Source organism: Streptomyces sp. NPDC050564 (assembly GCF_044457265.1).
Lineage (GTDB): Bacteria > Actinomycetota > Actinomycetes > Streptomycetales > Streptomycetaceae > Streptomyces.
The window spans coordinates 35264-91141 of record NZ_JBITGS010000015.1 but is presented as its reverse complement, the minus strand read 5'-3'; the positions used below and the strand labels follow the sequence as shown (position 1 = coordinate 91141).

The following is a 55878-nucleotide window of genomic DNA, read 5'->3' as shown; positions in this document are numbered from 1 at the left end:
CGGGAGACCCCAAGGCCCGTGCGGACATCGCCCGCACGGTCGACGAAGCCCTCCAGACGGCCGGCTTCCTCCTCGTGACCGGCCATGGCGTGGACGCGGCCCTGCGCACCCGCATCCGCGAAGCGGCCCGCGCCTTCTTCACCCTCCCCACCGAGACGAAACAGCCGTACGCCGCCCGGGTCGGCGGCCGCGGCTGGCTGGGCCCGGGCGCCGAGGCAAACGCCTACTCGGAAGGCACCGAGACCCCGCCGGACCTCAAGGAGTCATTGACCTTCGCGACGCACGAGCCCTTCGAGGACCCGGAGATCAACGCGGAGTGGTACGCCCCGAACATCTGGCCCGCCGAGGCCCCGGAACTCCAGAAGCTCTGCGAGGAATACCTGAGGAGGATGGGCGAACTGGAGAACCACCTCCTGGCCCTCCTCGGCGAGGCCCTCGGCCTGGAACCGGACTTCTTCACCCGGCACATGGACCACCCGACCTACGGCTTCAACATCAACTGGTACCCGGGCACGGAGGTCATCGGCGATCCCCGGCCGGGCCAGTTCCGCATCGGCCCGCACACCGACTTCGGCACGGTCACGATCCTCGACCGCCAGGCCGGCAAGGGCGGCCTGCAGGTCTACACGGACGAGGGCGGCTGGGAGGACGCGCCCTTCGACTCGGAGGCCTTCACCATCAACATCGGCGACCTGATGGCCCGCTGGACCGGCGACCGCTGGCGCTCCGGCCGCCATCGCGTCCTGCCACCCCCGGCCGACTCCCCCGCCGAGGAGCTGATGTCCCTCGTCTACTTCGGCGAGTGCACCCCGGGCACCCGCGTCGAGTCCGTCCCCGCCCCGATCGGCCGAGTGGCGTACGAACCGGTCGACTCCCACGTCTACCTGCGCGAGAAGCTGGACTCGATCGCCGTCGGCTGATCATGACCCGCATCAACACATCAGGCGGGCGTGAAGGGAGCCCGCGATCTTGTCCATCAGGTCGGGTGTCACCTGTTGTGGCGCAGGCCGCCGGAGCAGTTCGAACACGCGCGGCCCGCGCAGATCCTCGGAGAGCTCCGCCATGCGCGGCATCACGTGAAAGTGGACGTGCCCGAAGCCCTCGAGCTCGGCGAACTGGGCCACGTAGGTCTTGACGCAGCCCGTCACCTCGTGGAGCGCTCGGGACAGTCGCACCTGCCACATCCCCAACGTCGCCGCCTCGGCGTCGGTGAGCTCGTGGACGGCTGTCACATGGCGACGCGGCAGCAGGACGAGCCAGCCGGGCAGCGCGGTCCCGAAAGCGTGAGCCACCCGCCAATGCCGATCGAGCGCGATGCGTTCGCTGAGTGGCAACCCGTCCAGCCGGGCTTCCTGACCGCAGGCGTAGCAGTTCGGTGTCGTCATGGCTGCCTCGCAGTGGTTGAGCCAGAACCGATTCACATGTTTACCCGCGGCAGAAGCCGGACCCGATCATCGCCGGACGAGTGGCGGATGGTTTTCGTAACCCAACGGACACCAGGCGCCCTATCCCGAACCAAGTCCCCCTTTTTACACTGGTGTTGATACACCTCACAGCAGCACATCGGACCGGACCGCGCCAGGGGGAGATGCGGTGCACACAGGGCTGCACGGCCGGGGAGCGCTGTTCGACACCGATCCGCCCGGGCTCGCGTCTCGGCTTGTCGGTCTGCGTCCGTATCAGCTGCGCGCGACACCGTACGAGCACGCGAGTGAGGTGCCGTTCGTCGTGTTCGCGGGCGGACGGGGGCTCGGGAAGAGTGCCGTGCTGCGCGAGCTGCGCGACGCCTATCGCGGGCACACCCCCGTCGCGCTGATCGACGGGGAGGAGCGGCAGTTCGCCGCTCCGCCGGCCGAGCGGCCACAGGAGGCGTGGTCGCCAGTGGGGCAGGCGCTCACCACCGTCGCGGAGCAGCTCGCCGAGCCGGTGACGGGCGCCGGGCGGATCGGTTTTCCACGGCTGGCGGCCGGGCTGCTCGCGGTCGCGGCGGGCGGCTGGAGCGACCGTGACGTGCCGCGCATCCGGCAGGAGGCGGAGCGGATCCTGCTGCTGAACGAGACCGGCTCATGGATCTCGGGGTTCGCGGGCCGCTGGGTGAGCAAGATCGTCTCCAAGCTCGTCGCCTCACTGAGCGGTACGGGCCCCGTGATCGCGCCGATCATCGAAGCCTCTCTGGAGGCGTTCGCCGAGGGCATCGGCCCCGCTCCCCGCCGGCTGCGCAGGGCCGCCAGCCGGTACCGGGACTATCCGAACGCGGGCGGCAGCCCCAAGCTCGCGCTGATCCTGCTGTCCCGGCACTTCAGGGCCGGCGGCGACTCGCGCAGACACGCCGAGCGCTATCTCGTACGGGCCCTGCTGGCCGACCTCGACGACGCGTACGCGGGGGTCGTGCAGCGCTCGCACCGGCGAGGCCGCCCCGTCGTGCTGATCGACAACGTGCAGGAACCGGCCGGCCTCGGGCTCCTTGAGCCGGTGCTGCGCGACCGTGCCGAAGGCATCGCCGACCAGGTCGTGTTCTTCGCGGCCCTGCGCGGATACGGCCACGCGGCCCTGCGCAACGCGGGGCGCCGCGCCCTCCCCGAGGTCGCCCGGGAGGCCGGCTGGGAGGCGGGCACCTCACCGTCCTCGCGCGCGCTGCTCGTCTCGCTGCCGCCGCTGACGCCCGACGACACGCTGCACGTCGTGGACACCGCCTCCGACGGCCTGGCCCCGAACGCCGGCGGTCCCGCCGTACCGTCGCAACTTCCGCATGCCACCCATCGGTTGACGGGTGGCAGCCCGCTCGGCATCACCCTGCTCGCCGAGTCCGCCAAGCAGAACCTGCCCCAAGGGGTCTTGTCCCTGGGCGAGTTACTCACCTCGGACGTCGCCGTCCACGAGGACCACGACGGCCGTCCCGCCTACCAGGAACTCCTCGACCGGCTCGTGCCCGGCGGCCGTCTGGACGAGCTGACGGTGCTCGCCGCGGCCCACGACCGCGACTCGGCGTGCGCGCTGGCCGAGGCCCAACTCCCGGACGACTTCGGCGCGTCGGGCGTCCTCGACCTGGAGGAGCGATTGACGAAGGAGGGCTGGGCGACCGCCGACGGGCAGTTCGTCGGCGACCCGTTCCTGCGCTCCCTGCTCCTGCTGCGGCTGCACCACGGCGACCCGGACCACGAGCGGTGGCGAGCCGTGCACCGCACCCTCATCGACCACTACCGGGACGAAGACCGGGTTGCCCCGCCGGACAGCGCCCGCTACCGGCTGCACCACGAACTCGCCCTGGGCAAGGCCGACTTCGCGGTCGCGCACCTGCGTGACACCTTCCCGCGTACCGACACCCGCGGCTGGCTGTCGTCGCTGGTCTTCATCGCGTCCGCGCCGTACTACCACGCGCACGACCCGGACGGCCGGGACTTCGACGGCCACGACCACCGGGCCTCCGTCGCGCTCGGACACACGGACGCGGCCCAGCAGCCGCCGGACAGCGTGGACGCCGTACTGCACCTGCGGGTACGCCGACTGCTGCACGCCGTGTGGCAGCTGACCGACCCGCTGGTGCTGCCCGACTCGCAGGTGACCGAGCGGCTGCGCTTCGAGCTGGAGCAGCTGTCGAATCTGCGGCCCGCGGGCAACGCCCTGCTGTGGCGGGCCTCGCGGGACTGGCCGTCGGACGCCCTGGCCGGCCGCCCCTTCCGCATCCCGGGCGACGACGACGAGAACGCGAGCGGGAACGGGGGCCGGTGATGGCGCGGCGGTGCGGAAACGGGAGCCGGTGACGGCGCGGCGGCGCGAGGACGGGGGCCACTGATGGCGCGTGTGTGGACATGGCTGCGCGAGGACGTCTGGGAGATACGTTTCCGCCGGTATGTCGCGCTGAGCCTCGCGGCCGTGCTCGGGGCCCTCGGCGTATGGGGCGGCATGACGGCCACGAAGGAGGACCGCTCCTGCGCCCCGGGGGTCGTCCAGCCGGAGGGCAGCGACGAGTGCGTGGGCGTCTCATGGACGACGTACTCCTTCGGGCGTCCGCAGTTCGCCGAGACGGTCCGGGCGATCAACCGTGAGAACCACCGTCTGACGCCCGGCAGTTACGTCACCGTCGCGCTGCTCGAACCCTTCACCGCCACCGACGCCGACAATCTGGCCGATGCGCTGCACGAGCTCCAGGGCGCCTATCTGGCCCAGTACCAGGCCAACCACGACACCAACGGCCTGAAGCCGAAGATCCGCCTCGTACTCGCCACCCCCGGTGCCACCGGCGCGCACTGGCGGCAGACCGTCGACGAGCTGGAGCGGATGACGAAGGGACCCGACCGGCTGCGTGCGGTGACCGGGGTCGGCCTGAGCACCGACAACAACAAGAAAGCCGTCGAGGAGCTGACCCGGCGCGGCATCCCGGTGATAGGGAGCTCGATCACCGCCGACGACCTCGCCAACGGCCAGAACGGCAAGGACCCCTTCCCCGGGCTCGCCCGCGTCTCCCCCACCAACACCGACGAGGCCCGCGCCCTCGCCTCGTTCGCCAAGGTGTCGGCCGCCAACGCGTTCCTGGTCTACGACCGCACGGGCGACCCGTACACGCGCACCCTGCAGAAGTCCTTCGAGAAGATGCTCAAGGGCTCGCGGTACGAGGCCCAGCCGTTCACGCCGCCCGCCGACCGCAGCAAGGAGGGCAGCACCGCCAACGTCTTCGCGCAGATCACCACCATTTTGTGCACCACGCCGAAAAGCACGGACACCATCCTCTTCGCCGGGCGGCACACCCAACTGCGGCAGTTCATCAACGCGTTGGGCGCACGCGGCTGCGTCGACCGCCGCTTCACGGTGCTCACCGGCGACGAGGGCTCGTACCTGGCCGGCGACAAGGACCTCGATCCGCGCGCCCTCAAGGACCCCCTGCTGTCCGTGCGTTACACGGCCCTCGCCCACCCGGACGCCTGGGTGAGCGACACCGCGAAGACCGGCGGCAGCGCGGCCGACGCGCGGGTGCTCCAGGCGCTGCTGGACAGCGCCGGACGGGAGCCGGTCGGCCCCGTCGGCAAGGTGGCCCTGGACGACGGTCAGCTGATCATCGCGTACGACGCGACGCGGCTCGCCGTGCACGGCATCCGCGGGGCGTCGCCGACCGGGAAGATCCCAGCCCTCGCGGACGTGGGGCTCCAGTGGCCACAGGTGAAGGGCAAGCAGCTGCGGGTCAACGGGGCGAGCGGGTGGATCTGCCTGGACGCCCACGGCAATCCGTACGACAAGGCCGTACCGATCGTGGAACTGACCCCCGACAGCCGCTCGCGCTTCGTGAAGATCGCCTGGCCGGAGGGAAGGCCTCCGGCGCAGGAGTGCCTGCCGCCCTCCTAGACGTCAGGAGTGCCTGCGCCTTTCTCAGGCGTCAGGAAGAGTGCTTGTCGCCACTCCCAGGCGTCGGGAGAAGTGCCGGTCACCATTCCCAGGCGTCAGGAAGAGTGCCGGTCGCCATTCCCAGGCGTCAGGAAGAGTGCCGGTCACCATTCCCAAGCGTCAGGAGGAGTGCCGGTCACCATTCCTAGGCGTCGAGGGCCGTGAGCAAGCGCTCGAAACGGGCGCGCCACACCGGCTGCTCACGCTCCCGCTCGAACTCGTGGGTGAAGCGGACCGTGGTGCCGGTGCCGTCCGGCGCCCCCGGCTCCAGATGGAACCGGACCCGCCCCCGCCCCTCCACCGTGTACTCGGCGACCCGCTCGACGTCCCAGGCGGTGATCCGGCCGGGGCCCAGCCCGCGCAGGGTGACAGCACCGCCGAGCCTCGGTTCGAACACCTCTGCGATGGCCAGCCACCCCTGCAGGCCTTCAGGGGTGGCCAGTGCCGCCCAGACCTTCTCCACAGGCTGGGGAAACCGCAGCAGGTAGTGCGCGACCTGCGCGTCGCCCCGGATCTCCGTGGCGCCCTCTTCGATGGACCGGGTGGGTTGGGTCATGACACCAGCGTGGCCCGTGAGCGCGAGTTCTGCACCCCTTATGGCCTCTGACCTGCCCGTTAGCCGTTCACCACACCCTCCACCTGTCCGCACGACAAAGGCCGGTTCCAGCGACTCACGTCTCAGGGAACCGGCCTCGGCCCGAAGCGGGATACGCGGGACGCGGCGGCCGGCCGGCCGCGCAGGAGTGCGCCCCGTGCGCGTAGGAGTGCTACACGCCCGCGTAGGAGTGCTTGCCGCCCACGAAGATGTTGACGCCGTAGTAGTTGAACAGCCAGCAGCCGAAAGCGATCAGGGCGATGTAGGCCGCCTTGCGTCCCTTCCAGCCGGCCGTCGCGCGGGCGTGCAGATAGCAGGCGTAGGCGACCCAGGTGATGAAGGCCCAGGTCTCCTTGGGGTCCCAGCCCCAGTAGCGGCCCCAGGCGTCACCGGCCCAGATCGCGCCCGCGATGATCGTGAAGGTCCACAGCGGGAAGACGGCCGCGTTCACGCGGTAGGAGAACTTGTCGAGCGAGGCCGAGGCGGGCAGCCGCTCCATGACGGAGGTCGCGAAACGGCCCGGCTGACCGCCGCTCGCGAGCTTGTTCTCGTACGAGTCCTTGAAGAGGTAGAGCAGCGTGCCGACGGCGCCCACGTAGAAGACGGCGCCGCAGATGATCGCGGTCGAGACGTGGATGTACAGCCAGTACGAGTGCAGCGCGGGAACCAATTGGTCACTCGCGGTGTACAAGACAGTGACGGCGAGACCGAGATCGAGGAGGACCGTGGTGACCAGGGGGAGGCCGAGCCAGCGGACGTTCTTCTTCAGCACGAGAAGCACCAGGAACACACCGACGGCCACGGTGGAGAAGGTGATGTTGAACTCGTACATGTTGCCCCACGGCGCCCGTCGCACCGACAGAGCCCGGGCGATCACACCCGCCGCCTCGACACCCCAGGCGAGCACGGTGAGGGACACGGCGATACGACCGTAGAGGTCACCCTGCTCGTCCCCGCCGTGCGCACCGGGCCCATCGGGCACGTCGCGGGCGCCGATCGCGGACCGGGTGACGACCTGCGGGCGCTCCAGGACCGTGGTGCCGCCCGCCTTCTTCACGGTGACCGCAGGGGCCGCGGCCTTCTCGGTCTTCTCGGTCTTCTCGGTGAGCGCGGCGGCCGTGCGGGCCACCTTGCTCCGGCTGCCGAAGAGCCATTCGGCGATGTAGGCGAAGAAGGCCAGGGTGTAGACGGCCATCGCGGAGTAGATCAGCGTGTTGCTGATATTGGCGAGGTGTTCGTTGGTTGCGGTGGCCAGAGTCACTGCTTCTCAGCCCCTTCGGCGGAAGGTACGGCGTGACGGTCGGGGGTGTCCGAATCGGGCTCGGGTGTGTCCGGATCGGGGTCGGGTGCGCTGGGCGCCTGTTCGTGCACGAGCGCGGCCAGGTCGCCGAGCTCCTCGGGGAGCTTCGCGGACTCGCTGCGGCCCAGGCCCGCCATCTCGACGACGGTCACACCGTCGGCGCCGGTGGTGGCCCGCACCCAGACACGGCGGCGCTGGATGAAGAGCGAGCCGGCGAGACCGAAGATCGCGGTGAAGGCTCCGGCCAGCGCCCAGTCGCTGCCGGGCTGCTGGGTGACCTGGAAGCCGGCCCACTCCTTGATGTCCTTCTCGAAGGTGATCGAGCCGGCGCCGTTCGGCAGCTTCATGGTCTCGCCGGGCAGCAGCCTCTTCTTGAGGATGTTCCCCTTGGCGTCCTTGAACTGCTTCATCTGGGAGGTGTCGAGTTGGTACACGTTCTGCGGGATGCCCGAGTTGACCCCCAGGCTGCCGTGGAAGCCGGACAGCGCGAGCACGGGGAAGTCGAGCGCGGGGAACTGGGAGAACATGGTGCCCTTGCCCGCTCCCGCGAAGGTCGGCACGAAGAAGGCGGAGAAGCCGAGCTGGTCGCTCCGGCCCTGCCCGTTCTTGTAGCCGTCCATGACCTTGATCGCGCCCTGCGAGGTGACGTTCGCGTCGAGCGGCAGCATCGGCACGGCCTCATGGAAGACGACGTTGCCCTTGCCGTCGCGGACGGTGACCACGGGCGCGTAGCCGTGGCTGACGAGATAGACCTTCGAGTCGCCGATCTTCAGCGGCTCGTTGACCTTGACGGTGGTCTTCTTCTCCTTGCCGTAGGCGCCCTCGCTGTAGCTGATGTCCGCCTGGAAGGTGCGCGGGGTGCCCTTGTTGGGCCCGGTCCGCTCGTACGTGGCGGTGAACTGCTTGAGGTTGAAGCTGAACGGCGTGAGGTCGTCGTTGCTGAAGAGGTTGCCCGACTTGAAGTCGTCGTACTGCGACAGCGTGTTGGAGAAGCCGCCGCCCTCGACGATCAGCTTGTTGCCCTCGGACTTGAAGAGCTGGCCCCAGGCGAAGGCGACGAGCATCACGATCAGTGCGATGTGGAAGAGCAGGTTGCCGGTCTCGCGGAGGTAGCCCTTCTCGGCGGCGACCGCGTCCCCGTCGACGTGGGCCCGGAACCGCCGCTGCCTGAGCACCTTGAGCGCGGCCTCGCGGACCTGCTCCGGCTCGGCCTCGGTGCGCCAGGTCGCGTAGGCAGGCAGCCGGGTCAGCCGCTTCGGCGCGCCCGGCGGACGGCCGCGCAGCTGCCCGACGAACTGCCAGGTCCGCGGCACGATGCAGCCGATGAGCGAGACGAAGAGAAGGATGTAGATAGCCGAGAACCACACGGAGCTGTACACGTGGAACAGCCCGAGCCGGTCGTAGACCGGCCCCAGCACGCTGTGCGCATCCTTGAAGTCCGCCACCTTCTGCGCATCGGTGCCGGACTGCGGGATCAGCGACCCCGGAATGGCCCCGAGGGACAGCAGGAAGAGCAGGATCAGCGCGACCCGCATGGACGTCAGCTGCCGCCAGAACCAGCGGGCCCAGCCGATGACCTCACGCCCGGTCCAGGCGATCCACCCCATGGCGCCGGGTGCCCGCGCCCCGCCGAAGGAGCCGGGCATCGCCGTGTCCACCGGGGCGGTGGACAGCTGGGATCCCGCTTCGCCGAGTTCGCCGTCGGCGGCCACACCGACGTGCCGCCTGGCGGCCACGGGGTCCGGCGTCTTCCCGGTGTCAGGCGTCTTGCCGGTGTCAGTGGTGCTCATGGGTCAGATCCCTACCGTGAAGCCGTCGGACCAGGTTTGCATCTGCTGCACGATGCTGTCCCACGCACCGGTGAGCAGCAGCAGGCCGGTCGCGATCATCATGCCGCCGCCGATCCGCATCACCCAGGTGTAGTGGCGCTTGACCCAGGCGAAGGCGCCGAGCGCCTTGCGGAAGGCGACCGCGGCGAGGACGAAGGGCACGCCGAGACCGAGGCAGTACGCGACGGTCAGTATGGCCCCGCGCCCCGCGCTCGCCTGGTTCGCCGCGAGAATCTGCACGGAGGAGAGGGTCGGGCCCAGGCAAGGGGTCCAGCCGATCGCGAAGAGCGCGCCGAGCAGGGGCGCGCCCGCGAGACCCGCCACCGGCCGCTTGTGGAAACGGAATTCGCGCTGGGTGAGCCAGGGCATCAGCCCCATGAAGAAGACGCCCATGAGGATCATGAGCCCGCCGAGCACCTTGGACAGGGTCCCCTGGTACTCGTGCAGGGTCGAGCCGAAGTACCCGAAGAGCGCTCCGCCGGAGACGAACACCGCGGTGAAGCCGAGCACGAACAGGGCTGCCCCCGTGGCCATCCGCCCCCGTCTGGCGTCCGCCAGATCCGTGCCGCTGACCCCCGTGACGTACGAGAGATAGCCGGGCACCAGCGGCAGTACGCACGGCGAGAAGAAGGAGACGAGTCCGCCGAGCACGGCGACCGGCAGGGCGACCAGCAGGGCGCCGCTGTAGACCGTCTCGTTCTTGCCGGTGGCCTCGGCCAGGGTCATGGCGAGAAGGGACACGTCAGGTCACTTCTCCGCGAGGACGGGGGCGAGCATCTTGCGCAGGCTGTCTTCGCTGAGCGCCTGGAGCGTCCGGGCCGCGACCTTGCCGTCCCGGTCGATGATGAGCGTGGACGGGATCAACTGCGGGTTCAGCGTGCCCTTCTTGAAGCGGAGCATCAGCTTGCCCGTCGGGTCGTACAGGCTCGGGTAGGTGACCCCGAACTCCTTCTCGAACGCCAGGGCCGGGCCGGTGCTGGTGTCGCGGGTGTTGATGCCGACGAACTGCACGCCCTGGTCCTTGGTGTCCTGGGACACCGTCTCCAGGTTCTTGGCCTCGGCGCGGCAGGGCCCGCACCAGGATCCCCAGACGTTGAGGACGACGACCTTGCCCTTGTAGTCGCGGACGTCGAGCTGCTTGCCGTCGATGGTCTTGCCGGAGAGGTCGGGGATCGCCGCCCGCTCTCCCTTGGGGGCGGTGTCGACACCGTTCTTACCGGCGACGAAGTTGGTGTTCCCCGCTCCCCCGGAGGTCCCCCCGGACCCACACGCGGACAGGACGAGCGCGGCGACGGCGGCCCCGGCGGTGAGCAGGGCGGCGCGGCTACGGGTGCGGTTCGGGCGCTGGTCGGCACGGCAGGCGGCACTCATGTGAAAAGTTTCGCATGCCCGTTTCGGGGATCTTCCGCACCCCCCTTGCGGGCGGAAACCCGCATATCAGGCGGCCTGTCCTCCCAGGTAGGACTTCCAGCCACCGGCCGGCTGCTGCCCGACGTCCATCGACTGAAGCCTGGTCAGCATCTCGGGCTTCTGGACATCGAGCCAGTCGACGAACTGCCGGAAGGAGACGAGGCGTATGTCCCCGCCCTTCTCCTTCTCGCGCGCGATGTGCTTGAACGCCTCTTCAACGGCATCCATGTAGATACCGCCGTTCCACTCCTCGAAGTGGTTGCCTATGAAGAAGGGTGCACGATTTGTCTCGTACGCCCGCTTGAATCCGGCTATGTAGGAATTCGTCGCCTGGATGCGCCACGCCGGGTAGTTGTAGGAGGGCGCCTTGGTCGAGTTGATCGACTGGTTGGCGAGGATGTTGTAGTCCATCGAGAGCACCTCGAAGGTGTGCCCCGGGAAGGGCATCGCCTGCAGCGGCAGGTCCCACAGGCCCTTGTTCTTCTGCGGCCAGCGCTGACGGCCGCCGGGCGAGGAGGCGTCGTAGCGCCAGCCGAGCTCCTTGGCGGTGGGCAGCAGGTTGTTCTGGCCCAGCAGACACGGGGTGCGACCGCCGACGAGTTCCTTCTCGTAGTCGAAGGGCAGCGCGGGCAGGTCGGTCCAGCCCGTGTTGGTCCGCCACTCCTTGACGAAGCCCTTCGCCTGGGAGATCTCGCTGCGCCACTGCGCGGACGTCCAGTTGGCGACCGTGCCCGACCCCGCACAGAAGTGGCCGTTGAAGTGCGTGCCGATCTCATGGCCCTCGAGCCAGGCCCGGCGGACCAGCTTCAGCGTCGCCTTGACGTGCTCGTCGGTGAGATAACCGATGTCCGAGGCGCCCCGGGGGTTATTGGGCGGCAAGTACATGCGCTTTTTCGACTCGGGCAGCAGATACAGCCCGGAGAGAAAGAACGTCATGTGCGCGTCGTGGTCTTTGGCGAGTTCGAGAAAGCGGTCGAAGAGGCCGGTCCCGACCTCTCCCGCGCCGTCCCAGGAAAAGATCACGAACTGCGGAGGGGTCTCGCCGGGCTCCAGCGGCTCGGGCTTCTTCGGCTGGTTCGGCTGCTTGCCGGTGTAGGCGGTGGAACCGTCACCGATGGGACGCGCGGGATGTTTGGGGGCACCCGGCTGCCCGCTCCGGGAACCGCCGCCCCGGCTCGGGCCGTCTAGCTGTGCGGTGCCGCACGCGGCAAGTCCCAGCGCGGCCGCGGCACCTGCCCCGAGGCCGATCATTCCCCTCCGGCTGATGTCCCGCATGCGGTCCCCATTTCATCGCGCCCTCTCAGCTGGCTCCCAGCTGGCACCTATTGAGAGGGCGCGATGAAGACGGAGGTTCCGTCAAACTCGCGCATATTTAGCTGATTTTACGAAGTTACGCTCATATAGCACGAACCCATACGCTTTGTGACGGGGCGTACGCCTTAGGAGAGACGTACGCACTCCCGCATCAGTTCCCTGGCGCGGCCGTTACGCGCCGAACGCCTTGCCCTTCCCCTTCACCGGCTTGGCGCCCGCGAGGAGATGGGCCGGGACGAGATCGCGGGCGGGCTCGGCGTAGCCCACGGACACGATCTTGTCGCCCCGGTAGGTGAAGGTCGTCAGGGACGCCAGCGTGCACTGCCGCTTGCGCGGGTCGTGCCACAGCCGCCGCTTCTCCACGAAGGACCGCACGATCCAGATCGGCAACTGGTGGCTGACCAGCACCGCTTCATGCCCGCGGGCGGCATCCTTGGCGGCATCCAGCGCCCCCATCATCCGCACGACCTGCTCGACGTACGGCTCGCCCCATGAGGGCTTGAACGGGTTGACGAGGTGCTTCCAGTTCTCCGGCCGCCGCAGCGCGCCGTCCCCCACCCCGAACGTCTTGCCCTGGAAGACGTTGTCGGCCTCGATGAGCCGCCCGTCCGTCGCCAGGTCCAGACCGTGCGCCTTGGCGATCGGGGTGGCCGTCTCCTGCGCCCGCTCCAGCGGCGAGGCGACGACATGCGTGACATCGCGCGACGCGAGGTGCTCGGCGACCCGGTCGGCCATCTGCCGTCCGAGCTCGGACAGGTGGTACCCGGGCAGTCGCCCGTACAGCACCCCGTCCGGGTTGGCGACCTCGCCGTGCCGCATCAGGTGCACGACGGTGATGTCGCCGTTGCCGGTGGTGTCGATGGTCTCGCTCATGCCGTGGCCTCCGCCGCTGCCCGCGCCGCCGCCGGAAGTGCGTCGGCGATCCGCTGAACCGCCTGCTCGTCGTGGGCCGTCGACACGAACCACGACTCGAAGGAGGACGGCGGCAGATACACGCCCTGCGCCAGCATCGAGTGGAAGAACGCGGTGTACCGGAAGGACTCCTGCGCCTTCGCGTCCTCGTAGTCGCGCACCTGACGGCCGGTGAAGAAGACGGAGAACATGTTGGAGGCGTTCTGCAGCCGGTGCGAGACGCCCTCCTTGGTGAGCGCCTCGGTCACCAGCGTCCGGATCTGCTCCGAGACCGCGTCGACCTTGTCGTACGCGGCGTCGTCGAGCAGCCGCAGCTGGGCGAGCCCGGCGGCGGTCGCGACGGGATTGCCCGACAGCGTGCCCGCCTGGTAGACCGGGCCGGCCGGCGCGAGGTGCGCCATGACGTCCTGGCGGCCACCGAAGGCGGCGGCGGGGAAGCCACCGCCCATCACCTTGCCGAAGGTCATCAGATCCGGACGTACACCATCAATCCCGTACCAACCGGCCTTGCTGGTGCGGAAGCCCGTCATGACCTCGTCGGAGATGAACAGGGCGCCGTTCTTGGCGCACGCGTCCTTGAGGCCCTGGTTGAACCCGGGCGCCGGAGGCACCACACCCATGTTGCCGGGCGAGGCCTCGGTGATCACACAGGCGATCTCACCGGGGTGCGCGTGGAAGGCGGCGTGCACGGCTTCGAGATCGTTGTAGGGAAGGACGATGGTGTCGCCGGCCTGGGCTCCGGTGACACCGGGGGTGTCAGGCAGCGCGAAGGTCGCCACGCCGCTGCCCGCCGCGGCGAGCAGGGAGTCCACGTGCCCGTGGTAGCAGCCGGCGAACTTGATCACCTTGGCCCGCCGGGTGAACCCCCGGGCGAGCCGGATGGCGGACATGGTCGCCTCGGTGCCGCTGGAGACGAGCCGGACCTGCTCGACGGGCTCGACGCGCGCGACGATCTCCTCGGCGAGCGCGACCTCGCCCTCACCGGGCGTACCGAAGGACGTACCGCGGGAGACGGCCTCCTGGACGGCGGCGATGACCTCGGGCTGGGAGTGCCCGAGGATCATCGGCCCCCAGGAACAGACGAGGTCCACGTACTCACGGCCATCGGCGTCGGTCAGGTACGGACCGGTACCGGACACCATGAACCGGGGCGTACCGCCCACGGCACGGAAGGCGCGCACGGGAGAGTTCACGCCGCCGGGTGTGACGGCCGCCGCACGGTCGAACAGCGACTGCGAGGCTGGGGCTTCGTAGGGATAAGGCAGTTCGGTCATGACCTGCGACGTCTCCGACTCCGGGGGGCTGGGGGTGCTTCGAGAGTCCTGTGCGGTACCCGCGGTGTTCGGTGCGTGCCCTCGGCGTGCCGGACGAAGACTCTCGTAGCGGAGCTACTTGGACCTTCGGCCGGTGCGGCGAGGGTGCGTGCCGGGCGCCGCGGGTGCTGTGCAGGACTCTCGAAACACCCCCTAGTGACCTCCTCAGGGTAGGCCAGCGGATCCGGGCGGCCGTGAGCGCAAGAGCGGGGCGGCGTGACCGGAAGAGCGCGGAACCGATGAACGTAGGATCGCCGCTCGACGTACGGCTCCACATACGGAAGATCCCGGCCATCGCGGGGCGCCGTGGACCGATGCGCGGTACGACAACCGGGCGCGGTCCCCCGGCCATCTGCGAAACTGGGACTTCGTACGGACAGCTCACATGATTCATGGTGCTCAGAGCCCGCGAAGATCCTGCGGTCAGGTGTTTCAGTGCACGTTTCGGCGTGCGGCCGTGGGGGAGGTCACTGTCACGATGATCGGGTTGCGTGGCGGGGGTCGCGCGCCTTAGAAAAGCAGTCGGGTGGAGATATGCATCGCGGTGGCGGACTGGGCGAGGGGACCGATGACCTCGGTCCTCGGCGTGCCCGGCGGGGCAGGCACCGGCGCGAGGCGGAGGAAGCGGCCGAGACCCGGGCTGGACAGACACAAGGATCGCAGGGTGACGCCGAGCGGCTCGACCGCACGGTCGAGCGACTGCGGGCGGGGAGCGGGAATGGTGGCCGGGTGGGGGTGACGTACAAATACTTCGGCGCGCCGGACGGAGCGACGGCGGCCCGCGTCCCGATCTCTATGCGCCCCGAGGAACTCGGCGGCGACGAGCTCGGCATGAACGGCATGTTCACCAAGATCAAGCCGGAGACGATGGCCGCGATGGTCCTCACCGGCATCGAGGGCGTCCCCCTCCACAAGGTGCCCCCGCTGGAGCTGGTCGTCCTCCACCCCGACTACGCGGTGGTCAAGCTCCCCATGACCGTCGTGGACCCCTTGCGCGGCATCGGCGAGGAAGCGGTCGGCGCGGCCGCCTTCATCTGGTCCACCGTGCCGGACCGGGGCGGGCCTCGGGACGCCTTCAACGTCTACCAGTTGCTGCACGAGTGGCAGGACTTCAGCCACCGGCTGCATGAGGCGGGGCATCAGCCGTATTGCCTGGTGTGGCCCTGAGCTGGGGTTTCATGGGTTTCATGGGTTTCGGGCGGGGCTCTCGGGTCCCGCCCTCGTCATGTGCCGGGAGGGGCCGTCAGGCGGCCGGGGCACATGAGCATGGGAAACGGCGGCGCAATGGCCCGCTGAACGACTGGCCCTCCCCAAAGCCGCCCCTGCGGTCCAGCCCGGACGCCTTGGCACCTTGGCACCTTGGCACCTCGGCACCGATCAGATTCGGCCAAGCATCAGCTACGCTGACCGCCGCCGCGGTGCGGACGCTGCCCGGGCCGTATGAACCGGAGCTCCTTGCCGGGCACGTTGGCCGGCCGCAGGGGGAGACATGTTCAACAAGCAGCGCCTGACAGTCGTCGGCGTGACAGCGTTCCTGATAGCAGCGCTCGGCGCCTGCAGTGGCGGGGGTGCCGGTGGGACCGACAGCACCGGCTCCGCGACCGCCACCGGTCAGGGCAGCGAGGAGACCACCCGGCAAGCCCCGCCGCAGGCGGACACCGTCTCCGGGCTCCGGGACACCGTCCGGCACCTCTCCCGGCAGACCGTCAAGGCGACCCGGCCGCACATGGTCAGGAGTTGCACGTCAGCCACCAGGCGGGTCAGGCACTCGGCCAGTACGGGCACGGGCACCAAGAGAAAGACCCGCACCTGGTACACCACGGAGCGCTATCAGGACTGCGAGAAGGTCCGCAGCGGCACCGAGACATACCGGCGGGTCGTCCGGCCGGAACGGTGGTGCGTGAGCCTGGACGACGTGGACGGCGACACCGCCAGGGACGACGTCTGGTACCAGGTCACCTACGCGACCTACGACGAAGCCCTCGGCACGCACGAGCACACCCGCATGACGTTCACCCCGACCGGCACGGGCTGCTGAACGCCCGAGGTCCACACGGCGTCCCCGCCTCCCCGGCGGCGTCGCGGCGTCCGACGGCATCGCACGTGTCCTCGTACGCCGTGAATCGCTGGACGACAAGGCCGTCGGGACGTCGTGCTGTAGCCGAGGCAGTCCGGTCACAGGCTCAGCCGGTACGGCACCACGCACACGACGACGTCGGTGCGGGCCCGCAGCACGGTGGCCAGGAGCAGGCCGCGCTGGTTCTGCAGGATCTGGTAGCGGCGGTGGAGGGGCTCGACCTCCGGGATGAGGACGGCGATCTGTCGCCCGCCGTCCGCCGCCCGCTGGACGTACTCGACGATCGGCTGGACGAGCGAGCGCTGCGGGCTGTCGATGATGTCGAGGCGTACGCCCGGGTTCCAGCGGGCCCAACTCTCCTCCAGGGCCCGGGCCCTGGAGGGGTTTCCGTGCACGGCGACCGCGACCACCTCGTCGCCCAGGGCGCGAGCAGCCGTCAGGGCCAGCTGGGTGAGCCTGCTGACCTCGCCGACCGGCACGATGACGAGGGAGTCGGTGACGCGCGGGGGCGGCGGGACCTCACCGAGTCCGAGCTCCCGCCCGACCGCGGTGTAGTAGCGCTGGACGCGGGCGAACAGCAGCATCAGCAGCGGGATGGTGACGACCACCACCCAGGCCCCTTCCAGGAACTTGGTGCTCAGCAGCACCAGGCCCGCCACCGTGGTGAGCACCGCGCCCAGACCGTTGAGCAGCGCGCGCCGCGTCCAGCCGGGCGGACGCTCCCGCGCCCAGTGCCGTACGAGCCCGATCTGGCTGATGGTGAAGCCGATGAACACCCCGATCGCGAACAGCGGGATCATGCGGTGGGTGTCGGCGTCGACCGCGATCAGCAGTCCGGCGGCCAGCAGCGCCAGGGCCACGACCCCCCACCGGTACACCGGCCGTTCCGTGCGCAGTCCGAACAGGTGCGGCAGCCGGTGGTCCTTGGCGAGCAGGCTCATCAGGACGGGCAGGCCACCGAAGCTGGTGTTGGCGGCGAAGGCGAGCGCGAGGGTGACGACGAGGTTCGTCGCGTAGTACGGCCATCCGGTCCCGTAGGCGCCCGCCGTCAGCTGCGCGAGTACGGTCACGCCGCCGCGCGGGGCCACATGGTCGCGGCGGATCAGCATGGCGAGGCCGATCAGCATCAGCCCGAGCAGCGCGCCCAGCATCAGCTCGGTGCGCTGGGCGCGCTTGACGCGCGGTTCGCGGAAGCTCGGCACACCGTTGGCGATGGCCTCGACCCCGGTGAGCGCGGAGCAGCCGGCGGAGAAGGCCTTGAGGAGCAGGAGGATTCCCAACGCCTCCGTGGCATGGACGGGTTGGGCCCGGCCGACGACGGCCACGGGATGGTCGCGGGCCAGCCCGAGCACGACGATGCCGAGGATGCTCACGATGAACAGCACGGTGGGCAGCATCAGCACCCGGGCACTCTCGGCCACGCCCCGCAGATTGACCGCCGTGAGCAGCGCCAGCCCGACGAGACAGATGTCGAGCAGATGCGGGCCGAGGGAGGGGAAGGCGGAGGCGAGACTGGCCGCGCCGGCCGCCAGGCTGACGGTCACGGTCAGCACGTAGTCGATGACGAGACTGGCCGCCGCGAGCAGGCTGACGGTCGGCCCGAGGTCCTTCTTGGCCACCGCGTACGCGCCGCCCCCGTCCGGGTGCGCGGCGATCACCTGTCCGTACGACACGACGAGCACCGCGAGCAGCGCGGCGATGACGACCGTCACCGGCAGCGTGGCGCTCAGCGCGCCCGTCCCGGCGGCGATCAGCACGAGCACGATCGCCTCGGGGCCGTACGCGACCGAGCTCAGCGCGTCCAGCGACAGCGCGGCGAGCCCTTCGAGACTGGTGAGGCGGGACTTGTCGCCCTCGCCGTGCCGCAACGGGACTCTCGGCCGCAGTTCGCGGCGGGCCAGGCCGTACGCCATCGGGGACCTCGCGGTGCAGGGGGCGGGGGCTGTTCGGGGTCAGTGTGACCGGACCCCGCGGCGCGGGGCGTCAAGGACGCGGCGAGAGCGGGCGCGCCCCGAAAATGGGCGGCTCTCCCGCGACTCCCGCGACTTCGACCGGTCCTGACGCCTCCTCGTGTGCGCACTCGTGTTGCGACCGATCGGGTCATACGTACGGCGCGTCGCGCGCCGGAACGCCGCTGCTGAGCTAAGGCGAAACGCCAGGTCAGAAGTGATCCCTGTGGCCGAGGGCAGCCAGCGGGACGCCCGTGGGCGTGGCATCGGAGGTGCGCCAGGTGAGCGGCTCGAGTGGTGAGGGGAGCGGGACGGGCTGACGGTGGATCACGTCGGGGCCTGGTTTTCTCACGCTGACGCGGTGTCAGCAGCCCGGCTGCGACGGAAGGACACCGACGATGCGATCTGCCCGCATGCTCCTCGCTACCGCGACGGCCACGGCCGCTCTGGCGATCGGTGCCCCAGGCGCCTACGCCGCCGCCGCGGGTGACTGGGACAGCAACGACGACTCTTCGTACAGCCAGGAGCACGACACGAACAGCAGCGATGACTCTTCCTACAGCAAGGAGCACGGCAACGGCAGCAGCCACGACAAGCCGAGCGGTGGGATGCACACGGGTGGCGGTGCGCTGACCACGGTGCGCAGTGACGACTCCGGCTCGGGCCACGGCAAGGACGACTCCGGCTCCGGTCAGGGCAAGGACGACTCCGGCTCCGGTCAGGGCAAGGACGACTCCGGCTCGGGCCACGGCAAGGACGACTCCGGCTCCGGCCACGACAAGGGCTCCTCGGACCACGACGAGGACTCGGAGGACTCGTACGGGGGCGACTCCGACTCCGGCCGCGACAAGCCCAAGGGCGGCGTGCACACCGGTGGCGGCGCGCTGGCCCTCCTCAGGAGCGACGACGGGGGCAAGGAGGACGGGGACAAGAGGTTCGACCCGGAGACCTACAAGAACAAGGACTCCGACTCCGACTACGGCAACGACGACTCGGAGGACTCGTACGGGGGCGACTCCGACTCCGGCCGCGACAAGCCCAAGGGCGGCATGCACACCGGCGGCGGCGCGCTCGCCTCGACCGGTGTCACGGCCGGCGGGCTGGCGGTCCTGGGGGTCGCCGGCGCGGGTGCGTTTCTGCTCCGCCGTAAGAGTGCGCAGGGCGGTGTGTCCTGACCGATGTCGGACGACGTAGGTGACATAGACGTCATAACAGCCTGGGCCGCCGTCCGTGCATCGCGCGGCGGCCCGGCTGGCTCTCTTCGTGCCGTATCCGATCCGCTGCCGTGATCCCAGTGAGGTGGTGCCCGATGGCAGCCCGGTTGTCCTCCCTCATCGAGCCCGAACCCGTGCCGCCCAAGCGGGGCTTCCGCCGCGCGGTGACCTGGACCGTGTGGTCCGTCCTGCTCCTGGCCCTCGCGCTGAACCTGTTGGGCGGCCCCGGCAGACCGTCCGCCGATTCCTCTACGCCCGGTACCGCGGCGGCGCACCGGCAGTCGGCCATGGGGTCGAGCGGAAGGCATCTGCCGCGGTCCACCCCGACGCGGCTGCTCATCCCGAAGATCTCCGTGGACGCCCCCTTCACCACCCTCTCCGTCGACTCCGCGGGCAAGCTCGACCCGCCGCCCGCCGACGACACGAATCTGGTCGGCTGGTACGCGGACGGCGCGTCCCCGGGAGAGGCGGGAACCGCGATCATCGCCGGGCACGTCGACACGGCCACGTCCGCCGCCGTGTTCGCGGGCCTCAGCGAACTGGAGAAGGGGGACAAGTTCAAGGTCAAAAGGGCCGACGGGCGCACGGCCTCGTTCGTGGTGGACAGTGCCGAGACCTTCGAGAAGGACGACTTCCCCGACAAGCTCGTGTACGCCGACACTCCCGACGCCGAGGTCCGGCTGATCACCTGCGCCGGCGACTACGACCACACCACGAAGGACTACACCGAGAACCTGGTGGTCTTCGCCCACCTCATGTGACCGGCCCGGGGTGCCGTGTTCGCGCGTCGGCCGAATCGCCCTGAACTCCGTGGTGGTTGAGTTGACGAGGCGGCAGACTCAGGGGTGATCACAAGGAGGACGCCATGCCACCGAGGACCATCCCCACCGCACGTCAGGGGCGTCTCGGTGTGGAGCTGCGCAAGTTGCGCGAAGCCGCGGGTGTGGTGTCCCGTGACGCCGCCGAGTTCCTCGGGACGAGCCAGGCGCAGATGAACGTCGGTGGCAAGGTGACTCAGCTCGACACCGCACAGGTCGACACCGGCAACGGAAGCCTCTTCGTCGACGCCGGCGCCAAGCTGGACCGCCACCGGACCCGCCTTGTGCGCATCGGCAGCACCGCCCTCGCACCCGCCCCATCCCTCGACCTCATCCGGACCATCGCTCAACAACTCTGAAAGGCAGCCCGTGCCCTCGGCCCTCCACTGGCAGAAGTCGTCGTTCTCCTCGGGCGACAGCGACGAAGACTGCATCGAAATAGCCTCCTCCCCCACCACCCTCCGTCTCCGGGAAAGCGACCGCCCCACCACGATCCTCACCCCCACCCCTGGCGCTCTTTGCGCCCTGCTCGACGCGGTGAAAGCCTGACCGTGCGCGGACGACGACTCGACAACCGATACGAACTGATCGAACTCCTCGGCTCCGGCGGCATGGGCGAGGTCTGGCGGGCCCGGGACGAGGAGCTGGACCGCGAGGTGGCGGTCAAGATCCTCCTCGCGGCGAGGGACGACGCCGCGGACCGCGACGAGGCGCTCGCGCGATTCCGGCGCGAAGCCCGGGTCGCCGCGTCCCTCGACAGCCCCCACATCGTCGCCGTGCACGATCACGGAACGGACGGCGAGAGCCCGTACCTCGTCATGGCGCTCGTCGAGGGGCGCACACTGGAGGAGATCCTCCGGGAGAGCGGGCGCGTACCGGTCGATGACGCGCTGCGGTGGATCGCGGATGTGTGCCGGGGGCTGAGCGCGGCTCACTCCGCCGGTGTCGTGCACCGGGACATCAAGCCCGCCAACATCATGGTCACCGGCGAAGGCGTCGCGTCCGTGGCGAAGATCGTCGACTTCGGGATCGCCAAGTTCACCGAATTCCGCGCCAGTGACCCGCGGTTGACCCACACCGGTCAGCTTCCCTTCGGCAGTGTTCAGTACATGGCGCCCGAGCGCTTCCATCAGCGGCGAGGGGACGGACGTACCGACCTGTATGCCGTCGGGTGCGTGCTCTACGAACTCCTCGTCGGCAGACCCCCGTTCGTCGGTGACGCGGCGGGCATCATGTACCACCACCTGCACGACGAACCTCTGCGGCCGAGCCGGGCCCGTACCGAACTCACCCCGATCGTGGACCGGTTGGTCCTCGACCTCATGGCCAAGGACCCGGACGACCGACCCGCCGACGCGGCGGCGGCGCTCAGGCGCATCGAAGCAGTGGCGCAGCCGCCGGCCCCTCCTGCTCCCACTCCGTCAACGGCGCCCACACCGGCACCGGAACCGGAACCGGAACCCGCACCCGCACCCGCACCCGCACCCGCACCCGCCGTCGTACGGGAATCAGATCCCGAAGACGCCAGGCCGCCCGCGCCCACCCCGCAACGGGTGTCCAAGGAGGCCGCGGAAGAACCCCCGCGCCGCACCCGCCGCACCCCCGTGCTCGCCACCGCCGCCGCGCTCCTCGCCGTCGGCATCCCCGCCGGGATCGGCCTGGGCATGTCGTCCTCGGACGGCGACGACAGCGACGGCCGGGGCCAGGCCCCCGCCGTCGGCAAGACCTCGGCCGCCCCGACCACGTACACGCTCGGCGTCGGTTACGCCTGGGGGGAGGACGAGGACGGACAGGTGCCCAAGATCCGCACCCAGGTCGTCAAGGCCGCGCTCGAGGAGGCCGAGCGGCGGGCGAAGCGGAAGATTCCCGTGAACGTCGTCGCCGTGGAGGACTACGGGCAGACGCCGGCCGAGAAGCTGCTGGAGCAGCATCCCGGGATGATCGCCATGGTCGGCGACATCGGGGACTTCGCGAGCGCCAAGGTCGACTGGTCGCCGCAGATGGCGATGGTCGACACCTGTAGGGACGGGGGCCGTCCTGACTACGAATACGCCCTTCCCGCGACGGAGTTCGAGGTGGGGCAGCAGGCGGGCCGCTATCTCAAGGGGGCGTACGACGTCGGCAAGGTCGTGGAGACCTCGGACAGTTACTGGGACACGGACACCGACAAGGACACCTTCGGGCACGGGCTGCGCGCGGCCGGGCTGACCGCGCTGCCGTTGCCCTCGCAGAAGGGTTCCGACGAGATGACCAGGAGCGGGATCGCGTCGGACCTGGACACGTCGCGGCCGGACGCCGTGACCGTGGCCGATCTGCGGGCCGGCGGCGGGGAGGAGCACATCGTCCCGGCCGCGCGGAACCGCGGCACGCTGCTCGCCGTCCACGCCAGTTATGCGTCGGCCTGCGACATCTCGGACGACTTCGAGATGTTCGCCAGGCAGGACAAGCAACTGCCCGACGGAAGCCTTCGTTTCCGTACCTTCAACGTCGAGGCACAGAAGCCCGACTGCACCGATTTCCCCAAGCTGTGCACGGACGACGCCGAGCTGAAGAAGCTGCTGAAGTACCGCGGCACGGCCGAGCTGTACGACGCCACGCTCGCCGTTGCGGCGGGGATCGATCAGGTGCTGGGCGATGAAGAGGATGAACGGCCGGGCGCCGACAGCGCTCGTACTCGGCTGCGGGCCACCCTGGAGACGGTGGAGACCGACGGGCTCCTCGGGCACTACGCCTTCAAGGGGCACCAGGCGCAGGGCCGTCCGGTGTGGGTCGACCGTCTCGTGGGCGGCAAGTGGAAGCAGCTGGGGACGGTCGAGCGGCTCACCGGGTGATCAGGACCGGGCGGCCTCCAGGGTGATCCAGAAGCGGTCCTCGCCGTGCATCCGGCCGTCGGGGACCCCGCCGTTGGCCCGTATCACCCGACGTGACGGTTCGTTGTCGACGTCGCAGGTCAGCAGGACGCGGTCGAGGCCCAGGCTGCGGCATTCGGCGAGGCCCGCCGCGAGCATTCTCGTCGCGTGTCCCCGACGGCGCCACGGCCGGACGACGTGATAGCCGACATGGCCTCCGGCCTCGGCCAGCTCCGGTGTCAGCCGCTGCCGTACGACGAGCGAGCCGATGTAGTGCTCACCCGAGACGTACCAGAACAGGGTGGACGGCACGCCCCAACGGATCTGTTCGCCGCGGCGCTGTGCGACGAAGGCGTCGAAGTCGTCGGCCGCCGCGCCGAGCCATTCCATGGGCCTTCCCTCGGCCACGCAGTCGGCGCGCTCACCGGCCAGGTAGGAGTCGCGTACCGCTGCCGTGGGCCACACCAGGCGCGGCGGTTCCGTCAGTTGGGACGGACGGGTCAGTTGCGTCGTCATGCGGTTCAGTGTCGGGGTTACGTCCGGCGGCCGGGCAGTATTTTTTCACAGGGCTTCGCCGGACTGGCGCTCCGGCACGAGCAGCAGTCCGCCGAGAGCTGGAGCGCGTGGAGACCGTCGGCGATCCGTACCGGCTGCGGCAGGTCGTCGAGAACCTGCTGTCCAACGCGCGGACGCAGACTCCGGCGGGCATCCCCGTCCACGTACGCGTCGGAACGGTTCGCGTCGGCCCGGCCACCGGTGGGGGGGGACCGGCCGGGCCGCATCAGCCCGTCGCCGCCGCTGCCGTACGGCACCGCCGCCGGCGTGCTGGAGATCGCCGGCGAAGGGCCGGGCCTGGACCCCGAGGACGCCCAGCGCGTCTTCGAGCGCTTCTACCGGGTGGACCGCTCCCGGTCCCGGTCGCACAGCCGGGGCGGCAGCGGGCTCGGGCTCGTCATCGTCGGCGCGATCGCGCGGAGGCACGACGGCCACCTGGAACTGGACACCGCGCCGGGGAAGGGCTTGTACGTTCCGACGGGTTCTGCCGCGGGCCTGAACTCGGGGGCCGGGGCCGTGTGATGATGGCGGGGATCGGCCCACGGGGACAGGGGGACGGACATGACCAGCCGCTTGTTGATGCCGTGCCGGCGCGCGGATGCCGCACCGGCCGGGACGTCCGAGCCCGTAGGCGGCTCGACCCGGCCCACCGCGATCCTGGACCGGGAACACTCGGCCGTCCGGGCGTTGGTGGAGCGGATCCCGGGGAACGGCGACGCACGCGAGGCACTGCGCGTGGCCCACGGGATCATCGCGCGGGAGGTGCGGCCCGTCTACTCCGTGGACGACCTGCGCCGCGCCTCACGGACGCTGGAGCTCGGGCGCGGCTCGTGCAGCCAGCGGATGGCGGTGCTCGAAGCGGTCGCGCGGGCGCTGGACGTTCCCACCCGGGTGCGGGGACTGCTGGTGGACGGCTCCTTCTGGTATCCACGCTTCCCTCGCCTCAAGCCGCTCGTGCCGGAACAAGTCCTGCTCGCGTGGCCCGAGTTCCTCCTGGAAGGAGAATGGGTCCCGATCGCCGAACTGTTCGGAACCCTGACCGAGCTGAGCGCGACATCCGGCGGGTTCACCAACAAGGGCGGTGAGACGCTCTTCGACGCGGTGGCCCGTACGGCGATCGACTGGGACGGTGCGGCGCCCGCGAGCTGCGCCGGCCCTCCCGGAGCGGTCTGCGACCTCTCCGCCCAAGTCCGCCTGGACCTGGGCCACTTCACCTCCCGCGACGAACTCTTCGCCCGACACGGGCAGACGTTGTGCCTGCCGGCGCGGACGCTTGCGGAACCGGTGCTGGGGCGGTGGAGCGCGGGGGCGCGCACCGCCATGGGCTGAGGCAGGGAACGGCAACGGCTCCCACCGGCGGGAGCCGTCTTCTTGGATCCGCTCCCCCACTCCCGGGTCGCCGCTGATCCCGTTCAGCCGTCCGACGTCCGTGCGGGCGTCAGCGGGTGGTGGCGTGGGCGGCCTGCTCGATCAGGCGGGTGACCGCAGCCGGCTGCGAGACCGAGACAGCGTGGGAGGCCTTGACCTCGACGGTGTGCGCGTGGGCGCGGTCGGCCATGAAGCGCTGGGCGGCCGGCGGGATGTTGTAGTCCTCGGTGGCGATCAGGTCCCAGGACGGAATGGTCTTCCAGGCGGCTTCGGTGGCCTTCTCCTCCAGGGCAGAGGCAGCGACGGGTCGCTGGGTGGCAGCCATCAGGTCGGTGACCGACTTGGGCACGTCGGCGGCGAACTGATCGTGGAACTTGTCGGTCTTGATGTAGAGGTCGGTGCCGGTGCCGCCGCCGGACAGGGGGAAGGGCACGGAGTTCAGGGTGGGTCCGAGGGTGCTGCCGGGGAACTTGTCGGACAACTCCAGCGCGCTCTCGCCCTTCTCGGGGGCGAAGGCGGCGATGTAGACCAGCGCCTTGACGTCCGGGTCGCCCGCGGCGGCCTGACTGATCACTGAGCCGCCGTAGGAGTGACCGAGGAGCACGATCGGTCCCTGCACGCTCTTGAGGAAGCTGCGCAGGTAGTCCGCGTCGCTCGCCAGCCCGCGCAGCGGGTTGGCCGGGGCCACGACCGGATAGCCGTCGTGCTGCAGGCGCTTGATCACACCGTTCCAGCTCGAGGCGTCCGCGAAGGCGCCGTGTACCAGCACGACCGTGGGCTTCTTCCCCGACGCGCGGTGCTCGGCCTTGGCGGCGTTGGCCGGAGTCGTGGCCGTCAGGGTGAGTGCCGCCACGCCCGCGACGGCGCTCAGCACAGCGGCGCTCTTGAGAGTGGAACGGAAGACGGTCTTGAGGTTCATGTGGCTCTCCTTGAGACGCATAGCTCGACACCGGCCCCGCCGGCGCTTCCCACCGCCCTGTTCGGGGCGACGTCGAGAAACCTAGCGCACGTTTATCTTGTGCACAAGGTAAACGTGCACGAGACACTCGGGCCCATGGGAGATGCGACAATGCCTCCTGGTGACCGTCCGGCGCCCCGCACCAAGGAAGGCGAGAGCAACCGTGAGCGACAACGAAAGCCGCGCATCCGCACCCGGCGACCCCGGTGAGCCCCCGCTGCCCCTGGAGGACCACTTCTGCTTCACCCTGTACGCGGCCTCGCGAGCCGTGACCAGCGCCTACCGGCCCCTGCTGGACGAGCTGGGGCTGACCTACCCCCAGTACCTGGTCATGGTCGTGCTCTGGCAGCGCGGCACGGCGTCCGTCAAGGATCTGGTGGCCGCCCTGCAGCTCGACTACGGCACGCTGACGCCGCTGATCAAGCGCCTCGAGGCGAACCGGCTGCTCAAGCGGCAGCGGCGCGCGGACGACGAGCGGGTGGTGGAAGTGGCCCTGACCCCGGAAGGGACCGCGCTGAGCCGGCGTATCCGCGCCGTCCCCCTTGCGATCGGGGACGCCATGGGCCTGACCCCCGAGGAGTTCGGGATCGCGCAGGACCTGCTGCGCCGGCTGACGGCCAATGTCGCCCGCCACACCAGCGGTGCCGAGCCGGCGGAGGCGGCCTCCTGAGGCTCGCCGACGTCGCCTCGTACCGGGCCGACTCGCCGGCCCCGCCTCCGGGTTCTTCTTCGCCGACGACGAGCGACACCGGTGTTGCATGGAGGCCGGTCAGCGAGCAGCAACAACCGGCGTCATGGCGAGGGGAGTTGACGAACACAAGGGGTACCCTCGGCCGCCGACTCCCGCATGGTGCGCGTCATGCCATCAGCCCTTCGGCACGAGTTCCTTGAGCGCGACGTTGAGTTCGAGGACGTTGACGGTGGGCTCGCCGAGGAAGCCGAGGGTGCGGCCGTCGGTGTGCTCGTCGACCAGCTTCTGGACCCGGGCGACGGACAGGTGGTTCTGCTCCGCGACGCGGTGGACCTGGATGTCCGCGTACTCCGGGGAGATGTCCGGATCCAGCCCCGAGCCGGAGGACGTCACCGCGTCGGCAGGGACGTCGGACGGCTTGACCTTGTAGTCCGCGGTCGAGTTGTCCTTGACGACCGCGGCCTTGGCGTCCTCGACCCACTTGATCAGGTCGGCGTTGTCACCGGAACGGTTGGTGGCGCCGGACAGGATCAGCTTGTACTGCGTGTTGACCGAGTTCACGCCCAGCCCGTTCTGCGGGCGTCCCTGGAACCACTTCAGGTCGGGCTCCGGGGTCTCCTGGCCCTTCTTCAGCGGCAGGTTGTACGCCTGGCCGATCAGCGAGGAGCCGACGACCTGGCCGTCCGCCTTGATCTCCGAGCCGTTCGCCTTGTCGGAGAACAGGCCCTGGGCGACCCCGGTGACGGCGAGCGGATAGAGGACGCCCGTCACCACCGTGAGCACGAGGAGGGCTCGCAGGCCGGCCCAGAGCAACCGGGCAGTGTTCGTAACCGAGTTGTTCATGGCGATCAGCCGATTCCGGGGATGAGGGAGATGAGCAGGTCGATGATCTTGATGCCGATGAAGGGAGCGACCAGTCCGCCGAGGCCGTAGATCCCGAGGTTGCGGCGGAGCATCCTGTCGGCGCTGACCGGCCGGTACTGCACACCCCGCAGGGCGAGCGGCACCAGCGCGATGATGATCAGCGCGTTGAAGATGACCGCGGACAGGATCGCGGAGTCGGGCGAGGACAGGTGCATGATGTTGAGCTTGTCCAGGCCGGGGTAGACCACCGCGAACAACGCCGGGATGATCGCGAAGTACTTCGCGACATCGTTGGCGATGGAGAACGTCGTCAACGCGCCTCGGGTGATGAGGAGTTGCTTGCCGATCTCGACGATCTCGATGAGTTTGGTCGGGTTCGAGTCGAGGTCGACCATGTTGCCGGCCTCCTTGGCGGCCGACGTACCCGTGTTCATGGCCACGCCGACATCCGCCTGAGCGAGCGCGGGCGCGTCGTTCGTACCGTCACCGGTCATCGCGACGAGCTTGCCGCCCGCCTGCTCCCGCTTGATCAGCGCCATCTTGTCCTCGGGAGTCGCCTCCGCGAGGAAGTCGTCGACGCCGGCCTCGTCGGCGATCGCCTTGGCCGTCAGCGGGTTGTCACCTGTGATCATGACGGTCTTGATGCCCATGCGGCGCAGCTCGTCGAACCGCTCGCGCATGCCCTCCTTGACGACGTCCTTGAGATGGATGACGCCCAACACCCGGGCGCCGTCCGTGTCCGCGATGGCCACCAGCAGCGGCGTACCGCCTGCCTCGGAGATCCGGTCGGCCAGCGTGTCGGCGTCCGCGGACACCTCGCCGCCCTGCTCCTTCACCCAGGCGACGACCGAACCGGCCGCACCCTTGCGGATCTTGCGGCCGTCGACGTCCACACCCGACATCCGGGTCTGAGCGGTGAAGGCGATCCACTCGGCGCCCGCCAGCTCGCCCTGGTGCCGCTCGCGCAGCCCGTACTTCTCCTTCGCCAGTACGACGATGGAGCGGCCCTCGGGCGTCTCGTCGGCCAGCGAGGAGAGCTGAGCGGCGTCGGCGACCTCGGCCTCGGTGGTGCCGGTGACCGGCACGAACTCGGAGGCCTGGCGGTTGCCGAGGGTGATGGTGCCGGTCTTGTCGAGGAGGAGCGTCGAAACGTCGCCCGCGGCCTCGACTGCCCGCCCGGACATGGCCAGTACGTTCCGCTGCACCAGCCGGTCCATGCCCGCGATACCGATCGCGGAGAGCAGCGCGCCGATGGTGGTGGGGATCAGGCAGACCAGGAGGGCCACCAGGACGACCATCGTGAGGTGCGTGCCCGCGTAGTCCGCGAAGGGCGGCAGGGTGGCGACCGCGAGCAGGAAGACGATGGTGAGCGACGCGAGAAGGATGTTCAGCGCGATCTCGTTGGGCGTCTTCTGCCTTGCCGCGCCCTCGACCAGGGCGATCATGCGGTCGATGAAGGTCTCGCCCGGCTTCGTCGTGATCTTGATGACGATCCGGTCGGACAGGACCTTCGTACCGCCGGTGACGGCCGAGCGGTCGCCGCCGGACTCACGGATGACGGGGGCCGACTCACCGGTGATCGCCGACTCATCGACGCTCGCGACACCCTCGACGACGTCACCGTCGCCCGGGATGATGTCGCCCGCCTCGCAGACGACCAGGTCGCCGACACGCAGCTCGGTGCCGGGCACCTGCTCCTCACGGTCTCCGACCAGACGCCGGGCGACCGTGTCGGTCTTGGCCTTGCGCAGGGTGTCCGCCTGCGCCTTGCCGCGGCCCTCGGCCACCGCCTCCGCCAGGTTGGCGAAGATCACGGTCAGCCACAGCCAGGCGCTGATCGCCCAGCCGAACCAGTCGCTCGGGTCCTTGAAGGAGAAGACCGTCGTCAGCACCGAGCCGACGAGGACCACGAACATCACGGGGGACTTGACCATCACCCGTGGGTCGAGCTTGCGGAAGGCGTCCGGCAGCGACTTGATCAGTTGCTTGGGGTCGAACAGACCCGCGCCGACGCGTCCTTCGTCCTTGTGGCCGGTCGGCACATCGCTGTGCGGCGCCCGAGTCGCAGTGGCTGTGGACATCGAGTCCTCTTGCTTCTCTGTACGAGTCGTAGGAGTGGTCATGACGCCAGCCCCTCGGCCAGCGGACCCAGCGCCAGGGCCGGGAAGTAGGTCAGACCGGTGATGATCAGAATCGCGCCCACCAGCAGACCGGTGAACAGCGGCTTCTCGGTCCGCAGGGTGCCCGCGGTCGCCGGGACCGGCTTCTGCTCGGCGAGCGAACCGGCCAGCGCGAGCACGAACACCATCGGCAGGAAGCGGCCGAGCAGCATCGCGATACCGATCGTGCTGTTGAACCACTGCGTGTCCGCGTTCAGACCCGCGAAGGCCGAGCCGTTGTTGTTGGCGCCCGAGGTGTAGGCGTACAGGATCTCGGAGAAGCCGTGCGCCCCGCTGTTGGTCATGGAGTTGCCCGGGGTCGGCAGGGCCATCGCCGCGGCGGTGAAGACGAGCACCAGCGCCGGGGTGATGAGGATGTAGCAGGCCGCGAACTTGATCTCGCGGGTGCCGATCTTCTTGCCCAGGTACTCGGGGGTGCGGCCGACCATCAGGCCGGCGATGAACACCGCGATGATCGCCATGATCAGCATGCCGTAGAGCCCGGAGCCGGTGCCGCCTGGCGCGATCTCGCCGAGCTGCATGCCCAGCAGGGCGATGCCGCCGCCCAGGCCGGTGAACGAGGAGTGGAAGGAGTCCACCGCACCGGTCGAGGTCAGCGTGGTCGACACCGCGAAGATCGAGGAGGCGCCGACACCGAAGCGGTTCTCCTTGCCCTCAAGCGCGCCACCGGCGATCTGGAACGCCGGGCCGTGGTGGGCGAACTCGGTCCACATCATCAGGGCGATGAAGCCGAGCCAGATGGTGGCCATGGTGGCGAGGATCGCGTAGCCCTGGCGCAGCGAGCCGACCATGCGGCCGAAGGTCCGCGTCAGCGCGAACGGGATCAGCAGGATCAGGAAGATCTCGAAGAGGTTGGAGAAGGGGCCGGGGTTCTCGAAGGGGTGTGCGCTGTTGGCGTTGAAGTAACCGCCGCCGTTCGTGCCCAGCTCCTTGATGGCCTCCTGCGAAGCGACCGCGCCGCCGTTCCACTGCTGCGAGCCGCCCATGAACTGGCCCACGGAGTGAATCCCGGAGAAGTTCTGGATCGCGCCACAGGCGACCAGGACGATCGCGGCGATGACGGAGATCGGCAGCAGGATGCGGATCGTGCCGCGCACCAGGTCGGCCCAGAAGTTGCCGAGCTCACCGGTGCGGGAGCGGGAGAAGCCGCGCACGAGCGCGACGGCCACCGCGATGCCGACAGCCGCGGAGACGAAGTTCTGGACGGCCAGACCGGCGGTCTGCACGACGTGGCCCATGGCCTGCTCGCCGTAGTACGACTGCCAGTTGGTGTTCGTCACAAAGGACGCGGCGGTGTTGAACGCCTGGTCCGGGTCGATGGACGAGAAGCCGAGCGAGCCGGGCAGGCTGCCCTGGACGCGCTGCAGCAGGTAGAGGAAGAGGACGCTGACCGCCGAGAAGGCGAGGACGCCGCGCAGGTACGCGGGCCAACGCATCTGTGTGTTCGGGTCTGCGCCGATGCCCTTGTAGATCCACTTCTCGACGCGCAGGTGCTTGTCGGAGGAGTAGACCTTGGCCATGTAGTCGCCGAGGGGACGGTAGGCGAGTGCCAGTGCCGCTATGAGCGCGAGCAGCTGGAGCACGCCGGCGAGGACGGGGCTCATGTTGCTGCTCAGAACCTCTCCGGGAAGACGAGGGCGAGGACGAGATAGCCCAGCAGGGCGACGGCCACGATCAGGCCGACGATGTTCTCGGCAGTCACAGCTTGGTCACCCCCTTGGCGACGAGGGCCACCAGCGCGAACACCGCGATCGTGGTGACGACGAAGGCCACGTCGGCCATCGTGAGCTCCTGGATGAGGTTCGGATTGAACTGACGCTTCAGAGGAAAACGCCTCCGTGGCCGGATTCGTCCGTCGTTGACGGCTCCCTTACGGGGGCCCATCCGCCCTTGACGCATCTCTTACGGCCGAGGTCGGAAACGGCGGAACCGCGGCCCGCGACCCCCGTCAGGAATGCCGGAACCGCAGTCGGCAGATCACCGCGTCCGTGTCCCGGCGGAGCGTCCATGTCCCGGCGGACGGCCTGGGCGACGACGGCACCCCGCCGGTTCTGCAGCAGCCGCTGCCACACCCGGTCGGCTCGACCTCGGGGATCCTCCTGCGCGTTCTTCGCGCCGAACCCCGGGCCTTGTCGCATCCTTGACGCCGATGCCCGTCAGAGACCCGTCAAGGCATGCTGACTCCGGGCTCCCCCGTCTCTACCGTCGGTCTCATGGAACGCCGCAACGACGCGCGTGACGTGGCCGACGTACACGCGATCCCTCTCGCGGAGGTTGCACACGACCGCCTGTGGGCGCGGGACGTGCTCGGCTCGATCCGCTGCTCGGCCGCCCTCCTCGCCCTTCTGCTGCTGATCGACCGGGCCGCCGGCACCCTGACGGACCTGCGCGCCCTGCTGTGGGTCACGCTCGCGGTGCTGCTGTTCCTGGTGCTGTACCCCTCCCGGGTCTCCGCCGGTGAGGGCTGGCTGAGCTCCCGCGGACTGCTCCCCGCGCGGCGGGTGCGCACCGATCACCTGGTGTCCGTTCGCTCTCTGGACGGCGTCGGACAGCGGCTCGTCCTGCGGGACACCTTCGGCGCGCGGGTCGAGATCGACCCCCGGGTCCTGGTCGCCAACCCCCCGTTGTGGCACCGCCTCGACGAGGACGCTCGCGTCTCGGCCCTTCGTGGCTCGCTGACCTGCGGGGCAACCGAGCTGCGCCGCGTGTCGGAGCGGATCGACCGTGAGACGGCGCAGACGGTGTTCAAGGTGTCGGGGCTGGACTGACCCGCAGTCAAGGTGTCGGGGCTGGACTGACCCGCAGTCGAGGTGCCGGGGCTGCACCGACCCGCGTCCGGGGTGAACCGGGCCGTCCGGCCGGGCGGCCACTTCCCGCTTCGCGCACGGACGCCTTTTTGCTCCATATGTACGTGTCCGACGAAACCCTAACGGTCCCTTAACGCCCCGCGGGCCTCCCGCCCTCCCTCCCGTCCCGCTCCCCCGGCTTAGTCTCCGCCCGTGTTCAACGTGACGGGGATCCTGAAGCGGCTGGTGATCGGCCGGGCGATGCGCAGCGAAGAGCTGCATGAGACGCTGCTGCCCAAACGGCTCGCCCTGCCGATCTTCGCCTCCGACCCGCTGTCCTCGGTGGCGTACGCGACGCAGGAGATCCTGCTGGTCCTCACACTCGGCGGGCTGGCGTATCTGCACTTCACTCCGTGGATCGCGGCCGCGGTCGTGACGCTGATGACGGTCGTGGTGCTGTCGTACCGCCAGGTGGTGCACGCGTATCCGAGCGGCGGCGGCTCGTACGAGGTGGTCTCCACGAACCTGGGCCCGTCGGCCGGACTGGTCGTGGCTGCGTCCCTCCTTGTCGACTACGTCATGACGGTGGCCGTCTCGGTCGCCTCCGGCGTCGACAACATCATCTCGGCGATCCCTGAACTCGCCGAACACCGCGTCCTGTTGGCGATCGGCTTCGTCGCGCTGCTGACCGCGATGAACCTGCGGGGCGTACGCGAGTCGGGCCGGGCCTTCGCCGCACCCACGTACCTCTTCATCGGCGGCGTCCTGATCATGGTGATCACCGGTCTGATCCGGTACTTCCTCGGGGACGCGCCGGTCGCCGAGAGTGCCGAGTACGGTGTCACGGCGGTTCCTTCGGACGCGCATCTCACGGGCCTGGCCCTCGTCATGCTGGTGCTGCGGGCGTTCTCCTCCGGCTGTACGGCGCTGACCGGTGTGGAGGCGATCTCCAACGGCGTACCGGCCTTCCGCAAGCCCAAGTCGAAGAACGCGGCCTCGACGATGGCGGCGATGGGCATCATCGCGATCGTCATGTTCGTCGGCGTCACCACGCTGGCGCTGATCACCAAGGTGCACATCACCGGTGACGCCTGCCGCCTGACCGGCCTGAACGGCGACTGCTCCTCGTACACGCAGCGCACCGTCATCGCCCAGATCGCGGCCGCGGTCTTCGGCGGCGAGCACAGCATCGGCTTCTACTTCATCCAGGCCGCCACCGCGCTGGTCCTGATCCTGGCCGCGAACACCGCGTTCAACGGCTTCCCGCTCCTGGCCTCGATCCTCGCCCAACACCGCTATCTGCCCCGCCAGTTGCACAACCGCGGTGACCGGCTCGCCTTCTCCAACGGCATCCTCGCTCTGGCGATCGTCGCCGGACTGCTGCTGTGGGGTTTCGACGCGAACGTCACCAGCCTCATCCACCTCTACATCCTGGGCGTGTTCACCTCCTTCACGCTCTCCCAGCTCGGCATGGTCCGGCACTGGAACCGCGAACTGGGTACGGAGCTCGACGTGGCCGCGCGCCGCCGCCACCACTCGGCCCGCTTGATCAACGCGTTCGGCGCGGTCGTCACGGGGCTGGTCCTGGTGATCGTCCTCGCCACCAAGTTCACGCAGGGCGCGTGGCTGGCGGTCCTCGCGGCGATCGTGCTGTGGGTGATGATGCGCGGGATCCGGCGGCACTACGACGCCACAGCGGCCGAGCTGGCGGTGACCGACCCGCACGGTGAACTCGTCCCGCCCAGCCGGGTGTTCGGGATCGTGCTCGTGTCGACGGTTCACAAGCCGACCCTGCGCGCCCTCGCCTACGCGCGCGCCTTCCGCCCCGACCGGCTGGAGGCCCTCACGGTCTCGGTCGACCGTGACGAGGCGGCCGCGCTCCGCACACGCTGGGAGGAGTACAGCATCGAGGTTCCACTGAAGATCATCGACTCCCCTTACCGCGAGGTGACCCGACCGGTCGTGGAGTACGTCCGCTCCATCCGACGCGAGAGCCCACGCGACATCGTCGCCGTCTTCATCCCCGAGTACGTCGTCGGTCACTGGTGGGAGAACCTCCTCCACAACCAGTCCGCCCTCTGGCTCAAGAGCCGCCTGCTCTTCACCCCCGGCGTGATGGTCACCAGCGTCCCCTGGCAGCTGACCTCCTCGGCCCACGCCGACCGTCCGGCCGCCCGAGCCCCCGGCTCATTCCGCCGCGGCGAGCCCCAACAGCCCCAGCCCCGGACCGGCTCACGCCCTGAGTAGCCGCACGTCCCGACCCTCCTTGCTGCTGCAGTTGGCGCGGGGAACTCCGCAATGTTTCAGGGGGTCCGGGGGCGCAGTCCCCAGGGACGGGACGGGCAGGGGCGGAGGGGCGAAGAAACCCACGGGTCCCACCACCCGCTCGGCGACCGGCAGGGACGCGCCGCAGCCCGGCGGGATCAGAACCGGACCGGCAGACCGATCGGGTAAGTGCCGTCGCCCGCGAACCCGACGCGCTGGAGGTCGCCTCGCTCGACCGCGAGGGTGAGGCCTTCGCGCCGCAGCAACAGCTGTTCGAGGATCACCTCGGTCTGCAGGTTGGCGAGCGCGGCGCCGATGCAGCGGTGCGCGCCGTGCCCGTACGCGATGTGTCCGGCGCCGCGCGCGGCCTCCCGGGTGAGGTCGAGCCGCCCGGGGTCGGCGAAGGTGCCGGGGTCGCGGTTGGCAGCGAGCAGCCCGCTCGTCACACCCTCTCCGCGACGTACCAGGACCCCACCCAGCTCCACGTCCTCGGTGGCATACAGGGTGGCGCCGACGCGGACCGCGGACACATACCGCAGCAGCTACTGCACGGTGCGCGACAGCAGTCCGGGCTCGGCGCGCAGCCGTGCCACCTCCTGCGGGTGGTCGAGCAGCGCGAGCACCGCGTCGGTGAGGAAGAACGCCGGCGGCGCGATCCCCGTGTTGATCAGCAGGAAGACCAGGGCGATCATCTCCTGTCGGGTCAGCCGCTGCCCCTCCTCCGCCTCCGCGCTGGAGCGCAGCAGATCGGAGGCCAGGTCCTCGGCGGGCTCGGCGGCACGGCGGTCGAGAAGGCCGTCGATGTACGCGGCGAGCCGGTCGATCCCGGGGAGGAAACGGTCCGGCTCGCCCGACTCGTAGTCGCGGATCCAGCCGCCCACCTTCGGCCGGTCCCCCTCCTCAACGCCGATGATTGCGCAGATCACGTTCGTCATCAGCGGGTACGCGAAGGCGCTCAGCAGGTCGAACTCGCCTCCCTTCGCGGCGAGTTCCTCGGTCAGATCCGAGGCGATGCGCTCGATCCGCGGCCGCAGCGCGGCTATCCGGCGCGGCGCGAAGGCCCTCATCACATGGGTGCGCAGCCGGGTGTGCTCCGGCCCGTCGACCAGCACCAGGATCTCCAGGTACTGCCGGTATTCCGGCGGCAGCCCCGCACCGTCGAGCAGCTCCGCGCCGACCCCGCCGCTCTCCATCCCCGCGACCTTCGCCGGATCCCGTACGAACCGGCTGTCGCCGAGTGCCGCCCTGACCACGTCGTAGCGCGCGGCCAGCCAGACCGGGGTCCGGGTCTGCGGCAGTGTCACCCGGATCAGCGACGCGTGGCCGTGCGAGGCGTCGTCGACCTGGGCGTGGGTCAGTTCGAGCGGGGCGGTGGTGGGCTCGGGCATGTCGGTACTCCGCTTTCGTGTTCGGTTTCGGTACGCCTGGCTGTGCACTGCTCGGCATGGTGCGGTGAGGACGGATCAGCACGGTTTCACGGCGGTTTCACGGCCCGGGAAGCGTGACACCCGTGAAAGTCCGCGACCGGCAGGTCTTAACGCAGCCTTGACGCGTTCGGCCCAGCTTTCCGTGGGCCCTGGGATCACTCTCTGCATACGCTGGTGCTGCCGTGTCCTCGATGGCCGGAAACTTTCGAAGAGAGCCGTACGTCAGGAGCACGCCGATGGCCGCCACCGACCACGACGCCCGCACGAGCCGCCTGCGTGGGTGGATGCTGGAAGGCCTGTCCGACATGGCCAAGCACCAGCAGGGGCAGCGGCCCGTCGAGACGGAGCACGCGCACAAGGGACAGCGCTGGTGGCGGGTGATGTGCCTGACCGGCGTCGACTACTTCTCCACCCTCGGCTACCAGCCGGGCATCGCCGCCCTCGCGGCCGGTCTGCTGTCCCCCGTGGCCACCGTCGTGCTCGTCATAGTCACCCTGGCGGGCGCACTGCCCGTCTACCGGCGAGTGGCCGAGGAGAGCCCGCGCGGCGAGGGCTCCATCGCGATGCTGGAGCGGCTGCTCTCCTTCTGGCAGGGCAAGCTGTTCGTCCTCACCCTGCTGGGCTTCGCCGCAACCGACTTCCTGATCACCATCACCCTTTCGGCGGCGGACGCCTCCACCCACCTCGTCGAGAACCCCCATCTGACCAGCGTGCTGCACGACAAGCAGATGCTGATCACGCTCATCCTCGTGGCGCTGCTGGGCGCGGTCTTCCTCAAGGGCTTCCTGGAGGCGATCGGGGTGGCCGTGGTCCTGGTGGCGGTCTATCTGGGGCTCAACACCGTGGTCGTGATCACGGGGCTGTGGCACGTGATGTCCGAAGGGCATGTGGTCACCGACTGGTCCAGCGCCCTGACCGCCGAGCACGGGAACGTCTTCGCCATGATCGGGGTGTCCCTCCTGGTCTTCCCGAAGTTGGCCCTCGGTCTGTCCGGCTTCGAGACCGGCGTGGCGGTCATGCCGCACGTCGAGGGCGATGCCGAGGACACCGAGGAGAAGCCGACCGGCCGCATCCGGGGCACGAAGAAACTGCTGACCACGGCCGCCCTGATCATGAGCGTGTTCCTGATCGCCACCAGCTTCATCACCACTGTGCTCATCCCGGAGAAGGAGTTCCAGTCCGGCGGCCAGGCCAACGGCCGTGCGCTGGCGTATCTGGCGCACGAGTACCTCGGCAACGCCTTCGGCACGGTCTACGACGTCTCGACGATCGCCATCCTGTGGTTCGCGGGAGCCTCCGCCATGGCCGGGCTCCTGAACCTCATGCCCCGCTATCTCCCCCGCTACGGCATGGCCCCGCACTGGGCTCGCGCCGTCCGCCCCATGGTGATCGTCTTCATCCTGGTCGCCTTCCTGGTCACCTGGATCTTCGACGCCGACGTCGACGCACAGGGCGGCGCCTACGCCACGGGTGTCCTGGTGCTGATGTCCTCCGCGGCCATCGCGGTGACGATCGCCGCGCGCAAGGCGGGGCAGCGCAACTGGACGATCGGATTCGCCGTCGTCGCCGCGGTCCTGCTCTACGTCACCGTCGTGAACGTCATCGAACGCCCCGACGGCGTCAAGATCGGCGCCTGCTTCATCGCCGGCATCATCCTCGTCTCGCTCCTGTCCCGGCTAGCCCGCGCCTTCGAACTGCGCGTCACCAGCGTGACCCTGGACGACATGGCCGAGCGGTTCGTACGGGACATCGCCAGCCGGCGGATCCGGTTCATCGCCAACGAGCCCGACAACCGCGACATCACCGAGTACCGGGAGAAGGTCGAGCAGATCCGGGCGGACAACGACCTCCCGGCCCAGGAGGACTTCGTCTTCCTGGAGGTCACCGTCCTCGACCCCTCGGAGTTCGAGGCGGGTCTGAACGTACGCGGCGAGGTCCTCCACGGCCGCTACCGCGTCCTGACCCTGGAGTCCTCCTCCATCCCCAACGCCCTGGCCGCCCTCCTCCTCCACGTCCGCGACGTCACCGGCTGCACCCCCCACATCTACTTCGAGTGGACCGAGGGCGACCCCTTCACCAACTTCCTCCGCTTCTTCCTCTTCGGCCAGGGCGAGGTCGCCCCCGTCACCCGAGAGGTCCTCCGCGAAGCGGAACCCAACCGCTCGCGACGTCCGCGCGTCCACGTCGGCTAGAGGTACGGTTTTCGCCCCCGCCGCCCCTTCCCGTCCCATCCCTGGGGGCTGCGCCCCCAGACCCCCCTGAGAGATTGCGCAGTTCCCCGCGCCCCTAAAAGGGGCGCGGGGTACTGCACGGCATGCAGGGGGTCGGGAGGAGCAGGGGCGGCGGGGCCAAGAAGCCACGCGCCTCAGCCCTCGTCCGCCGGACCGTTCCCACCCACCGTGAAACCGATCACCGTGCCGCCCCCGTCCCGCCGGAAGGCGAACGGCGTTCCACCGTGAGCGGTGGCCACCTCGCGGACGATGGACAGACCGAGCCCGGAGCCGGGCAGGCTGCGGGCGTCGGCGGCGCGGTAGAAGCGGTCGAATATGCGGACGAGGTCGCCGTCGGCGATGCCGGGACCGCGGTCGAGGACCTCGACGCGGACCGGCCCGGGACGACCGGCCGCGGCGACCGCGTCGGCGTCGGCACGGCCACCGTCGGCATCGGCGGCGACACGACGGCCGGCACCCATGGCCTCGACCACGATCTCGATCGGCGCCTTCCCCGCCCGATCGAACTTGGCCGCGTTCTCGACCAGGTTGGAGATCGCGCGCTGCAGGGCGGTGGGCCGCCCGTCGACCGTGGTGTCACCGCCCACCCGCACGGTGATGTCCCGCCCGGTACGCCGCCGGGCGACGATCGCGACGTCCTCGGCGAGGTCGGCGAGGTCGAGCCGACGGACGGGTTCGGTGTCGGACTGGCCGGCCGCGAGAGCGACCAACTCGTTGACAAGGTCGGTCAGTTCGCGTGACTCCAGAGCCAGGTCGGCAACGAGTTCCTCGCGCGCGGCGGGCGGCAGCTCGTCGATACGGCGGAGCATGGAGATGTTCGTACGCAGCGAGGTCAGCGGTGTACGCAGTTCATGGCCCGCGTCCTGGACCAGCCGCCGCTGGTCCTCCTCGGACTGGGCGAGCCGGCCGAGCATCCGGTCGAAGGAGCGGCCGAGCCGGGCCACCTCGTCGTACCCGGTGACCGGCACCTGGATGCCGAGCCGCCCGGTGCGCGCGACATCCTCGGCGGCCCCGGCGAGCCGCACCAGCCGCCGCGTTATCCGGCGGGCGAGCCACCAGCCGAACAGCCCCGCCGCGATCACGACCGCCCCGACGAGCAACACGGTCCGCTGCTGCAGCTCCCGCAGCAGATCCTCGGTGTCACTGAACTGCTGGGCCACCTGCACGGCGCCCCGTGCGCCGCCGAGCGCGACGGTCGCCACCCGGTAGCGGTCGCCGGCGACGTCGACCTCCTTGTGCTCCTCCAGCTTGCCCGCCGTCCCGTCGTCGGCGATCGCCCGGTCGTGACTGTTCACGGGCAGCGGCGGGTTGCCCCGGTCGACGATCGCGCCGCCGGGCCCGAGCACCTGTACGTCCGTACGGCTCGGCCGGATGATGTCGTCGAGCGGCCCGTCGTGGTCGGGCTCGGACGAGGCGAAGTCGCCCGGCTGCAGCGGGTGCTCACGCACCTGGTCGCGCAGGTCCTGCACGACCTCGGCGAACACGGTCTGCTGGTCCACGCGCACGAGCCGGGCGGCGGCGTCGTAGCTCAGGAACCCGACGAGGACGGTGACGGCGGCGGCGACAGCCGCGAAGGACACGGTGAAGGTGGCCCGCAGGGAGGACACCCGTCGAAACCGGGGCCGGGCAAACCGGAGCGACCTGCGCAACCAGGTGGATCGGGGCGAGCCGGGTGATCTGCTGGAGCCGGGCGGCACTCAGTCCTCCCTCAGTACGTACCCCACGCCCCGCACCGTGTGGATCAGCGCCGGTGCTCCCGGCTCGTCGAGCTTGCGCCGCAGATACCCCACGTACACGGCGAGGTTCTTGGAGCCGGGGCCGAAGTCGTAGCCCCAGATCCGGTCGTAGATGGTGGCGTGGTCGAGGACGATGCCCGCGTTGCGGACCAGCAGTTCGAGGAGCTCGAACTCGGTCCGGGTCAGCTCCAGCTCCCGCTGCTCGCGCCACGCGCGTCGCGCCTGGATGTCCATGCGCAGCCCGGCCGCGACGATCTGTCCGTCGGGCTCCTTCAACGGCGGTACGTCGACGGGGGTGCCGTTCGCCGCGTCCGTCCCGGTGCGGCGCAGCAGGGCGCGCAGCCGGGCGAAGACCTCCTCGACGTCGAACGGCTTGACCACGTAGTCGTCGGCGCCGGCGTCCAGGCCCGCGATGCGGTCCGCGGTCTCGACGAGCGCGGTGAGCATCAGGATCGGCGTGCGGTTGCCCTCCGCACGCAGCACGCGGCACACCTGGAGTCCGTCGATGCCGGGCATCATCACGTCCAGCACCAGCACGTCCGGTGGGGTGCGGTGGGCCTGGGCCAGTGCCTCCACCCCGTCGGCGACGGCCGTCACCTCATAGCCCTCCAGTGCCAGCGCCCTTTCCAGGGCGTGACGGATGGCACGGTCGTCCTCGGCGAGCAGCACATTCTGGGGCACCCCACCAGTCTGCCAAGCCCTCGGCCGGGCACCACCTGATGAGAGCCCCCGCGACCACCCTTCTTACCCGCCTCTCACCACGTCCCGGCGCGTCGCCTTACCTCCCCCGGTCACTGTGTCCCGTATGTCAGGACGGGCGAGCCCCTGACACGCCCCGGCCGCCCCGAGACTCCCCCGGCTCGGGGCCGGCCGGAGCTCGGGGGCGGCCGGGGCGGCTTCCGGACCCCCGACAAAAGACTGCGCAGTTCCCCGCGCCCCTGAAAAAGGGGCGCGGGGAACTGCGCGAACGGGGTCCGGGGCGGAGCCCCAGGTTCGGGTCGGGCAGGGGCGGAGGGGGTGAAACGCCCCTACGGCCGCAACGCCCCCAGTTGCTGCTCGAACGGGATCACCTCGAAGCCACCCCCGGCCCTGACCGGGGCCGCTGCTGCCGCCGGCACGGCTCCCATCAGCCGCGCCAGCTCTCCCGCCGCCCTCTCGATCCGCTCGGCCAACCCTTCCGCTCCCCAGTCCTCCGACGCCGCGTACACCCCGGTGGGCACGACCACAGCCCGCAGATACGCGAAGAGCGGACGCAGGGCGTGTTCAAGGACCAGCGAGTGCCGCCCGGTACCACCGGTCGCCGCGATCAGCACCGGCTTCCCGGCGAGCGCGTCCTTGTCCCCGACGGTCAGCACGTCGAAGAAGGACTTGAACAGCCCGCTGTAGGAGGCGGAGAAGACCGGCGTGACGACGATGAGACCGTCCGCGGACGTCACGGCGTCGATCGCGTCGGACAGCCCCGGCCCGGGAAAGCCGTTCGTGAAGTTGTGGGCGATCTCGACGGCGAGGTCGCGCAACTCGACGACCTGGACGTCGGCGACCGTCCCACGGACCGCGGCGGCCGCCAGCCGGTCACCCAGCAGCCGGGTGGACGACGGAACGCTCAGCCCCGCCGAGACGACGACGAGCTTCATACGACGGTCACTCCCTCCGAAACCTCTGAATCCTGCGACGCCGCCGAAGCGGCGGCGGCCACCCGAGCCGCATGCGTCGGCGCCTGCGGCACATCGGCCGCCCGTCCCTTGGCGAACTCCTCACGCAGCACCGGCACGACCTCCTCGCCCAGCAGGTCGAGCTGCTCGAGGACGGTCTTCAGCGGCAGCCCCGCGTGGTCCATCAGGAAGAGCTGGCGCTGGTAGTCACCCGCGTACTCGCGGAAGGACAGCGTCTTCTCGATCACCTGCTGCGGCGAACCGACGGTGAGCGGAGTCTGCTCGGTGAAGTCCTCCAGGGACGGCCCGTGCCCGTACACCGGCGCGTTGTCGAAGTACGGCCGGAACTCCCGTACCGCGTCCTGCGAGTTGTGCCGCATGAACAGCTGGCCACCGAGCCCGACGATCGCCTGCTCGGCCGTGCCGTGCCCGTAGTGCGCGTACCGCTCGCGGTAGAGCTCGACCATCCGCTTGGTGTGGTCGGCCGGCCAGAAGATGTTGTTGTGGAAGAAGCCGTCGCCGTAGTACGCGGCCTGCTCGGCGATCTCCGGCGAGCGGATCGAGCCGTGCCAGACGAACGGCGGTACGCCGTCCAGCGGCCGCGGCGTCGCGGTGAACGACTGCAGCGGCGTACGGAACTTGCCCTCCCACGTCACCACGTCCTCGCGCCACAGCCGGTGCAGCAGCGCGTAGTTCTCGATGGCGAGGTTGATGCCCTGGCGGATGTCCTGGCCGAACCAGGGATAGACCGGCCCGGTGTTGCCGCGCCCCATCATCAGGTCGACCCGGCCGTCGGCCAGGTGCTGGAGCATCGCGAAGTCCTCGGCGATCTTCACCGGGTCATTGGTGGTGATCAGGGTCGTGGACGTGGAAAGGACGAGCTTCTCGGTGCGCGCGGCTATGTAGCCGAGCATGGTGGTCGGCGACGACGGCACGAACGGCGGGTTGTGGTGCTCGCCGGTCGCGAAGACGTCCAGGCCGACTTCCTCGGCCTTCTGCGCGATGGCGACCATGGCCTTGATGCGCTCGTGCTCGGTCGGTGTCCTGCCCGTGGTCGGGTCGGGGGTCACATCGCCGACGCTGAAGATCCCGAACTGCATGGTCGCTCACCCTCCAAGTTGTTTACGATTCAACTATACCCCCCAACGACCACACCCCGGCCGCTATTCCACGCACCCCGAGCGCCTCCTCCGGCTAATCGCTTGACCCGCCCACCCGTCATGCGCCAGATTTATCTGCGTGACACAGATACTGCATGACTCAAAAGAAACTTCGCACCCTCCCGCCCGCACCCGCTGGGCCATCCTCGGAGTGGTCCTCGCCGCCGATGTCCTGGACCTCCTCGACGGCACCATCACCAACATCGCCGCCCCGACCATCGCCGAAGACCTCGGCGGCGGCGCCGGCCTCATCCAGTGGCTCGGCGCCTCCTACGCCCTCGCGCTCGGCGTACTGCTCGTTCTCGGCGGCCGGCTCGGCGACAAGTACGGTCGCCGCCGCCTCTTCCTCGCCGGCCTCGGCGGCTTCACCGTGGCCTCCCTCGCGTGCGGGCTCGCGCCGACTCCCGGCACACTCGTAGCCGCCCGCCTCGCACAGGGCGCCTTCGGCGCGCTCGTCATCCCGCAGGGCTTCGGCATCCTCGGCGCCGCCTGGCCCCGGGACCAGATCGGCAAGGCGTACAGCCTCTTCGGTCCGGTGATGGGCCTCTCCGCCGTCGGCGGCCCGATCCTCGCCGGATTCCTCATCGACACCGACATCGCCGGCCTCGGCTGGCGCTCGATGTTCCTCATCAACCTCGTCCTCGGCGGCGCCGCCCTCCTCGCCGCCGCCCGCCTGCTCCCCCGCGACCCCGGCGACCGCACGGTCAGCGTCGACGGCCTCGGCTCCGCCCTCCTCGGCGCCACCATGCTCGGTCTGCTCGCCGGCCTCATCGAAGGCTCGGCTCACGGCTGGACCCCCACGAGCACCGCACTCGTCGCCGCCGGAGTCGCCCTCTTCGCCGCCTTCTGCCGCCGCCAGCGCACCGCGGCCAACCCCCTGATCCAGCCCTCCCTCCTCCGCAACCGGGGCTTCACCTCGGGACTCGTCCTCGGCATCGTCTTCTTCGCCGCGGTCGCCGGACTCCTCTACGTCGTCTCGCTCTTCCTCCAGCGGGGCCTCGGCCGCTCCCCGGCGGGCGCCGCACTAGGCCTGATGCCCCTGTCCGCCGGCATCGTCATCGCCTCGATCGCCTGCTACCGACTGATCGGCGCACTGGGCCGCCGCCTCGTCCTCATCGGCCTGCTCATCACCCTCGCCGGGACCGGCTACCTGCTCGCCCTCGTCACCACTTCCGGGACGAGCGCCGGCAGCTGGGCCCTGGTCCCGCCACTGCTCGTCGTCGGCCTCGGCATGGGCACCTGCTTCGGCTCGGTGTACGACGTCACGATCGGCGACATCGCCGCCGACGAGGCCGGCAGCGCGGGCGGCTCACTGGGCGCGGTCCAGCAGCTCGCCAACGCGATCGGCGCCGCCGCCGTCACCACCGTCTACTTCAAGGCGAACGGCGGCGAGGCCCACGCCACCACCGTGAGCCTCACCGCCGTCGCCGCCGTCACCCTCCTGTGCTGCCCCCTCGTGGGCCTGCTGCCGCTCAAGGCACCGGAGGAACAACATCACTGAGGGGACCGGGGACCCACCCGCACTTTCCCGGGGCCGCTCAGGGCTGCAGGACCAGCCGCCCCCGCAGACCGCCCTCCGCCAGCCGGGCGTGCGCCTTGGCCGCCGCGTCCAGCGCGTACGTCTCGGCGACCCGGAGCGTCAGCACCCCCTGGTCGACGAGCGCCGCCAGCTCCGCGAGCCGCGCCCCGTCGGCGGCGACCTCCACCGAGCCGGTCCGCACGCCCCGTACGGACGCCGGGTGGGCGCCCGGGATGACCCCCACGAACGCGCCGCCGTCGCGCACCCACTCCAGTGCCGCCGCACCGAGGATCGCGGCGTCCAGCACCCCGTCCACGCTGCCCGGCGCCACGGCACCCGACACGAACCGGGCCGCCCCCAGCGACCGTACGAGCTCCTCGTCGGCCTCTCGGGCAAGGGCGGTCACGGACAGCCCGCGGTGCGCGGCGAGTTGGACGGCATAGCCACCGACCGCGCCCGCCGCACCCGTGACCAGCAGGCTCTGTCCCGGCTCCAGCCCCAGCAGATCCAGGGCCTGCGTGGCGGTCAGGGCGTTCAACGGCAGGCTCGCCGCCTGCACCGCGTCCACCGAAGCGGGCGCCTTGGCCACGGCATCCGCGTCCACGACCACGTAATCGGCGTGCGTGCCAAGAGACTTGGCGGGGCCGTAAGCCAGCGCCACCACGTCGTCGCCCACCGTCCACCCCGTCGCCACACCCGTGGCATCGACGGTCCCGGCCACGTCCCACCCCAGCCCCAACTGCTTGCCCGCACCTCCGAAGCCGCCCGCGCGCACCCCCGCGTCGACCGGATTGAGCGCGGCCGCCGCGACCTTGATCCGCACCTGCCCGGCACCCGGCTCCGGCACCTCGACCTCGACGAGCTCCACGGCCTCCGGACCACCAAAAGCGTTCACAACCGCTGCGCGCATGGCAATTCTCCCCATTCAAAGACGTTCTGCCCGGGTTTCCTTCCCGTTGCAACAACCCTATGAAGAGTTACTATCTCTCGGTAAGTAGGCACCTGAAGGTGCGTACGTCACCCGGAGGTGAGCCATGGCGACCACGACGGCGGCCCAGCGGCGCGAGAAGGCGCGCGTCGAGTACGACGCGTTCATCAAGAGCTGCCCCACCAACCAGCTCCTCGACCGCATCAGCGACAAGTGGGTCAGCCTGATCGTCAGCGCACTCGCCGAAGGGTCGATGCGCTACAGCGACCTCGGCCGCAAGATCGCGGGCGTCAGCCCCAAAATGCTGACGCAGACACTGCGTTCACTGGAGCGCGACGGCATCGTCTCCCGCACCGTCACCCCGTCCGTACCAGTCCGGGTCGACTACGAACTCACACCCCTGGGCATGAACTTGAGCTGCCTGCTCACCGCCGTGAAGGACTGGGCGGAACGGCACATCGAGGAGGTCAACGAGGCACGCGACCGCTACGACGCGTCCTCCGAGGCCTCCTGAAAGTCCCCGCCCCGCAGCCGCGCGATCTGCTCCGCGCTGAAGTCGACCGTACGACGCATATGCCCGATGATCAGGGCGAGTTCCGCATCCTCGAGCCCATCGAAGAGTTCGTACCACCCGCCACCCAGCCGGTCCCACATCCGCCCGAACTCGGCGAGCTTCTCGGGCACGGTCGCCACGAGCACCCGCCGCCGGTCCACCGCGTCCCGCTCCCGCACGACGTACCCGGCCTTCTCCAGCCGGTCCACCAGCCGCGTCGCCGAGCCGGTCGTGAGCCCCGTCAGCTCGGCGATCCGCCCCGTGGTCACCGCCCCGTCCTCCAGGCTGAGCAGATTCAAGCACTGCAGATCCGTCGGGTGCAGCTTCAAATGATCAGCAACGGCCTGGTTGAAGAGCGCGTACGACGCCATATAGCGACGCGACACGACGGACAACTCATCGAGCAGCCGTCCCCGCACGTTCCCCGTCATCACGCACACCCTTCCTCTGCGCCGAACAGAAATCGTACGACGCAGACACATCGGACGGACGCCACAGCCACCGACCCGGGAACGCACCCAAGCCCCCACGCGCCCGCGGCCGCGGCCGCACGGAAGGGGCCGTGCCGGTACATCGAATGCCCGTCGCTTACGTTCGGATCCGGAAACAGCTCCCCACGACCCAACGTCTGATCCACCGGCGACGGGCGGATGCACCGGCACGGCCCCGACCCCCCACCGACCCGGGGTGCGGGCACGAGCACGAGCAGGGGCGCGAGCACAGACGCAGGTACAGACGCAGGTACAGACACAGACACAGACACGGACGCAGGCACCCCCACTAGAACAAGTACGAATCCCCCGTATCCAGCGCCAACACCCGCTGCCGGTCATTCGCATGGTTGCGATCCACCGCCCCGCCACCCCACACCGTGTCGATCTCGAGAGTCACCTCGGACGGCACGCCCACCAGCCGCACCGTCACCCCGATCTCCTCGCCCAGCCCGTCGGCGGCCAACGCCCCCGTCCGGCACACCACCGTCCGCTCCCCCGACCGCGCGCACTGCTTCGGCAGCCACTGCACATCCGCGAGCGGAGCCGACCAGCGCAGCCGCACGGTCGCGTCGGAAACGGCGGTCGGCCCGTGGTTCTGCGGGGTGAACCGGACGTCGACGGTCCCGGCGGCCAAGGACACGTACCCGTGATAGGCGAGATCGGCCTCGGGAGCCAGGGCGAAGCCCGGCGCCGCCGCACCCCCCAGCAGAAACGCCCCCGAACCCACCACGCCCAGCACTCGCATCCCCATCCGCATGACGTCATTTCCTTCGCTAGACCGACAGGTCGTGAGGTGATCAGGCCACGGTCGGGTGATCAGGCCAGCGTCACGGGATGTATCCCACCCCTGGCCGCCGACAGGCGCCGTCCATCAGGTGACGCAATCGCCCACACGACCGCATGCGAAAGTGACCGCATGCTGATCGTCCGGTCCGCCGCCCTCTTCGTCCTCGCCGCGCTCTTCGAGATCGGCGGCGCCTGGCTGGTCTGGCAGGGCGTACGCGAGCACCGCGGCTGGCTCTGGATCGGCGCGGGCGTCATGGCCCTCGGTGTGTACGGCTTCGTGGCCACCCTCCAGCCGAACGCCGAGTTCGGCCGCATCCTCGCCGCGTACGGCGGAGTCTTCGTGGCCGGCTCCCTCGCCTGGGGCATGGTCGCGGACGGCTACCGCCCCGACCGCTGGGACGTCACCGGCGCGCTGATCTGCCTCGCCGGAATGGCCGTCATCATGTACGCGCCACGCGGCAGCTGACGCCGCACCACGCATCGACGGTGTCACAGCACCCACCGCCCGTCGGCCGCGGAGCCCTGTCAACTCGACGCCGACGCCCACCACCTGCCTATCCTGGCGAGGATTCCCGTACACACGCCCGTACACACCGCACGAGCACACGTCTCGTACGGCACCGCACGAGCACCCGCCCGAGGAGCCAAAAATGACCGCGCCATCCGCGCCCTCCGTGCCGTCCGCCCCCTCCCGCATCGCCGTCGTCACCGGCGCGAGCAGCGGTATCGGCGCGGCGACGGCCCGGCAGCTCGCCGCGGCCGGCTACCGCGTCGTGCTGACCGCCCGCCGCAAGGACCGCATCGAGGCGCTCGCGGAGGAGATCAACGCGGCGGGCCACCAGGCGGCGGCGTACGCGCTGGACGTCACGGACCGCGCGGCGGTCGACGAGTTCGCGACCGCCTTCAAGACGGTCGGCGTGCTGGTCAACAACGCGGGCGGCGCGCTCGGCGCGGACCCGGTCGCGACGGGCGACCCGGCGGACTGGCGCCAGATGTACGAGACGAACGTCATCGGCACCCTGAACGTCACCCAGGCCCTCCTGCCCGCCCTCACCGCGAGCGGCGACGGCACGGTCGTCGTGCTCTCCTCCACCGCCGGCCACGGCACCTATGAGGGCGGCGGCGGCTATGTCGCCGCCAAGCACGCCGAGCACGTCCTCGCAGAGACCCTCCGTCTGGAGATCGTCGGCATGCCCGTCCGCGTCATCGAGATCGCGCCCGGCATGGTCAAGACGGACGAGTTCGCGCTGACCCGCTTCGGCGGCGACACGGAGAAGGCGGCGAAGGTGTACGCGGGCGTTGCCGAACCGCTGACCGCCGACGACGTGGCCGACACCATCACCTGGGCGATCACCCGCCCCAGCCACGTCAACATCGACCTCCTGGTCGTACGCCCCCGCGCACAGGCGTCGAACACGAAGATCCACCGGGAGTCGTGATGCCCCACCCGGCAGACGCCGGCGACGCCACGGCCGACGCAGCCGCCACGGCCGACGCAGCCTCCGGGGACCGGCAGCGGCTGGCCCTGGAGAAGAAGCGCGAGCGCATGGTCTGGTACTACCTCGCGTACTTCCTCTTCGGCATCCACATCGTGGCGTTCGTCATGATCTACGCGGTGACGCACGCGAAGTGATCGCGGCGGGCCTTCTGGCGGACTGGCACGCCACGAACCCGCACCGCACCCGGACCTGGCCGGCGTACGGCACCTCCCCCGCCGAAGTCATGACGCTCTTCCTGTCGGCGCTGACGTCCCGCCACGGCTCAGTACAGAACTACGTCACGGGCGCCCTCGGCCTGGACACCACATTCACGAGCGAGCTCCGAGCAGTCCTTCTCGAAGAGCCCTCCGTCCCCTCCCCCCTGACCTTCCGCCAGGCCACGGGGAGAAAAGGACTCCGGCGACATCCACGCTCGGCCATTCGGCTGCGGCCGGCTCGCGCGTGTCGCCGGACCGCGGTGCTGTGGACACGGAGGCGTGCCGACGTCGAGCGCATGGGCGACGTCGGGCGCACAGCCGTGAAAGGACAAGGCATGCACATATCCGGACCAATAGCGGGCCGTCGGAGTTGCGCCGCGGCCATCGCCGCAGTGGTGGCCTGCTGGACGGCACTGCCCGGGCCGGACCTCGCCGCGGCCGACGGTGCGCCGACACCTTCGGTGCCCGCCCCGAAGCTGGACTGGAGACCCTGCGTTCAGGGCAGCCCGTTCGACTGCGCGACCGCGAAGGTGCCGCTGGACTACCGCAACCCGCGCGGCCGCGGCGTCGAACTGGCCCTCGTGAAACGGAAGGCGACCGGCCCCGGACGGCGCATCGGCACCCTGTTCTTCAACCCTGGCGGACCCGGCGGGGCAGGAACGATTCAGATGCCACAGAACTACGAGTTCTTCCCGCGGGAGGTACGGGAGCGGTTCGACATCGTCAGCTGGGACCCCCGCGGGGTCGGCAACAGCACCGCGGTGAACTGCTTCGCGAGTCCCAAGGAGGCCAACGCCTGGAGTGCGAGCAGACCGGCCGGCTTCCCGGTCGGCGAACAGGAGCGGAAGACCTGGATCGCCGCGTACAAGGATCTGGCCCGGCGCTGCCGGCAACGTGACCCCGAGCTCCTGCGCCATGTCTCGACCGCCGACACCGCTCGCGACCTCGACCAGCTCCGCCAGTCGGTGGGCGACCCACAACTCACCTACCTCGGCATCTCCTACGGATCGATCCTGGGCGCCACCTACGCCAACCTCTTCCCCGGCAAGGTCCGCGCCATGGCCCTCGACAGCAACATCGACCCGCAGGCCTGGACGAACCATGCCTCCGACGACGACCCCCGGCTCACGACATTCCTGCGCATGGGCTCGGACCGCTCCGTGGCGGCAACCCTGGACAGGTTCCTCTCCCTGTGCGGGTCCGCCACCACCGCCCGCTGCGCCTTCTCCGCCGGCGGCCCGAAAGCGACCCGCGACAAGTTCGACCAGCTGGTGCGGCGGCTCCGGGGGCATCCCGTGGGCGCGTGGAGCTACGGCCGTACGGTCAGCGACGTGGTGAACAGCCTCTACGTCGTCCACCCCGGATGGACGGACCTCGCCGGCAGGCTGCAGGACCTGTGGCAGGGCCGCGTCCCGGGGCCGTCTCCACTCCAACCCGCACCCCCGGTCCCGAATCCGCATCCGTACGTGGGCGAGGAACAGGCCGCTGCGGTGCTCTGCTCCGACAGCCCCAATCCGCGTGACCCCGGTGTCTATCACGCCTTGGAGGAGGCCAGCGCCACCGGTACGGGCGACACCGGACGCTTCTGGACCTGGGCCGCCGAGGGGTGTGCCACCTGGCCGGCGGTCGCCGCCAACCGTTACCGCGGCCCGTGGAACAAGCCGACGGCGCACCCCGTTCTGGTGGTCGGCACCACCTACGACCCCTCCACTCCCTACACGAACTCGCAGGCCATGGCCAAAGAACTGGCCAACGCCCGCCTGCTCACCAACAACGGGTACGGGCACACCGCGCTGATCAACCCCAGCAGCTGCATCGCGACCCACGAAAGCCGCTACCTCGTCGACGGCACCCTTCCACCGGTCGGAACAACGTGCCGACCGGACACGCCCCCCTTCTCCGCACCCAAGCCGAGCGGCGGCGTCTCCACCGGCGGCGGAGCGATGGCCGGCATCGTCTCCTGAGCACGCGGTTGCCCCGCAGCCAGGGCACGCGCCGACCCGATCGAGCTCCGGAGCTCCCCGGCATCCATGGCGCGCCGCTCTACCGCCAGGCGCCAGACCCCCGGCTCACAGCGAGGGCCCCGGACTGCGGAGTCCGGGGCCCGTCGGTCGGGTGGAGTGCTGGGCGTCAGCCCTTCACGCAGACGACCTGCTTCAGCTTCGCCACGACCTCCACGAGGTCGCGCTGCTGGTCGATGACCTTCTCGATCGGCTTGTAGGCGCCCGGGATCTCGTCCACGACACCGGAGTCCTTGCGGCACTCGACGCCCTGGGTCTGCTCTTCCAGGTCGCGCGTCGAGAAGCGACGCTTCGCCGCGTTGCGGCTCATCCGCCGACCCGCGCCGTGCGACGCCGAGTTGAACGCCTTCTCGTTGCCGAGGCCCTTCACGATGTACGAACCCGTACCCATCGAGCCCGGGATGATCCCGTACTCGCCGGAGCCCGCGCGGATCGCGCCCTTGCGGGTCACGAGCAGGTCCATGCCCTCGTAGCGCTCCTGCGCCACATAGTTGTGGTGGCAGGAGATCTCCTGCTCGAAGGTCGGCTTCGCCTTCTTGAACTCCTTGCGGACCACGTCCTTCAGGAGCGCCATCATGAGGGCGCGGTTGTGCTTCGCGTACTCCTGCGCCCAGAACAGGTCGTTGCGGTACGCCGCCATCTGCGGGGTGTCCGCGACGAAGACCGCGAGGTCACGGTCGACCAGGCCCTGGTTGTGCGGGAGCTTCTGCGCCACACCGATGTGGTACTCGGCCAGTTCCTTGCCGATGTTCCGCGAACCGGAGTGCAGCATCAACCAGACAGCTCCGGTCGTATCGGTGCAGACCTCGACAAAGTGGTTGCCCGATCCGAGGGTTCCCATCTGCTTCGTGGCGCGCTCCTGACGGAACTTCACGGCCTCGGCGACCCCGTCGAACCGCCCCCAGAAGTCGTCCCACCCGCCCGTGGCCATCGCATGGAAGCGCCCCGGCTCGACCGGGGACTCATGCATCCCCCGCCCCACCGGAATGGCCTCCTCGATCTTCGACCGAAGCCGAGACAGATCCCCCGGCAGATCATTGGCCGTGAGCGAGGTCTTGACCGCGGACATCCCGCACCCGATGTCGACCCCCACCGCCGCAGGACACACCGCGTCCCGCATGGCGATGACGGAGCCGACGGTCGCGCCCTTCCCGTAATGCACATCGGGCATGACGGCCAGGCCCTTGATCCAGGGCAGGGTCGCCACGTTCTGGAGCTGGCGCAGTGCGACGTCCTCGACCGACGCCGGGTCGGTCCACATGCGGATGGGAACCTTCGCCCCCGGAACCTCTACGTACGACATATCGTCCTCATTCCCCCGAAAAACAGCAGAAGTCATAAATCGCAAAACCGGCGCCAAGGTCGACGTATGGGACAACGGACCGGCGTTCACGGCAGTGCGTGCGATACACATTGTCTCCAGGGGCCGCCCCCACGCGGCAACCGAATAACCACAGGACACCCCGGCCGCAGGCCCGTCGGGAACCGTCGAGAGGAGCCTGACCGTGCAGCGGAAGGCGTACGTACCCGGCATCGCCGTGCTCCTCGCGGCACTGCTGGCGAGCTGCACGGGCAGTTCGGGCAGCAGCGGCGGCTCGGCGGACGACTCCAAGGGGAGCGACACCGGTACGACGGCACCCGCGGCCCAGCCCGGCAAGTACCGCACGCTCCCGGAGGCCTGCGGCGCGGTCGGGCACGACAGCCTCGACTCGATGCTCCCCGGGATCAAGCAGATCGCGGACGCGGAGACGCGCGACAAGGCATACGACGGCGAGGCCACGCTCACCTACGACACGGACCGGCGCGACGGCTGCCGCTGGAAGGTGGAGTCCACGTCCGCCACCGATCACCTTCTCGTCGACTTCCAACGCGTGGTCTCGTACGACAACGCGGTGAGCGACGCCAACAAGGCCGAGGAGATCTACGGGGGCAAGGAGACGACGGCCGACCTTCCCGAGCCGGCCGACTCCAGTTCCGGTTCGACTGCGAGCACCGACACCGCGACCCCTTCCTCCCCCTCGCCGTCCGCGTCCTCCTCTTCGTCCGCGTCCTCCTCCTCGTCCGCGTCCTCCTCCTCGTCCGCGACCGCGACCGCGACCGCCTCCCCGACCGAGACCCCGGCCGATCTCCAGCCCCGTACGCTCGACGGTCTGGGCGACGAGGCGTTCCTGAACGACAAGCTGAGCCCGGCGTCCTCGGCGGCCCAGCAGCGCACGGTGACTGTGGTGTTCCGCACGTCGAATGTGATCGTGACGATCGAGTACGCCGAGCAGCCGACCGCTTCCACCGACGCTCCGGACAGCAAGGAAATGCAGGACAGGGCGCGGAAACTGGCGCAGAAGCTCGCGGACACGCTCAACGGATAGGGGGTCCGCGGCGCCTCCCGGCCCCCTCGCTCAAACCCCTCGAACCGGAAACGCACAGCCGCCTCACCGCGTACCGTGGCCCCTCGGACCCGACCGGCCGCACGTTCCATGTGCGGCCGCACCACGAGCGCCACGAGTGAAGGAACCATGCACCGACCAGTACAGCGAGTAGGCCGAGCACCGCGACTCACCCGCATCCTCGTCAGCGCAGCCGCCGTTCCGGTGATGCTTGTCGCCGCCGGTTGTTCCTCGGACTCCGGCTCCGGCGACGACGCCAAAAAGAGTGCCGATTCGAGCCCCGACGCGAAGGCGTCCGCGAGTGCCTCGGCGAACGCCGTCAAGCCGGCGGCGTACGCGACGCTGCCCGACCCCTGTTCGGTGCTGTCGAAGAAGACGCTGGGCGAAATGGTTCCAAAGGGCAGCAAGTCCGGCAAGGAGGGCAAGTCGGACGATGTCGCGACACGCGGCAACTGCTACTGGAGCAGCCTCGACAACAACGGCGTGAAGGGCTCGCAGTTCCGCTGGCTGAACGTGGCCCTGCTGCGTTTCGACTCGGACTCGCGCGGCGAGGGCGGCCGGCTCGCGCACAACTACTTCGAGAAGCAGGTCACGGGCGCCCAGTCGGTGGCGGGCGCCAAGAACACCAAGTCGCAGCCGGTGTCCGGGACGGGCGACGAGGCGACGGCCGTGAGCTACGACCTGAAGAAGAAGGAAGGCTCCTTCAAGCAGCAGACGATCGTGACCCGGGTCGAGAACGTCGTCGTCACGCTCGACTACAACGGTGCCGGCCTGGCGGGCGAGAAGACCCCGAACCCCGCCGACCTGCTGAAGGCGGCCGAGAAGGCCGCGAAGGAGGCGGTGGCCGCGGTGTCCGCCGCGAACCAGGACGGGGGCTCCACGGCGAGCTCGTCCCCGTCGAAGTCGGCTTCCCCGTCCACATCGGCGTCGAAGTCCGCTTCGCCCTCCAAGTCGGCGTCGCCGTCCAAGTCCGCGACCAAGAAGAGCTGACGGACATCCGGCTCCGCCCGGGCCTCAACTCGTAGCCTCACCAAGCCATTTGCAGGAGCCCGGCCCCCGCGGGGACCGGGCTCCTGCCGTACCGCCCGCCCGTACGCCGCACACATGTGCCACCCTGTTGCCCGCAACAACGCGCAATGGGAGGGGAGTACGGGTGGCCGCGCCCATTCAGCTCACACGGATGCACCGCGTTCTCATCGGCGTGGTCGTCGCCGGTGCGCTCATCATCGCGGGGATCGGCTTCGCCGGTTCGTACGCGGCGGTGCGCGAGCTTGCCCTGAAGAAGGGCTTCGGGAACTTCGCGTACGTCTTCCCGATCGGCATCGACGCGGGCATCTGCGTCCTGCTCGCCCTGGATCTGCTGCTGACCTGGATCCGCATCCCCTTCCCGCTGCTGCGCCAGACGGCATGGCTGCTGACGGTCGCGACGATCGCGTTCAACGGCGCGGCGGCCTGGCCGGACCCGCTGGGGGTCGGCATGCACGCCGTCATCCCGGTGCTCTTCGTGGTGTCGGTCGAGGCGGCCCGGCACGCGATCGGCCGGATCGCGGACATCACCGCCGACAAGCACATGGAGGGCGTCCGCCTCACCCGCTGGCTGCTCTCCCCGGTCCCCACCTTCCTCCTGTGGCGCCGTATGAAGCTGTGGGAGCTGCGCTCCTACGAACAGGTCATCAAGCTGGAGCAGGACCGTCTCGTCTACCAGGCCCGCCTCCACTCCCGCTTCGGCCGCGCGTGGCGCCGCAAGGCCCCGGTGGAGAGCCTGATGCCACTGCGGCTCGCCCGGTACGGCGTCCCGCTCGCGCAGACCGCGCCCTCGGGGCTGGCGGCGGCGGGGATCGAGCCCGCGCTCCTGCCTCCGGCTCCGCAATCCGAGCTGGCTGCGGGCGATCGTGCCGCCGGGGCGGCACTCGCCCCCGAACTCGACATGGTTGCGGGCCGTCGTGCCCCTGAGGCGGCACCCGTCCCCCAGAGAGCGGTACCTCCCGGCGAGCAGCGGCAATACCCCGAGGGCAACCAGGATCCACAGCAACTGGACAGCCCCCAGGGCCCCGACCAGAGCCCCTGGTTCGCACCCCCCGAGCAGAACGTCGTCTACGAGGGCGGCTACGACCCCGCATACCAACCCCCGTACGACCCGTCGTACGCCCAGGAGCAAGAGGGCTGGCAGTGGTACGAGGAGCAGCAGGCGCAGGCGTACGAGCCCGGCCCGGAGGAGACGGGCAGTTTCCCCATCCCCGCGGGCCCCGGCCGCACCCGCCAGCTGGGCGAGGGCGCCGCCCCCGAGCCGGAGCAGCTCCCCATCCCGGCCCCGAGGGAGGAGCAGTCCCCGCTGGCCGACGAGAAGACCCGCGAGGAGAGCTTCTACCAGGTGTTCCGCCAGTCGATAAACGGCCAGGGCCTGCCCACGAAGGGTGAGTTCGGCAACAACGTCGAGGCCACCTACGGCGTCACCCTCACCGACAGCGAGCTGAGGCGCTACATGAACCGCTTCCAGAACCGCTTCAACGCGGAACTGGAGGAGGACCACATCGCCTGAGTACCGACGTACGACGGAGGGGGGGGCCCGGGGTGACCCGGGGGCCCCCCCCGCGGTAACCCCGGACCCCGAACCGCCCCCCCCCGTGGGCACCCCGGCCCGGCCCCCCGCCAGCCCCACCGGGGGCCG

The 55878-nt window shown here is 69.9% G+C and carries 52 protein-coding genes (1 of these 52 running past the window's edge); 25 read left to right on the top strand and 27 right to left on the bottom strand.

Annotated features, from left to right (window positions below; translation table 11 throughout):
- On the top strand, positions 1-920 hold the 3' portion of the coding sequence (locus ACIBK0_RS24140; RefSeq protein WP_399083520.1) for an isopenicillin N synthase family dioxygenase. It extends 64 nt beyond the left edge of the window; 920 of the gene's 984 nt are visible here — the last part of the coding sequence; its start codon lies beyond the left edge, outside the window; the stop codon is at positions 918-920.
- Between the two features lie 12 nt (positions 921-932).
- On the opposite strand, the gene ACIBK0_RS24135 is transcribed toward ACIBK0_RS24140, so the two are convergent.
- Positions 933-1385, bottom strand: a complete 453-nt coding sequence (locus tag ACIBK0_RS24135) for an HIT family protein (protein ID WP_399083517.1) — start codon at positions 1383-1385, stop codon at positions 933-935.
- A 208-nt stretch (positions 1386-1593) separates the two neighbouring features.
- Here ACIBK0_RS24135 and ACIBK0_RS24130 point away from each other — a divergent pair, with 208 nt between their 5' ends.
- Positions 1594-3729, top strand: coding sequence for a hypothetical protein (locus ACIBK0_RS24130; protein WP_399083514.1), 2136 nt, complete (start codon positions 1594-1596; stop codon positions 3727-3729).
- Positions 3730-3792: 63 nt separating this feature from the next.
- Entirely contained in the window at positions 3793-5337 is a 1545-nt protein-coding gene (locus ACIBK0_RS24125) for an ABC transporter substrate-binding protein (RefSeq protein WP_399083511.1), read from the top strand.
- A 184-nt stretch (positions 5338-5521) separates the two neighbouring features.
- Here the strand turns inward: ACIBK0_RS24125 and ACIBK0_RS24120 are convergent, their stop codons facing one another.
- From ACIBK0_RS24120 to hemL, 8 genes are all read right to left on the bottom strand, one after another.
- Positions 5522-5932: an SRPBCC domain-containing protein gene (locus ACIBK0_RS24120; RefSeq protein WP_399083508.1), complete on the bottom strand. Its 411-nt coding sequence runs from the start codon at positions 5930-5932 to the stop codon at positions 5522-5524.
- Between the two features lie 211 nt (positions 5933-6143).
- A complete protein-coding gene (gene ccsB, locus ACIBK0_RS24115) occupies positions 6144-7232 on the bottom strand; it encodes a c-type cytochrome biogenesis protein CcsB (RefSeq protein WP_399083505.1) in 1089 nt (362 codons plus the stop codon).
- Positions 7229-9061, bottom strand: coding sequence for a cytochrome c biogenesis protein ResB (locus tag ACIBK0_RS24110; RefSeq protein ID WP_399083502.1), 1833 nt, complete (start codon positions 9059-9061; stop codon positions 7229-7231). The genes ccsB and ACIBK0_RS24110 overlap by 4 nt, the downstream gene beginning before the upstream one ends.
- 3 nt (positions 9062-9064) lie before the next feature.
- A complete protein-coding gene (locus tag ACIBK0_RS24105; protein WP_399083953.1) occupies positions 9065-9826 on the bottom strand; it encodes a cytochrome c biogenesis CcdA family protein in 762 nt (253 codons plus the stop codon).
- 21 nt (positions 9827-9847) lie between these two features.
- Positions 9848-10471 (bottom strand): TlpA family protein disulfide reductase, encoded by a 624-nt coding sequence (locus tag ACIBK0_RS24100; protein ID WP_399083498.1) that lies wholly within the window; start codon positions 10469-10471, stop codon positions 9848-9850.
- A gap of 66 nt (positions 10472-10537) precedes the next feature.
- Positions 10538-11785 carry a hypothetical protein gene (locus tag ACIBK0_RS24095; protein ID WP_399083495.1) on the bottom strand — a complete coding sequence of 416 codons (1248 nt, stop codon included), beginning with the start codon at positions 11783-11785 and terminating at the stop codon, positions 10538-10540.
- 210 nt (positions 11786-11995) lie between these two features.
- The gene (locus ACIBK0_RS24090; RefSeq protein WP_399083492.1) at positions 11996-12697 is read right to left on the bottom strand and encodes a histidine phosphatase family protein; all 702 of its coding nucleotides are present in this window, start codon (positions 12695-12697) and stop codon (positions 11996-11998) included.
- On the bottom strand, positions 12694-14010 hold the full coding sequence (gene hemL / locus ACIBK0_RS24085) for a glutamate-1-semialdehyde 2,1-aminomutase (RefSeq protein WP_399083489.1): 1317 nt from the start codon (positions 14008-14010) through the stop codon (positions 12694-12696). Before hemL ends, ACIBK0_RS24090 begins: the two co-directional genes overlap by 4 nt.
- Positions 14011-14583: 573 nt before the next feature.
- On the opposite strand from hemL, the gene ACIBK0_RS24080 reads away from it, so the two are divergent.
- Together ACIBK0_RS24080 and ACIBK0_RS24075 are read left to right on the top strand one after the other, a co-directional pair.
- On the top strand, positions 14584-15216 hold the full coding sequence (locus ACIBK0_RS24080; RefSeq protein ID WP_399083486.1) for a hypothetical protein: 633 nt from the start codon (positions 14584-14586) through the stop codon (positions 15214-15216).
- A gap of 322 nt (positions 15217-15538) precedes the next feature.
- Positions 15539-16087 carry a hypothetical protein gene (locus ACIBK0_RS24075; protein ID WP_399083483.1) on the top strand — a complete coding sequence of 183 codons (549 nt, stop codon included), beginning with the start codon at positions 15539-15541 and terminating at the stop codon, positions 16085-16087.
- A gap of 137 nt (positions 16088-16224) precedes the next feature.
- Here the strand turns inward: ACIBK0_RS24075 and ACIBK0_RS24070 are convergent, their stop codons facing one another.
- A complete protein-coding gene (locus ACIBK0_RS24070; protein ID WP_399083480.1) occupies positions 16225-18039 on the bottom strand; it encodes an APC family permease in 1815 nt (604 codons plus the stop codon).
- A 434-nt stretch (positions 18040-18473) separates the two neighbouring features.
- On the opposite strand from ACIBK0_RS24070, the gene ACIBK0_RS24065 reads away from it, so the two are divergent.
- The 5 genes from ACIBK0_RS24065 to ACIBK0_RS24045 all read left to right on the top strand — a co-directional run bounded on the left by ACIBK0_RS24065 (position 18474) and on the right by ACIBK0_RS24045 (position 22938).
- A complete protein-coding gene (locus tag ACIBK0_RS24065) occupies positions 18474-19250 on the top strand; it encodes a hypothetical protein (protein WP_399083477.1) in 777 nt (258 codons plus the stop codon).
- 134 nt (positions 19251-19384) lie between these two features.
- A complete protein-coding gene (locus ACIBK0_RS24060; RefSeq protein ID WP_399083474.1) occupies positions 19385-20050 on the top strand; it encodes a class F sortase in 666 nt (221 codons plus the stop codon).
- A 104-nt stretch (positions 20051-20154) separates the two neighbouring features.
- Positions 20155-20466, top strand: coding sequence for a hypothetical protein (locus ACIBK0_RS24055; RefSeq protein ID WP_399083471.1), 312 nt, complete (start codon positions 20155-20157; stop codon positions 20464-20466).
- 10 nt (positions 20467-20476) lie between these two features.
- A complete protein-coding gene (locus ACIBK0_RS24050) occupies positions 20477-20656 on the top strand; it encodes a DUF397 domain-containing protein (protein WP_399083468.1) in 180 nt (59 codons plus the stop codon).
- A 2-nt stretch (positions 20657-20658) separates the two neighbouring features.
- A complete protein-coding gene (locus ACIBK0_RS24045) occupies positions 20659-22938 on the top strand; it encodes a serine/threonine-protein kinase (protein ID WP_399083465.1) in 2280 nt (759 codons plus the stop codon).
- Here ACIBK0_RS24045 and ACIBK0_RS24040 read toward each other — a convergent pair whose 3' ends face one another.
- Positions 22939-23472 (bottom strand): GNAT family N-acetyltransferase, encoded by a 534-nt coding sequence (locus ACIBK0_RS24040; protein ID WP_399083462.1) that lies wholly within the window; start codon positions 23470-23472, stop codon positions 22939-22941. It abuts the gene before it with no gap.
- A gap of 240 nt (positions 23473-23712) precedes the next feature.
- Between ACIBK0_RS24040 and ACIBK0_RS24035 the strand changes: the two genes are divergently transcribed.
- The gene (locus tag ACIBK0_RS24035) at positions 23713-24033 is read left to right on the top strand and encodes an ATP-binding protein (protein ID WP_399083459.1); all 321 of its coding nucleotides are present in this window, start codon (positions 23713-23715) and stop codon (positions 24031-24033) included.
- Between the two features lie 39 nt (positions 24034-24072).
- On the top strand, positions 24073-24840 hold the full coding sequence (locus ACIBK0_RS24030; protein WP_399083456.1) for a transglutaminase domain-containing protein: 768 nt from the start codon (positions 24073-24075) through the stop codon (positions 24838-24840).
- Positions 24841-24949: 109 nt separating this feature from the next.
- On the opposite strand, the gene ACIBK0_RS24025 is transcribed toward ACIBK0_RS24030, so the two are convergent.
- Positions 24950-25798: an alpha/beta fold hydrolase gene (locus ACIBK0_RS24025; RefSeq protein WP_399083453.1), complete on the bottom strand. Its 849-nt coding sequence runs from the start codon at positions 25796-25798 to the stop codon at positions 24950-24952.
- A gap of 202 nt (positions 25799-26000) precedes the next feature.
- On the opposite strand from ACIBK0_RS24025, the gene ACIBK0_RS24020 reads away from it, so the two are divergent.
- Positions 26001-26507, top strand: a complete 507-nt coding sequence (locus ACIBK0_RS24020) for a MarR family winged helix-turn-helix transcriptional regulator (RefSeq protein ID WP_399083450.1) — start codon at positions 26001-26003, stop codon at positions 26505-26507.
- 195 nt (positions 26508-26702) lie between these two features.
- Here ACIBK0_RS24020 and ACIBK0_RS24015 read toward each other — a convergent pair whose 3' ends face one another.
- The 5 genes from ACIBK0_RS24015 to ACIBK0_RS23995 are packed head-to-tail and all read right to left on the bottom strand — an operon-like array spanning position 26703 to position 31456.
- Positions 26703-27371 (bottom strand): potassium-transporting ATPase subunit C, encoded by a 669-nt coding sequence (locus ACIBK0_RS24015; protein WP_399083447.1) that lies wholly within the window; start codon positions 27369-27371, stop codon positions 26703-26705.
- Positions 27372-27376: 5 nt separating this feature from the next.
- Positions 27377-29473 carry a potassium-transporting ATPase subunit KdpB gene (kdpB, locus tag ACIBK0_RS24010; protein WP_399083444.1) on the bottom strand — a complete coding sequence of 699 codons (2097 nt, stop codon included), beginning with the start codon at positions 29471-29473 and terminating at the stop codon, positions 27377-27379.
- A gap of 38 nt (positions 29474-29511) precedes the next feature.
- Complete coding sequence (gene kdpA, locus ACIBK0_RS24005; RefSeq protein WP_399083441.1) at positions 29512-31176, bottom strand: potassium-transporting ATPase subunit KdpA; 1665 nt, start codon at positions 31174-31176, stop codon at positions 29512-29514.
- 8 nt (positions 31177-31184) lie between these two features.
- Positions 31185-31274: a K(+)-transporting ATPase subunit F gene (gene kdpF, locus ACIBK0_RS24000; protein ID WP_055544543.1), complete on the bottom strand. Its 90-nt coding sequence runs from the start codon at positions 31272-31274 to the stop codon at positions 31185-31187.
- Positions 31271-31456 (bottom strand): hypothetical protein, encoded by a 186-nt coding sequence (locus tag ACIBK0_RS23995; protein ID WP_399083437.1) that lies wholly within the window; start codon positions 31454-31456, stop codon positions 31271-31273. Before ACIBK0_RS23995 ends, kdpF begins: the two co-directional genes overlap by 4 nt.
- A 329-nt stretch (positions 31457-31785) precedes the next feature.
- On the opposite strand from ACIBK0_RS23995, the gene ACIBK0_RS23990 reads away from it, so the two are divergent.
- On the top strand, positions 31786-32340 hold the full coding sequence (locus ACIBK0_RS23990; protein ID WP_399083434.1) for a hypothetical protein: 555 nt from the start codon (positions 31786-31788) through the stop codon (positions 32338-32340).
- 279 nt (positions 32341-32619) lie between these two features.
- A complete protein-coding gene (locus ACIBK0_RS23985; RefSeq protein ID WP_399083950.1) occupies positions 32620-34605 on the top strand; it encodes an APC family permease in 1986 nt (661 codons plus the stop codon).
- A gap of 176 nt (positions 34606-34781) precedes the next feature.
- Here the strand turns inward: ACIBK0_RS23985 and ACIBK0_RS23980 are convergent, their stop codons facing one another.
- Complete coding sequence (locus tag ACIBK0_RS23980) at positions 34782-35153, bottom strand: cytochrome P450 (RefSeq protein ID WP_399083431.1); 372 nt, start codon at positions 35151-35153, stop codon at positions 34782-34784.
- A gap of 12 nt (positions 35154-35165) precedes the next feature.
- Positions 35166-36011 carry a hypothetical protein gene (locus ACIBK0_RS23975; RefSeq protein WP_399083428.1) on the bottom strand — a complete coding sequence of 282 codons (846 nt, stop codon included), beginning with the start codon at positions 36009-36011 and terminating at the stop codon, positions 35166-35168.
- 275 nt (positions 36012-36286) lie between these two features.
- On the opposite strand from ACIBK0_RS23975, the gene ACIBK0_RS23970 reads away from it, so the two are divergent.
- Complete coding sequence (locus ACIBK0_RS23970) at positions 36287-38242, top strand: amino acid transporter (RefSeq protein WP_399083425.1); 1956 nt, start codon at positions 36287-36289, stop codon at positions 38240-38242.
- Between the two features lie 173 nt (positions 38243-38415).
- On the opposite strand, the gene ACIBK0_RS23965 is transcribed toward ACIBK0_RS23970, so the two are convergent.
- The 4 genes from ACIBK0_RS23965 to ACIBK0_RS23950 form a co-directional block, all read right to left on the bottom strand.
- Entirely contained in the window at positions 38416-39930 is a 1515-nt protein-coding gene (locus ACIBK0_RS23965; protein ID WP_399083422.1) for an ATP-binding protein, read from the bottom strand.
- Positions 39931-39978: 48 nt separating this feature from the next.
- Complete coding sequence (locus ACIBK0_RS23960; RefSeq protein WP_399083419.1) at positions 39979-40698, bottom strand: response regulator transcription factor; 720 nt, start codon at positions 40696-40698, stop codon at positions 39979-39981.
- A gap of 347 nt (positions 40699-41045) precedes the next feature.
- Positions 41046-41651: an FMN reductase gene (locus ACIBK0_RS23955; RefSeq protein ID WP_399083416.1), complete on the bottom strand. Its 606-nt coding sequence runs from the start codon at positions 41649-41651 to the stop codon at positions 41046-41048.
- The gene (locus tag ACIBK0_RS23950; protein WP_399083413.1) at positions 41648-42769 is read right to left on the bottom strand and encodes an LLM class flavin-dependent oxidoreductase; all 1122 of its coding nucleotides are present in this window, start codon (positions 42767-42769) and stop codon (positions 41648-41650) included. Before ACIBK0_RS23950 ends, ACIBK0_RS23955 begins: the two co-directional genes overlap by 4 nt.
- A gap of 139 nt (positions 42770-42908) precedes the next feature.
- Here ACIBK0_RS23950 and ACIBK0_RS23945 point away from each other — a divergent pair, with 139 nt between their 5' ends.
- Positions 42909-44330, top strand: coding sequence for an MFS transporter (locus ACIBK0_RS23945; protein WP_399083410.1), 1422 nt, complete (start codon positions 42909-42911; stop codon positions 44328-44330).
- 37 nt (positions 44331-44367) lie between these two features.
- Here the strand turns inward: ACIBK0_RS23945 and ACIBK0_RS23940 are convergent, their stop codons facing one another.
- Positions 44368-45258 carry an NADP-dependent oxidoreductase gene (locus tag ACIBK0_RS23940; RefSeq protein ID WP_399083407.1) on the bottom strand — a complete coding sequence of 297 codons (891 nt, stop codon included), beginning with the start codon at positions 45256-45258 and terminating at the stop codon, positions 44368-44370.
- Positions 45259-45382: 124 nt separating this feature from the next.
- Between ACIBK0_RS23940 and ACIBK0_RS23935 the strand changes: the two genes are divergently transcribed.
- Positions 45383-45790 carry a winged helix-turn-helix transcriptional regulator gene (locus ACIBK0_RS23935; protein ID WP_399083404.1) on the top strand — a complete coding sequence of 136 codons (408 nt, stop codon included), beginning with the start codon at positions 45383-45385 and terminating at the stop codon, positions 45788-45790.
- On the opposite strand, the gene ACIBK0_RS23930 is transcribed toward ACIBK0_RS23935, so the two are convergent.
- On the bottom strand, positions 45763-46260 hold the full coding sequence (locus tag ACIBK0_RS23930; RefSeq protein WP_399083401.1) for a MarR family winged helix-turn-helix transcriptional regulator: 498 nt from the start codon (positions 46258-46260) through the stop codon (positions 45763-45765). The two genes, ACIBK0_RS23935 and ACIBK0_RS23930, sit on opposite strands and share 28 nt — an antisense overlap.
- 349 nt (positions 46261-46609) lie before the next feature.
- Entirely contained in the window at positions 46610-47080 is a 471-nt protein-coding gene (locus tag ACIBK0_RS23925; protein WP_399083398.1) for a hypothetical protein, read from the bottom strand.
- A 159-nt stretch (positions 47081-47239) separates the two neighbouring features.
- On the opposite strand from ACIBK0_RS23925, the gene ACIBK0_RS23920 reads away from it, so the two are divergent.
- From ACIBK0_RS23920 to ACIBK0_RS23905, 4 genes are all read left to right on the top strand, one after another.
- Complete coding sequence (locus tag ACIBK0_RS23920) at positions 47240-47575, top strand: YnfA family protein (protein WP_369248325.1); 336 nt, start codon at positions 47240-47242, stop codon at positions 47573-47575.
- 184 nt (positions 47576-47759) lie between these two features.
- Positions 47760-48548 (top strand): SDR family NAD(P)-dependent oxidoreductase, encoded by a 789-nt coding sequence (locus ACIBK0_RS23915; protein ID WP_399083394.1) that lies wholly within the window; start codon positions 47760-47762, stop codon positions 48546-48548.
- The gene (locus ACIBK0_RS23910; RefSeq protein ID WP_399083391.1) at positions 48548-48742 is read left to right on the top strand and encodes a hypothetical protein; all 195 of its coding nucleotides are present in this window, start codon (positions 48548-48550) and stop codon (positions 48740-48742) included. Before ACIBK0_RS23915 ends, ACIBK0_RS23910 begins: the two co-directional genes overlap by 1 nt.
- 398 nt (positions 48743-49140) lie before the next feature.
- Positions 49141-50769, top strand: coding sequence for an alpha/beta hydrolase (locus ACIBK0_RS23905; protein WP_399083388.1), 1629 nt, complete (start codon positions 49141-49143; stop codon positions 50767-50769).
- A gap of 166 nt (positions 50770-50935) precedes the next feature.
- Here the strand turns inward: ACIBK0_RS23905 and ACIBK0_RS23900 are convergent, their stop codons facing one another.
- The gene (locus tag ACIBK0_RS23900) at positions 50936-52129 is read right to left on the bottom strand and encodes an RtcB family protein (RefSeq protein ID WP_399083385.1); all 1194 of its coding nucleotides are present in this window, start codon (positions 52127-52129) and stop codon (positions 50936-50938) included.
- 202 nt (positions 52130-52331) lie between these two features.
- Here ACIBK0_RS23900 and ACIBK0_RS23895 point away from each other — a divergent pair, with 202 nt between their 5' ends.
- From ACIBK0_RS23895 to ACIBK0_RS23885, 3 genes are all read left to right on the top strand, one after another.
- Entirely contained in the window at positions 52332-53192 is an 861-nt protein-coding gene (locus tag ACIBK0_RS23895) for a DUF3558 domain-containing protein (protein ID WP_399083382.1), read from the top strand.
- Positions 53193-53339: 147 nt separating this feature from the next.
- Positions 53340-54200, top strand: a complete 861-nt coding sequence (locus tag ACIBK0_RS23890) for a DUF3558 family protein (RefSeq protein WP_399083379.1) — start codon at positions 53340-53342, stop codon at positions 54198-54200.
- A gap of 163 nt (positions 54201-54363) precedes the next feature.
- Positions 54364-55749, top strand: coding sequence for a DUF2637 domain-containing protein (locus tag ACIBK0_RS23885; protein WP_399083376.1), 1386 nt, complete (start codon positions 54364-54366; stop codon positions 55747-55749).
- The last annotated feature ends 129 nt before the right edge of the window (positions 55750-55878 follow it).

What these genes read in the sequence shown, in the direction of transcription:
- ACIBK0_RS24135 (WP_399083517.1), bottom strand. Translation starts at nt 1,385, where the DNA reads ATGACGACACCGAACTGCTACGCCTGCGGTCAGGAAGCCCGGCTGGAC.
- ACIBK0_RS24125 (WP_399083511.1), top strand. Translation starts at nt 3,793, where the DNA reads ATGGCGCGTGTGTGGACATGGCTGCGCGAGGACGTCTGGGAGATACGT.
- ACIBK0_RS24120 (WP_399083508.1), bottom strand. Translation starts at nt 5,932, where the DNA reads ATGACCCAACCCACCCGGTCCATCGAAGAGGGCGCCACGGAGATCCGG.
- ACIBK0_RS24110 (WP_399083502.1), bottom strand. Translation starts at nt 9,061, where the DNA reads ATGAGCACCACTGACACCGGCAAGACGCCTGACACCGGGAAGACGCCG.
- ACIBK0_RS24105 (WP_399083953.1), bottom strand. Translation starts at nt 9,826, where the DNA reads ATGACCCTGGCCGAGGCCACCGGCAAGAACGAGACGGTCTACAGCGGC.
- ACIBK0_RS24100 (WP_399083498.1), bottom strand. Translation starts at nt 10,471, where the DNA reads ATGAGTGCCGCCTGCCGTGCCGACCAGCGCCCGAACCGCACCCGTAGC.
- ACIBK0_RS24095 (WP_399083495.1), bottom strand. Translation starts at nt 11,785, where the DNA reads ATGCGGGACATCAGCCGGAGGGGAATGATCGGCCTCGGGGCAGGTGCC.
- ACIBK0_RS24090 (WP_399083492.1), bottom strand. Translation starts at nt 12,697, where the DNA reads ATGAGCGAGACCATCGACACCACCGGCAACGGCGACATCACCGTCGTG.
- hemL (WP_399083489.1), bottom strand. Translation starts at nt 14,010, where the DNA reads ATGACCGAACTGCCTTATCCCTACGAAGCCCCAGCCTCGCAGTCGCTG.
- ACIBK0_RS24080 (WP_399083486.1), top strand. Translation starts at nt 14,584, where the DNA reads ATGCATCGCGGTGGCGGACTGGGCGAGGGGACCGATGACCTCGGTCCT.
- ACIBK0_RS24075 (WP_399083483.1), top strand. Translation starts at nt 15,539, where the DNA reads ATGTTCAACAAGCAGCGCCTGACAGTCGTCGGCGTGACAGCGTTCCTG.
- ACIBK0_RS24070 (WP_399083480.1), bottom strand. Translation starts at nt 18,039, where the DNA reads ATGGCGTACGGCCTGGCCCGCCGCGAACTGCGGCCGAGAGTCCCGTTG.
- ACIBK0_RS24065 (WP_399083477.1), top strand. Translation starts at nt 18,474, where the DNA reads ATGCGATCTGCCCGCATGCTCCTCGCTACCGCGACGGCCACGGCCGCT.
- ACIBK0_RS24060 (WP_399083474.1), top strand. Translation starts at nt 19,385, where the DNA reads ATGGCAGCCCGGTTGTCCTCCCTCATCGAGCCCGAACCCGTGCCGCCC.
- ACIBK0_RS24055 (WP_399083471.1), top strand. Translation starts at nt 20,155, where the DNA reads ATGCCACCGAGGACCATCCCCACCGCACGTCAGGGGCGTCTCGGTGTG.
- ACIBK0_RS24040 (WP_399083462.1), bottom strand. Translation starts at nt 23,472, where the DNA reads ATGACGACGCAACTGACCCGTCCGTCCCAACTGACGGAACCGCCGCGC.
- ACIBK0_RS24030 (WP_399083456.1), top strand. Translation starts at nt 24,073, where the DNA reads ATGACCAGCCGCTTGTTGATGCCGTGCCGGCGCGCGGATGCCGCACCG.
- ACIBK0_RS24025 (WP_399083453.1), bottom strand. Translation starts at nt 25,798, where the DNA reads ATGAACCTCAAGACCGTCTTCCGTTCCACTCTCAAGAGCGCCGCTGTG.
- ACIBK0_RS24015 (WP_399083447.1), bottom strand. Translation starts at nt 27,371, where the DNA reads ATGAACAACTCGGTTACGAACACTGCCCGGTTGCTCTGGGCCGGCCTG.
- kdpB (WP_399083444.1), bottom strand. Translation starts at nt 29,473, where the DNA reads ATGTCCACAGCCACTGCGACTCGGGCGCCGCACAGCGATGTGCCGACC.
- kdpA (WP_399083441.1), bottom strand. Translation starts at nt 31,176, where the DNA reads ATGAGCCCCGTCCTCGCCGGCGTGCTCCAGCTGCTCGCGCTCATAGCG.
- ACIBK0_RS23995 (WP_399083437.1), bottom strand. Translation starts at nt 31,456, where the DNA reads ATGGGCCCCCGTAAGGGAGCCGTCAACGACGGACGAATCCGGCCACGG.
- ACIBK0_RS23990 (WP_399083434.1), top strand. Translation starts at nt 31,786, where the DNA reads ATGGAACGCCGCAACGACGCGCGTGACGTGGCCGACGTACACGCGATC.
- ACIBK0_RS23985 (WP_399083950.1), top strand. Translation starts at nt 32,620, where the DNA reads ATGCGCAGCGAAGAGCTGCATGAGACGCTGCTGCCCAAACGGCTCGCC.
- ACIBK0_RS23975 (WP_399083428.1), bottom strand. Translation starts at nt 36,011, where the DNA reads ATGCCCGAGCCCACCACCGCCCCGCTCGAACTGACCCACGCCCAGGTC.
- ACIBK0_RS23970 (WP_399083425.1), top strand. Translation starts at nt 36,287, where the DNA reads ATGGCCGCCACCGACCACGACGCCCGCACGAGCCGCCTGCGTGGGTGG.
- ACIBK0_RS23955 (WP_399083416.1), bottom strand. Translation starts at nt 41,651, where the DNA reads ATGAAGCTCGTCGTCGTCTCGGCGGGGCTGAGCGTTCCGTCGTCCACC.
- ACIBK0_RS23950 (WP_399083413.1), bottom strand. Translation starts at nt 42,769, where the DNA reads ATGCAGTTCGGGATCTTCAGCGTCGGCGATGTGACCCCCGACCCGACC.
- ACIBK0_RS23940 (WP_399083407.1), bottom strand. Translation starts at nt 45,258, where the DNA reads ATGCGCGCAGCGGTTGTGAACGCTTTTGGTGGTCCGGAGGCCGTGGAG.
- ACIBK0_RS23935 (WP_399083404.1), top strand. Translation starts at nt 45,383, where the DNA reads ATGGCGACCACGACGGCGGCCCAGCGGCGCGAGAAGGCGCGCGTCGAG.
- ACIBK0_RS23930 (WP_399083401.1), bottom strand. Translation starts at nt 46,260, where the DNA reads ATGACGGGGAACGTGCGGGGACGGCTGCTCGATGAGTTGTCCGTCGTG.
- ACIBK0_RS23925 (WP_399083398.1), bottom strand. Translation starts at nt 47,080, where the DNA reads ATGCGGATGGGGATGCGAGTGCTGGGCGTGGTGGGTTCGGGGGCGTTT.
- ACIBK0_RS23920 (WP_369248325.1), top strand. Translation starts at nt 47,240, where the DNA reads ATGCTGATCGTCCGGTCCGCCGCCCTCTTCGTCCTCGCCGCGCTCTTC.
- ACIBK0_RS23915 (WP_399083394.1), top strand. Translation starts at nt 47,760, where the DNA reads ATGACCGCGCCATCCGCGCCCTCCGTGCCGTCCGCCCCCTCCCGCATC.
- ACIBK0_RS23910 (WP_399083391.1), top strand. Translation starts at nt 48,548, where the DNA reads ATGCCCCACCCGGCAGACGCCGGCGACGCCACGGCCGACGCAGCCGCC.
- ACIBK0_RS23905 (WP_399083388.1), top strand. Translation starts at nt 49,141, where the DNA reads ATGCACATATCCGGACCAATAGCGGGCCGTCGGAGTTGCGCCGCGGCC.
- ACIBK0_RS23900 (WP_399083385.1), bottom strand. Translation starts at nt 52,129, where the DNA reads ATGTCGTACGTAGAGGTTCCGGGGGCGAAGGTTCCCATCCGCATGTGG.
- ACIBK0_RS23890 (WP_399083379.1), top strand. Translation starts at nt 53,340, where the DNA reads ATGCACCGACCAGTACAGCGAGTAGGCCGAGCACCGCGACTCACCCGC.